We start from the raw sequence: 56,319 nt of genomic DNA on the forward strand, positions 1-56,319 counted from the left end.
AAGGCGCTGGCCCGCGCCCTGCGCTACGCCAGCGAGCGCGACCCGCGCGCGGCCGGGATCATTCCTTCCACCAAGGGAGCCCTGTAGGCCTGTGAGCGACGCACGCGCGGCCGCCGGGCCGCAGATGACTACGATGCCCGCGCCTCTGCGCCGCGCGGGCGGAGAAGCGAACCGGAGGATGCAGTGAACGGTCTTTCCACCGTCTTCATCCTGCTCGGGCTCTTTCTTCTCGGCGGTGTCTACTCGTTCTGGAAGCAGCAGCTGCCCAAGGGCCTGATCGTGCTGCTGTCCCTCGGTTCGGCGCTGTGTCTGGTCGCCGGTGTACTGCGGCTGGAGGTATGGAATTGACCGCCCCGGCATCCCGTAAGAAGGTCGTCGTCTTCGACTACGGCTTCGGGAACGTCCGCTCCGCCGAGCGCGCCCTGGCGCATGTCGGCGCCGACGTGGAGATCACCCGTGACTTCGACCGGGCGATGAACGCCGACGGGCTGCTGGTCCCCGGCGTCGGCGCGTTCGCCGCCTGCATGGCGGGGCTCAAGGAGGCCCGCGGCGAGTGGCTCATCGGCCGCCGGCTGTCCGGCGGGCGCCCCGTCATGGGCATCTGCGTCGGTATGCAGGTCCTCTTCGGCCGCGGCATCGAGCACGGTGTCGAGACCGAGGGCCTCGACGAGTGGCCCGGCACGGTCGGCCCGCTCAAGGCCGAGGTCGTCCCGCACATGGGCTGGAACACCGTCGACGCCCCCGAGGGCTCGCGGCTCTTCGCCGGACAGCCCGCCGACGCCCGCTACTACTTCGTGCACTCCTACGCGGTGCACGACTGGGAGCTGGAGGTCGGCAACCCGCACATCGTCGCGCCGAAGGTCACCTGGGCCACGCACGGCGAGCGGTTCGTGGCCGCGGTCGAGAACGGCCCGCTGTGGGCCACCCAGTTCCACCCCGAGAAGTCCGGCGACGCCGGTGCCCAGCTCCTGACCAATTGGATCGAGACCCTGTAATGCCGAACGCATCGAAGCTCGAACTCCTCCCCGCCGTCGATGTCCGCGACGGCCAGGCCGTCCGCCTCGTGCACGGCGAGTCCGGCTCCGAGACCTCCTACGGCGACCCGCTGGAGGCGGCCCTCGCCTGGCAGCGGGCCGGCGCCGAGTGGCTGCACCTCGTCGACCTCGACGCGGCGTTCGGCACCGGTGACAACCGGGCGCAGATCGCCGAGGTCGCCCGGTCCATGGACATCAAGGTCGAGCTGTCCGGCGGTATCCGCGACGACGACACGCTCGCCGCGGCCCTGGCCACCGGCTGCCGCCGGGTCAACCTCGGTACCGCCGCGCTGGAGACCCCCGAGTGGGTCGCCAAGGTCATCGCCGAGCACGGCGACAAGATCGCGGTCGGTCTGGACGTGCGCGGTACGACGCTGCGCGGCCGCGGCTGGACCCGCGACGGCGGCGACCTCTACGAGACGCTGGCCCGGCTCGACGCCGAGGGCTGCGCCCGCTATGTCGTCACCGACATCAACAAGGACGGCACCCTCCAGGGCCCCAACGTCGAGCTGCTCAAGAACGTCTGCGCGGCCACCGACCGGCCCGTCGTCGCCTCCGGCGGTGTCTCCTCGCTCGACGACCTGCGGGTGCTGGCCACGCTGGTTCCGGAAGGTGTCGAGGGTGCGATCGTCGGCAAGGCGCTCTATGCGAAGGCATTCACCCTCGAAGAGGCGCTGGCAGCAGTGTCGTAACGGCGAACGGAAGGCCGCATGATGACCATCGAGCGCGTACGGACCGACAGTCCCTGGGAAGAGAAGATCGGCTTCGCACGCGCCGTGGCGGCCGGCGACCGCGTCCTGGTCGCCGGCACGATGCCACTGGTCGACGGCGTCCTCCAGGGTGAGGGCGACCCTTACGTACAGACCAGGGCCGCCTTCACCAACGCGCTGGCGGCGCTGCGGCCCTTCGGGCTCGGCGCCGACGCGGTCCTGCGCACCCGTATGTACCTCACCCACCTGCGCGATGTGGATGCGGCCGGCCGCGCCCACCGGGAGCTGTTCGAGGCCGCGCCGCCCGCCTCGACCCTCGTCGTGGTCTCCGGCTTCGTCGACTCCCGCGTCCTGGTGGAAGTGGAAATCGAAGCATTCCGAGACGTGAGCCTCCCGGGGCGCGACCCCGGCACCCCTGAAGGAGCCTGAACCGACATGACCCTGGCGGTCCGAGTCATCCCTTGCCTGGACGTCGACAACGGCCGGGTCGTCAAGGGCGTCAACTTCAAGAACCTGCGGGACGCCGGCGACCCCGTCGAGATGGCGAAGATCTACGGCGAGGAGGGCGCCGACGAGCTGACCTTCCTCGACATCAGCGCCTCCTCCGGCAACCGCGAGACCACCTACGACGTGGTCCGCCGCACCGCCGAACAGGTCTTCATCCCCCTCACGGTCGGCGGTGGCGTCCGCACCCCCGAGGACGTCGACAAGCTGCTGCGGGCCGGCGCGGACAAGGTCGGCGTCAACACCGCCGCCATCGCCCGCCCCGACGTGATCCGCGAAATCGCCGAACGCTTCGGCAGCCAGGTCCTGGTCCTCTCGGTCGACGCCCGCCGCACCGACGCCGGGACCCCGTCCGGATACGAGGTCACCACCCACGGCGGCCGCCGCGGCACCGGCATCGACGCCGTGGAATGGGCCCACCGCGCCGCCGAACTGGGCGCCGGGGAGATCCTCCTCAACTCCATGGACGCCGACGGCACCAAGGACGGCTACGACGTCGAGATGATCGAGGCCGTCCGCAAGCACGTCACCGTCCCGGTGATCGCCTCCGGCGGGGCCGGCAAGCTGGACCACTTCGCCCCGGCCGTCGGCGCCGGTGCCGACGCGGTGCTGGCCGCCTCCGTCTTCCACTTCGGCGATCTGCGCATCGGCCAGGTCAAGGAAGCCCTCCGGGGGGCGGGACACCCGGTGCGCTGACGCCCTCGCGCCCTCGGGGTGTCTCCCCGGTCTCCCTGGCTGGTCCACGGTGATCGGGGCGACAGCCTCTAGGCTCGCCCCATGAGCCGTGTCAACGATGTGGGTGGCCAGGCCGGGTTCGGCGCTCTGGAGATCGAGGCGGACGAGCCGCCGTTCCATGCCGACTGGGAGGCGCGGGTGTTCGCGCTGAACTCCGCGTTGGTGCGGAACGGGGTCTACCGGCTCGACGAGTTCCGGGACGCCGTCGAGCGGATGGCCCCGCAGGAGTATCTGGCGGCGTCGTACTACGAGCGGTGGCTGCATGCGATCGAGACGCTGCTGGCCGAACGGGGGCTGCTCGGCGATGACTGAGTTCCGGGCGGGGGAGCGGGTACGGGTACGCGCCGTCGATCCGGTGGGGCATACGCGGGTGCCGCGGTATGTGCGCGGACAGGTGGGGCGGATCGTCGAGTGCCAGGGGCGCTGGGCGCTCGCGGACGAGAGCGCGGCGGGGGTTGCCGAGCCGCGGAGGGAGCCCGTCTACACCGTGGCCTTCGCGGCGGGCGATCTGTGGGGCGAGGGCGGTCACGAGGTGACGGTCGACCTCTGGGAGTCGTACATCGAGCGGGTGCGGGAGGACGGGGCATGAGCGGCGAGCACACGAGTGTGCCGGTGGCGGCGCGGGTCAGGCGGCTGGAGGAGCGGCTGATCGCGGCAGGGGTGGTCGGCGAGGCGCAGCTGGACGAGGCGCTCGCCGCGATGCTGACGGGGGCCTCGCCGGTCAACGGGGCGCGGATCGTGGCGCGGGCCTGGACCGACGAGGGGTTCCGGCGGCGGCTGCTGGCCGATGCGAACGCGGCGCTGCCCGAGGTGGGGCTCTCGATGGCGGGCGGCATCCAGGAGCAGCGGCTCAAGGTCGTCGAGAACACCGCCACCACGCACCACGTCCTCGTGTGCACGCTGTGCTCCTGCTATCCGATCGGGCTGCTGGGGCCGTCGCCGTCCTGGTACAAGAGCGAGGCCTACCGCTCGCGGGTGGTGCGCGAACCGCGGGCCGTGCTGGCCGAGTTCGGGCTGGAGCTGCCGGACGGCACCGCGATCACGGTGTGGGACTCCAGTGCGGAGAGCCGCTATATGGTCCTGCCGCGGCGGCCCGAGGGCACCGCGGGGCGGAGCCAGGCGGAGCTGGCCGCGCTCGTCACCCGGGAGGGGCTCATCGGGACCGCCGCGGTCTGACCCGGCGTTCCTTCCGCCGCGGCGTTCCTGGCGTCGTGGCGTTGCTGCCGTCTCGGCGTCCCTCCCGTCTCAGCGCCCCTTCCGTGCCGCCCGGACGAACTCGCGGTTCATCGTGGAGATGCTGAACAGCGGAATCCCCTTGGGGCAGGCCGTCGCGCACTCCCCCGTGTTCGTGCACCCGCCGAACCCCTCCGCGTCCATCTGTCCCACCATGTCCAGGACGCGGCTCTCCCGCTCCGGGGCGCCCTGGGGGAGGGAGTTGAGGTGGACGACCTTGGCGGCGGTGAAGAGCATCGCCGAGCCGTTGGGGCAGGCCGCCACGCAGGCGCCGCAGCCGATGCACTCGGCGTGTTCGAAGGCGGCGTCGGCGGCCGGCTTGGGCACGGCGGTGGCGTGCGCCTCGGGGGCGGCGCCGGTGGGGGCGCTGATGTAGCCGCCGGACCCGATGATGCGGTCGAAGGCGGAGCGGTCGACGACCAGGTCCTTGACGACGGGGAAGGCGGCGGCGCGCCAGGGCTCGATGTCGAGGGTGTCGCCGTCCCGGAAGGACCGCATGTGCAGCTGGCAGGTGGTGGTGTGCTCGGGGCCGTGCGCCTCGCCGTTGATGACGAGCGAGCAGGCGCCGCAGATGCCCTCGCGGCAGTCGTGGTCGAAGGCGACCGGATCGTCGCCGCCCAGGAGGAGTTCCTCGTTGAGGGTGTCGAGCATCTCCAGGAACGACATGTCCTGCGAGATGCCGTCCACCTCGTACGTGGTCAGGGCGCCGGGGGCGTCGGCGTTCTTCTGGCGCCAGATGCGCAGGGTGAGCTTCATGCGTAGCTCCGCTGGGTGGGGTGGACGTACTCGAAGACCAGGTCTTCTTTGTGCAGGGTGGGGGCCGCGCCGGTGCCGGTGAACTCCCAGGCGGCCGCGTAGGAGAACGCGTCGTCCCGGCGGGCGGCCTCGCCGTCCGGGGTCTGCGACTCCACGCGGAAGTGGCCGCCGCAGGACTCGGCGCGGTGCAGTGCGTCGAGGCACATCAGTTCGGCGAGCTCCAGGTAGTCGACGACGCGGTTGGCCTTCTCCAGGGACTGGTTGAACTCCGCGCCGGTGCCCGGCACCTTGATGCGGCGCCAGAACTCGTCGCGGATCTGCGGAATCCGGTCGAGGGCCTTGCGCAGCCCCTCTTCGGTGCGGGCCATCCCGCAGTACTCCCACAGGAGGGTGCCGATCTCACGGTGGAAGGAGTCGGGGGTGCGGTCGCCGTCGACGGCCAGCAGCAGGTTCAGCCGGTCCTCGGTCTCGGCCAGCGCTTCCTGTACGACGGGGTGCTCGGCCGTGAGCGTGTCGTGCCGCGGATGGCGGGCCAGGTAGTCGTTGATGGTCGACGGGAGGACGAAGTAGCCGTCGGCGAGGCCCTGCATCAGGGCGGAGGCGCCGAGGCGGTTGGCGCCGTGGTCGGAGAAGTTGGCCTCACCGATGGCGAACAGGCCCGGGACGGTGGTCCGGAGGTCGTAGTCGACCCACAGGCCGCCCATCGTGTAGTGCACGGCGGGGTAGATCCGCATCGGCACCTCGTACGGGTTCTCCGCGGTGATCCGCGCGTACATGTCGAAGAGGTTGCCGTACTTCTCCTCGACCGCGGCCTTGCCCATCCGGGCGACGGCGTCGGCGAAGTCGAGGTAGACGCCCTGGCCGCCGGGGCCGACGCCGCGGCCCTCGTCGCAGACGTTCTTGGCGGCGCGGGAGGCGATGTCGCGGGGGACCAGGTTGCCGAAGGAGGGGTAGAGGCGCTCCAGGTAGTAGTCGCGCTCGTCCTCGGGTATCCCGGCGGGCGGGCGGGTGTCGCCCTTGGCCTTCGGGACCCAGATACGGCCGTCGTTGCGCAGCGACTCGCTCATCAGCGTCAGCTTCGACTGGTGGTCGCCGGTGCGCGGGATGCAGGTGGGGTGGATCTGGGTGAAGCAGGGGTTGGCGAAGTACGCGCCGCGCCGGTGGGCCCGCCAGATCGCGGTGGCGTTGGAGTTCATGGCGTTCGTCGACAGATAGAAGACGTTGCCGTAACCGCCGGACGCCAGCACCACCGCGTCCGCGAGGTGGCTCTCGATCCGGCCGGTGACCAGATCGCGGGCGACGATGCCGCGGGCCCGGCCGTCGACGACGATCAGATCGAGCATCTCGGTACGGGCGTGCAGCCGCACGCTGCCGGCCGCGATCTGCCGGGAGAGCGCCTGGTAGGCACCGAGCAGCAGCTGCTGCCCCGTCTGGCCGCGGGCGTAGAACGTACGGGAGACCTGCACGCCGCCGAAGGAGCGGGTGTCGAGCAGCCCGCCGTACTCGCGGGCGAACGGCACGCCCTGGGCCACGCACTGGTCGATGATCTCGACGGAGATCTGCGCCAGCCGGTGCACATTGGACTCCCGGGCGCGGAAGTCGCCGCCCTTGACGGTGTCGTAGAAGAGCCGGTGGATGGAGTCGCCGTCGTTGCGGTAGTTCTTCGCGGCGTTGATCCCGCCCTGGGCGGCGATGGAGTGCGCCCGGCGCGGGGAGTCCTGGTAGCAGAACTGCTCGACGTGGTAGCCCTGTTCGGCGAGGGTGGCACCGGCCGCGCCGCCCGCGAGCCCGGTCCCGACGACGATGACGGTGTGCTTGCGGCGGTTGGCCGGGTTGACGAGTCCGGCCTCGAAGCGGCGGCGGTCCCAGCGCTCGGCGATCGGCCCGTCGGGGGCCGCCGCGTCGGCGACGGGCGCACCGGTCGGGTAGTCGGCGTAGCTGCCGTACGGCGTCCTGTCGGCGGTCGAAGTCATGTCAGCTCACTACTCCGGTCAGCACGGAGACGGGGACGGCGATGAAGCCCAGGGTCAGGGCGGCGGCGAGAGTGTTCGCCAGGGTCTTGAGGGTCCGGTCGCGGCCGGGCCGGCCCGCTCCGAGCGTCTGCGCGGCGCTCCAGAAGCCGTGCCGGATGTGCAGGCCGAGGGCGAGCATCGCCACGAGGTAGACGGTGGTGCCGTACCAGGTGGAGAAGGTCGCCACGACGTTCGCGTACGGGTGGCCGGCCTCGGCGCGCGGATTCACCGTCAGCGTCGTCAGGTCCAGGATGTGCCACACGAGGAACAGGCCGAGGATGACACCGCCCCAGCGCATCGTCCGGGTGGCGTAGCTCGGGCGGCGCCTCGGCCGGGGGCGGGGCGACGGGCGGGCGTACTTCGTGGGCCGGGCGGCGATGTCCCGCCGGCTGAGCTGGTACGCGGCCACCGCATGCACCACCACCGCGGCGAGGAGCACCACCCGCGCGATCCACAGGAACCACTCGTGGTGCAGGAACGGCTCGCCGATGGTGCGCAGCCAGGCGGCGTAGGCGTCGAAGTCCGCCGCCCCGAAGAAGATCTTGAGATTGCCCAGCATATGGACGACCAGGTACAGCAGCATCACGATGCCGCTGACGGCCATCGCCGTCTTCTTGCCGACGGTCGAGCGCCACAGGAGGCCCGCGAAGGACGGCCGTCGATCCGTCCGTGTGTCCAGTGCCATGGGTCCCGACGGTAAGGACCGCGCCTGCCATCAGTCCAAGACATGGTCTGGCTCATCTCCATAGGCAGGGCCTATCGACGCCGCCTAGCATTCCTCTTATGCAGTTGCAGCAGCTCCGCTACTTCACCGCCGTGGCCGACACCCGGCACTTCACCCGCGCCGCCGAGCGCGAACATGTCGCCCAGCCCTCCCTCTCCCAGCAGATCCGGTCGCTGGAACGCGAGTTGGGCGCGGAGCTGTTCCACCGCGCCCGTGGCCACATCACCCTCACCGACGCCGGGGAGACCCTGCTGCCGCTCGCCCGGCGCATCCTCGCCGATGCCGAGACCGCCCGCCGCGAGGTCCAGGAGGTCGCCCGGCTGCGCCGCGGCAGGCTGCGTCTCGGCGCTCCGCCCAGCCTCTGCGCCAGCCTCGTCCCCGACGTCCTGCGGGCCTTCCACACCGCCTACCCGGGCGTGGAGCTGATCGTCACCGAGGACGGCTCGCAGGACCTCGTCCGGGCGCTGGCCGACGGCGCACTGGACCTGGCGCTGATCATCACCCCGCTCCCGGTCCAGGCCCCCGCCCTGGTCACCTCCGACCTGCTGCGCGAGGAACTCGTCGTGGTCTCCGCGCCCGACCGCCCCGCCCCCGTCGGCCGGCGCACCCGCATCCGGGTCGAGGATCTCCGAGGCAGGCCGCTGGCCATGTTCCGCCGCGGCTACGACCTGCGGGAATTCACCACCGCGGCCTGCCGCGCGGCCGGCTTCGAGCCCACCTTCACCGTCGAGGGCGGCGAGATGGACGCGGTCCTCGGCTTCGTCCGGGCCGGGCTGGGCATCGCCGTGGTCCCCAGCATGGTCGCCGAACGCTCCGGCCTGCGCGTCACCCGTTTTTCGACGCCCGGGATGCACCGTGTGGTGTCCGTCGCCCACCGGGGCGATGTCTCCCCGCCGCGCGCCGCCCGGGAGCTGGAGCGCATCCTGATGGACCACCTGGAGCCGGACGGGCCCTGAGCGGACCGGCCCGCAGGCGGGGGAGAGCGGCCGGTCAGGGGGCGCGGCCCCGTGGCAGGGGGCCACGGCCGGTCGTAGGCTGGCCGCATGTCGACCCATGCGAAGCGTGAACGGCTCCTTCTCGCCGACCTGTTGGAGAACGCCGGCCCCGAGGCGCCGACGCTGTGTGAGGACTGGACCGCCCGGCAACTGGCCGCGCATGTGGTGGTGCGCGAGCGGCGCGCCGACGCGGCCGGCGGGATCCTCGTCAAGCCGCTGGCCGCACGTCTGGAGCGGGTGCAGAAGGAGTTCGCCGGCCGGCCGTACGACGAGCTGATCCGGCTGATCAGGACCGGCCCGCCGCGGATGTCGCCGTTCGCGCTGAAGCAGGTCGACGAGGCGTCCAACACCGTCGAGTTCTACGTCCACGCCGAGGACGTACGGCGTGCCCAGCCGGACTGGGCCCCGCGCGAGCTGGACCCCGTGTTCGCGGACGCCCTGTGGTCCAGGATCGAGAAGATGGCCCGGGTGCTGGGCCGTAAGGCGCCGGTGGGCCTGGTGCTGCGGCGGCCCGACGGGCGGACGGCGGTGGCCCACCGCGGCACCCCGGTGGTCACGGTCGTCGGTGAGCCGGGCGAGTTGACGATGTTCGCCTTCGGCCGGCAGGAGGCCGCCGATGTGGAGCTGGACGGCGACAAGGACGCGATCGACCGGCTGATGGCGGCGAAGCTGGGGGTGTGATCCCGCTCCGCCCTTCGCTCACAAGTGGAACTCCACCACCACGACCACCACGGCCACCACCACCGCGGCCACGAACACCGCCGCCAGCACCCGCGCCGCGACCCGCGCGGCGCGGTCCGGGTCCGGCGGCGGTGGCGGCACGGGCGGCTGCTGATGATGCATGGGTGCAGGATGCCGCACGGCACAATGGAGACCATGAGCAGCCGCGCCGCCACTCCGGACACCACCCCCGCCCTGGACCCCGCCATCGCCGCCCGCCTCAAGCGCGGCGCCGACGGCCTGGTCCCCGCCATCGCCCAGCAGTACGACACCGGCGAGGTGCTGATGCTCGGCTGGATGGACGACGAGGCCCTGCACCGCACCCTCACCACCGGCCGCTGCACGTACTGGTCCCGCAGCCGCCAGGAGTACTGGGTCAAGGGCGACACCTCCGGCCACGTCCAGCACGTCAAGTCGGTGGCCCTGGACTGCGACGCCGACACCCTCCTGGTCCGGGTCGACCAGGTCGGCGCCGCCTGCCACACCGGCGACCGCACCTGCTTCGATGCGGATGTGCTGGCCACCGAGGCTGCCCAGGACCAGTAGGCTCCGCTGCCATGACCACGGGAACCACCGGCACCGCCACTCCGGACCTCGACACCTTCCGCACCCTCGCCAAGGACCGGCGGGTCATCCCCGTCACCCGGCGCCTGCTCGCGGACGGCGACACACCGGTCGGGCTCTACCGCAAACTCGCCGACGAACGCCCCGGCACCTTCCTCCTGGAGTCCGCCGAGAACGGCCGTACGTGGTCGCGCTACTCCTTCATCGGCGTCCGCAGCGCCGCCACCCTCACCACCCGCGACGGGCAGGCGCACTGGCTCGGCACCCCGCCCGTCGGCATGCCCACCGGCGGCGACCCGCTCGCCGCGCTGCGCGCCACCGTCGAGGCGCTGCACACCCCCCGGGACCTGATCGAGGGCGAGGGGCTGCCGCCGTTCACCGGCGGCATGGTCGGCTACCTGGGCTACGACATCGTGCGCCGCCTGGAGAAGGTCGGCGAGCAGACCGAGAACGATCTCCGGCTGCCCGAACTCACCATGCTGCTCACCTCCGACCTCGCCGTCCTCGACCACTGGAACGGCACGGTCCTGCTGATCGCCAACGCGATCAACCACAACGACCTCGACACCGGTATCGACGAGGCCTACGCGGACGCGGTGGCCCGCCTGGACACCATGGCCGACGACCTCGCCCGGCCCGCGGCCGCCAGTGCCGCCGCGCTGCCGCCGTCCGAGGTCCCGCCGTACACCGTCAAATGGGGCGGCGCCGACTACCAGGACGCCGTCGTCGACATCAAGGAGCGCATCCGGGCCGGCGAGGCCTTCCAGGTCGTGCCCTCCCAGCGCTTCGAGACCCCGTGCACGGCGAGCGCGCTGGACGTCTACCGGGTGCTGCGGGCCACCAACCCGAGCCCGTACATGTACCTCTTCCGCTTCGAGGGGGGCGACGGCCCGGAAGGCGGCGCCTTCGACGTCGTCGGCTCCAGCCCGGAGGCGCTGGTGAAGGTCGAGGGCGGCCGGGCCATGGTCCATCCCATCGCCGGCACCCGCCCGCGCGGCGCCTCCGTCCAGGAGGACCAGGCCCTGGCCGACGAGCTGATGGCCGACCCCAAGGAGCGCGCCGAGCATCTGATGCTGGTCGACCTGGGCCGCAACGACCTGGGCCGGGTCTGCGAACCGGGCAGCGTCGAGGTCGTCGACTTCATGTCCGTCGAGCGCTACAGCCACGTGATGCACATCGTCTCGACGGTCACCGGCCAGGTGGCCGAGGGCCGCACCGCCTTCGACGTGCTCACCGCCTGCTTCCCCGCGGGCACGCTCTCCGGCGCCCCCAAGCCGCGCGCCCTCCAGATCATCGAGGAGCTGGAGCCGACCCGGCGCGGCCTGTACGGCGGCTGCGTGGGCTACCTCGACTTCGCCGGTGACTCCGACACCGCCATCGCGATCCGCACGGCCCTGCTCCGGGACGGCACCGCCTACGTCCAGGCGGGCGCCGGGGTGGTCGCCGACTCCGACCCGGTGGCCGAGGACACCGAGTGCCGCAACAAGGCGGCCGCGGTGCTGCGCGCCGTGCACACCGCCAACCACCTGGGCCGGTAGCCCGCCGAGGGGTGATCCACCGGGCGGGACCACCAACGGCTCCTGCCCCGGTCCACCCCGCCGCGGGGTGCCCCGAGTGCCCAACAAGGCGGCCGCGGTGCTGCGCGCCGTCAACACCGCGAACCACCTGGGCAGGTAGCCCCTTCCCACCCCGCGCGCCGGTCCCCGGTGGCCGGTGCGCGATAGTGGTACGCGTGACTGCCGTACCCCAGACCCCTGCCGAGACCGAGCCCTCGGTCGCGTCCGTGCCCCCGCCGGCCGGGCCCGCGCCCGGCGCGAAACGCAGTCTCGCCCTGGCGCTGCTGGCCGGCGCGGCCGGCGCCGCCCTGGCGCTGCTGGCCTCCGGCCGCACCTGGGCCGAGGGCACCGCGGTGCTGGCCCAGGGCGAGCTGCCGCGCACCGTGACCGGCGCGGATGTGACCGGTGTGCCCGGCGCCCTGGCCGTCGTCGGCCTGGCCGCGCTGGTCGCCGTCTTCGCGGTGCGCCGGGCCGGCCGGCTCGCGGTCGCCGGTCTGCTCACGCTCAGCGGGGCGGGCATCGTCGCCGCCGCGGTGCGGGGCAACTCCGACACCTCGGCGCTGCGCGAGAAGGCGGCCACCGCGGTCGGTCTGACCGGAGCCGATGTGCATCACGTCACGCACACCGGCTGGCCGTGGGTGGCCGCGGCCGGCGGTCTGCTGCTGTTGATCGCCGGGCTGCTGGCGCTGCTGCACGGACGCCACTGGCCTGCAATGTCGGGCCGGTACGAGCGCACGCCCGGCGGCGCCCGCGGCCCGCGCCGTGCTCCGCCCGCGCCGGACCTGGACCGTCCGGAGGAGATCTGGAAGTCCCTGGACCGCGGTGAGGACCCCACCCGGTAACGGTGCTCCGCCCGGCATCGGTGACAATGGCCGACGAGGATCATCGCGCCCGGACCCGGCGCGGACAGAGCATCGAGGAGCATTCATGTCGAGCAGTGGCCACGGACACACCCCCGCCGCCTGGACCGGCGTCATCATCTCGTTCATCGGCTTCTGCGTCGCCGGAGCCTTCATCGTGCTGGCGAATGTGCCCGGCTTCTGGGCCGGGATGGCGCTGATCGGCCTCGGTGCCGTCGTGGGCGGTCTGATGCGCATGGCCGGTCTGGGCTCCGAGCCCAAGCGCGCGGCCAAGCCGCGCCCCCAGGCACAGGCACAGCCGCAGGAGGGCTGAGCTCCCGCTCCCCGTGGCGCCGTGCTCCGGCGCCACCCTCGTGGCACCCCTCGAAGGCGCCGCTTCCCGGCCCGTACGCACCCCCGGTGCCGTACCCGCCGTCCGTGCCCGTTCCGTACGGCGGCCGAGAAGCTGCGCCTTTGCGCGTGCGGCCGCACAATCGGCACGTGAGCGAACCCGTGGCGCGGCCCGAAGCCCCACTCCACGGCGGCCTGCCGCGCCGCCTCGCGGCACCTCTGGGCGCCCTGGCCGCCGCCACCGCCGCCTTCGGCTGGCTCGGTGCCGTCGACCCGAACGAGCCCGGCCACTACCCGGTGTGCCCGCTGCTGCACCTCACCGGCCTCTTCTGCCCCGCCTGCGGCGGTCTGCGCAGCGCCCATGCCGTCGCCCACGGCGATCTCGGCGCGGCGCTGGGCGCGAACGCCCTCGCCGTGGCCGGATACGCCGCCTGTGCGGTCTTCTGGGCGCTCTGGGTGAGCCGTGCGGTACGCGGACGCCGGACGGCGGGCCCGCGGCCGCGAGCCGTCCACTGGTGGGCGCTGGGCGGCCTGCTGCTCGTCTTCACCGTCGTACGCAACCTCCCCTTCGGCAGCGGTCTGGCACCGTGAGGCGCCGGCCGCCCGGTTCGGCTGCGGAGTCCCGCATGCGACCCGCATATGTCCAGGTCGTGGGACCGCGGTCCACCGGATGTGAGACCTGCGTCCCATGGCGGATACCATCGGAGTGCCGGACGGGACAGCTTGTCCCACAGGCCACTGTCCACCTCCACCGCTCAAGAAGGAGGCCGCTCGCGTGAGTGTGCTCGACGAGATCATCGACGGCGTCCGTGCCGACCTCGCAGAGCGGCAGGCGCGCGTCGGCCTCGACGAGCTCAAGGAGCGGGCCCAGAAGGCGCGTCCCGCCAAGGACGGCGTCGCGGCGCTGAAGGGCGAGAGCGTCACGGTGATCTGCGAGGTCAAGCGCTCCAGCCCCTCCAAGGGCGCGCTCGCCGCGATCGCCGACCCGGCCGGTCTGGCCGCCGATTACGAGGCGGGCGGCGCGGCGGTCATCTCCGTCCTGACCGAGCAGCGCAAGTTCGGCGGTTCGCTGGCCGACCTGGAGGCCGTCCGCGCCAAGGTCGACATCCCCGTGCTGCGCAAGGACTTCATCGTCACCGCCTACCAGCTGTGGGAGGCCCGTGCCTACGGCGCCGACCTCGCGCTGCTGATCGTCTCCGCGCTGGAGCAGGAGGCCCTGGTCTCGCTGATCGAGCGGGCCGAGTCGATCGGGCTGACGCCGCTGGTCGAGGTGCACGACGAGGAAGAGGTCGCCCGCGCGGTGGACGCCGGCGCCAAGATCATCGGCGTCAACGCCCGCAACCTGAAGACCCTCGAGGTCGACCGCGGCAACTTCGCCCGGATCGCCCCCGAGATCCCCGACCACATCGTCAAGATCGCCGAGTCCGGCGTCCGCGGGCCGCACGACCTGATCGCGTACGCCAACGACGGCGCGGACGCGGTGCTGGTCGGCGAGTCGCTGGTGACCGGCAAGGACCCCAGGACCGCGGTCGCCGACCTGGTCGCCGCGGGCTCCCACCCCGCGATCCGGCACGGCCGGTCCTGAACGGCCGGGGACGGCACACACCGACATGACCACCACCGCCGCAGGCATCCGCTGCCAGGCCCGGGTTCCGCACCCGGGCCCGGTCGGCGTGCGCGCCGCGGCGGGGTCCGCCCGCGTCCCCTGCCCGGCGCTCGGCCGGGGATTCCCGCCCGTCGCCCGGCGCCGCCCCGAGCCGACGAAGCGCTGCGCGCTGCCCCCGTGGCACCGCGGCTGCCGGGCGCCCGCACGGCGGGTCCACGGGCGCAGGGTCAGGTATCACATCGGATCCGAGCCGGGACAGATCAACGGCATGCGATGGCGACCGGGGTCCGCGCGCTGACGCGTCGGCCCCGTACCGGCGCCGGGTCGCGAGGGGACACGGCGGTCGTCTGACCGCCTGCTCGTCCCCCCACCCCCGAACCCACCCCCGGCCCCTCCCCCGAAGGGGGAGAGAGGGAGGGGCCGGGGGGGGCGCTGCGGCCGCGTCCCATGACGCCGGCCCACCCCTCCGCGGAACCGCCGCTCGCGGCTCCCCGGAGGCAGCGACCCCTCCGCGCGCGCCGCATACCGTGATGCCCCTGTCCCGAATCTCGAAATATCGCTGACATAACCGGACTTCCGGGGCGGCTGCCCCGGCAGAGGAGTGCGTCTGATGTCCTCCGATTTCTTCCTTCCCGACCCTGAGGGCCGTGTGCCCAGCGCCGAGGGCTACTTCGGTGCCTACGGCGGCAAGTTCATCCCCGAGGCGCTGGTCGCCGCCGTCGACGAGGTCGCGGCCGAGTACGAGAAGGCCAAGGCGGACGCCGCGTTCGCGGCCGAACTCAACGACCTGATGGTCAACTACACCGGGCGCCCCAGCGCGCTCACCGAGGTGCCGCGGTTCGCCGAACACGCCGGCGGGGCCCGGGTGTTCCTCAAGCGCGAGGACCTCAACCACACCGGCTCGCACAAGATCAACAACGTGCTGGGCCAGGCACTGCTCACCAAGCGGATGGGCAAGACCCGGGTCATCGCCGAGACCGGCGCCGGCCAGCACGGCGTCGCCACCGCCACCGCCTGCGCCCTCTTCGGCCTCGACTGCACCATCTACATGGGCGAGATCGACACCCAGCGCCAGGCCCTCAACGTCGCCCGGATGCGGATGCTCGGCGCCGAGGTCATCGCCGTGAAGTCCGGCAGCCGGACCCTCAAGGACGCCATCAACGAGGCGTTCCGCGACTGGGTCGCCAACGTCGACCGCACCCACTACCTGTTCGGGACCGTCGCGGGACCGCACCCGTTCCCCGCCATGGTCCGCGACTTCCACCGCGTCATCGGCGTGGAGGCGCGCCGCCAGATCCTGGAGCGCGCGGGCCGCCTGCCCGACGCCGCCGTCGCCTGTGTCGGCGGCGGCTCCAACGCCATCGGGCTCTTCCACGCCTTCATCCCGGACGCCGGCGTACGGCTCATCGGCTGCGAGCCCGCAGGCCACGGCATCGCGACCGGGGAGCACGCCGCCACCCTGAGCGCCGGTGAGCCGGGAATCCTGCACGGGTCCAGGAGTTACGTCCTCCAGGACGAGGAGGGCCAGATCACCGAGCCCTACTCCATCTCGGCCGGCCTCGACTACCCGGGCATCGGGCCCGAGCACGCCTACCTCAAGGACACCGGCCGCGGTGAGTACCGCGCCGTCACCGACGACGCCGCGATGCAGGCGCTGCGCCTGCTCTCGCAGAGCGAGGGCATCATCCCCGCCATCGAGAGCGCCCACGCCCTGGCCGGCGCCCTGGACCTCGGCAAGGAGCTCGGCACGGACGGGCTGATCGTGGTCAACCTGTCCGGGCGCGGCGACAAGGACATGGACACCGCCGCCCGTTACTTCGGCCTGTACGACACGGACGCCGCCGTCGAGGCGGACACCGACACCGCGGACGCGGAGATCGAGGGGGACGTCAAGTGAGCGGGAACATCAAGCTGCTGAGTGACACCCTGGCCGCCGCGAAGGCCGAGGGCCGGTCCGCCCTCATCGCCTATCTGCCGGCCGGGTTCCCGACCGTCGACGGCGGTATCGAGGCGGCCAAGGCCGTCTTCGACGGGGGCGCGGACGTCGTGGAGATCGGGCTCCCGCACAGCGACCCCGTCCTCGACGGCCCCGTCATCCAGACCGCCGACGACATCGCCCTGCGCGGGGGCGTGAAGATCGCGGACGTCATGCGGACCGTCCGCGAGGCGCACGAGGCCACCGGCAAGCCCGTCCTCGTCATGACGTACTGGAACCCCATCGACCGCTACGGCATCGAGCGCTTCACCGCCGAGCTCGCCGAGGCCGGCGGCGCGGGCTGCATCCTGCCCGACCTGCCCGTCCAGGAGTCCGCGACCTGGCGGGAGCACGCCGACAAGCACGGTCTCGCCACCGTCTTCGTCGTCGCCCCCAGCAGCAAGGACGCGCGGCTCACCGAGATCACGGCGGCGGGCTCCGGCTTCGTGTACGCCGCCTCGCTGATGGGCGTCACGGGCACCCGCGCGTCGGTGGGCGAGCAGGCGCAGGACCTCGTGCGGCGCACCAAGGCGACCACCGGGCTGCCGGTCTGCGTCGGCCTCGGCGTCTCCAACGCCGAACAGGCCGCCGAGGTGGCCCAGTTCGCGGACGGTGTGATCGTCGGCTCGGCGTTCGTCAAGCTGATGCTGACCGCGGACGGTGACATGACGGCCGGCCTCGACGGGATCCGCGCCCTGGCCGCCGAGCTGGCCGAGGGCGTACGCAAGCGGGCCTAGGGGACGTCTCCCCTGGAGGCACTGCGGCGACCGGGCCCGGCAGGTACGCAGGTCCGGTCGCTGTCCCTCGATAGGGCGAACATCGGTGCGGAGGAGTGCGGCGGCACCCCTCCGCTTCGTTGTCCAGGGGCGTGAGCCAGAAGAATCATGAGGGTAAGAGAACCGCCCGCGAGCGGCTACAGGAACAGCGGGAAAAGGAGAGGGTGCGCGCCCGGCGCGGCCGTCAGGCCATCGTCGCCGGATCGGTGGTGGTGGTGCTGGCGATCGCCGGCGGCATCGCCGTCTGGGCGACCTCGGCCAACGGCGGCGGGACCAGCTCCGACAACGAGACGGCCCGCCCCAAACAGGCCAGCGGCGGCAGCCGGCCCGCCATCCCCGTCGGCGCTGCCAACGCCCCTTCCACACTCACGGTGTGGGAGGACTTCCGTTGTCCCGCCTGCCAGCAGTTCGAGACCGGCTTCCGCCCGGCCATTCACGAGCTGGAGGACTCCGGCCGGCTCAAGAGCGAGTACCACCTCGTGACGATCATCGACGGGAACGCCGGCGGCAAGGGTTCCCTCAATGCCGCCAACGCCGCCATGTGTGCCCAGGACGCGGGGAAGTTCCGCGCGTACCACGACGTCCTCTACTCCCACCAGCCGCCCGAGCAGCAGGACAAGTTCGCCGACAAGAAGTACCTCCTCCAACTGGCCGGCAAGGTCAAGGGGTTGGTGACCCCCGCCTTCACCACCTGCGTCAACGACGGCAGGTACGACGCCTTCGTGCAGAAGTCCACCGACGCCTTCGCCGAGACCGGTTACCGCGGCACCCCGACCGTCCTGCTCAACGGCAAGGACCTCTCGAAGGAGAAGGGCGGCCGGTTCTCGCCCGCGGACCTGAAGAAGATGGTGCAGGACGCCAACAAGGGCAAGCAGCCGGGGAAGAGCTCCTCACCGCACCCGGGCGCCGCACCGCACATGAGCACCTCGCCCCAGGGCAAGCAGGCCGGACGGAGCGCCTCGCCCCGGGCACCACACCCCGCAATGAGCGCCACGCCGGGCTACTAGGCCCTGTCGTAGGCCTCCGCCCCGAGGAGCGCCGCGGCCCTCGCGGACACGCAGCGTCATGGCGTGCTCGCGGGGTCGTTACGCAGCCGTTGCCGGGTGGGTTGTCGTCGACCCCGCCCGGCGCGGTAGCGTCGTCCCTGCCATGGACCTCGCATTCATTCCCAGCCCGTCGGTCGGCGTCGTACATCTCGGCCCGATTCCGCTGCGCGGCTACGCGTTCTGCATCATCATCGGCGTCTTCGTCGGCGTCTGGCTCGGCAACAAGCGCTGGGTGCAGCGCGGGGGCCGCTCCGGCACCGTTGCCGACATCGCCGTGTGGGCCGTGCCCTTCGGGCTGGTCGGCGGACGCCTCTACCACGTCGTCACGACGTACGAGCCCTACTTCGGCCCGAACGGGCATCCCCTCGACGCCTTCAAGGTGTGGGAGGGCGGCCTCGGCATCTGGGGCGCGGTCGCGCTCGGCGCCGTGGGTGCCTGGATCGGCTGCCGCCGGCGCGGTATCCCGCTTCCCGCGTACGCCGACGCGCTCGCGCCCGGTCTCGCGCTCGGGCAGGCGATCGGCCGCTGGGGCAACTGGTTCAACCAGGAGCTGTACGGCAAGCCGACCGATGTCCCGTGGGCGCTGAAGATCAGCTCCGACCCGGCCATCGGGCGGATCGGCGGTACCTACCACCCGACCTTCCTCTACGAGTGCCTGTGGTGCATCGGTGTCGCCGCGCTGGTGATGTGGGCCGACAAGCGCTTCCGGCTCGGTCACGGGCGGGCCTTCGCGCTGTATGTCGCCGCCTACTGCGCCGGCCGCGCGTGGATCGAGTACATGCGGGTCGACGAGGCGCACCACATCCTGGGCCTGCGGCTGAACGTCTGGACCGCGCTGATCGTCTTCGTCCTCGCCGTCGCCTACTTCGTGGTCTCCGCCAAGAAGGCACCAGGACGGGAAGCGGTCGTCGAGCCGGGGGCGCAGCTCGCCGAGGGTGCGGACGGCGCCGCGGCCGAGGACGCCGAGCACGCCGACGACGCCAAGGTCTCGGTCGAGAAGCCGTCGCCGAAGACCGCGTCCGAGGACGACGGGGAGACAGAGACAGAGACGGAGGCGGAGGCGGGTGCCGACGGCGCCGACGGGGCCTCCGAGTCCGCGAAGGACGAGCCCGGCGACAAGAAGGCCGCGGACGCGGCGGACGCGCCCGCGGCCGATGCCCCCGCCGTGGATGCCACCAAGCCCGCCGGGAGCGGCAGCACCAAGAAGTCCTGAGGCGGCCACCGGCTGCCGACCGCGCCGGGCGGACCCGATACGTCGGATCCGCCCGGCGCGGTGCTGTTCCGGCCCGGCGCCGCAGGGTCAGCGTCGGCGCTCGGCCAGCTCCAGCACCCGCCGGGCCCCCGCGACCACCGCCGCGTCCACGAACCGGCCGTCCGGCAGCGCCAGCGCCCCGCCGCCCTCCGCCGCGGCCGCCCGTACCGTCTCCCGTGCCGCCGCGACCTCCTCCGCCGAGGGGAGGAACGCCGTTTCGATGACCGGAAGCTGGCGGGGGTGGAGCGCTGCCCGGCCCAGGAACCCCAGGGCGCGGCCCAGGGCACAGGACCGGGCCAGGCCGTCCAGGTCGTGGACGTCCGGGTAGACCGACTGCGGCGGCGGGGCCAGCCCGGCCGCGCGGGCGGCGACCACGGTGCGGCCGCGGGGCCAGGCCAGCCCCGTGTCGTCCCGCACCCCCAGCTCCCCGCACAGATCGGCCTCTCCGAGGGCGATCCCGCGGAGCGCCGGATGCGCGGTGGCGATGGCGAAGGCGTGCTCGACGCCCAGCGCGGATTCGAGCAGGGCGAACAGGGCCGGGGTGGCGGGGAGGGCGCTCGTGGTGGGGGTGGCCGCGGGGGCGAGGGTGGCGGTGGTGCTTCCCGGGGCCGTACGGGCGGGGGTGAAGGGACCCGCGAGGGTGCGTCCGGCCGGTCGTACGGCCCCCTCCGCGGCGTAGGGGGCAGGCCCGGGGACGGGGTCCGCGGCGGTCGTCGCCCAGCCGGCGGCGCGGTGCACATCCGCCGGGCCCTGCACCTTGGGCAGCCGCAGACCGGCCAGGCCCGGCAGCGTGGCCAGCGTGCGGATCTCGGTCTCGGCGAGCGGACCGTCCAGGGCATTGACACGGACATGGACCGGGCAGGGGCCCGGCGCCGGGCCGCTCAGCAGCTCGGCGGTGGCGCGCAGCGCGTACTCCTTGCGGTCCGGGGCGACCGCGTCCTCCAGGTCGACCACGACCACATCGGCCCCGCAGGCGAGCGCCTTGGTCACCACCTCCGGGCGGTCCCCGGGCACATACAGCCAGGTCAGCGGCGTGGGAACGGTCGCCTGCCGAGGCGCCTGGGAAGCCGGCCTCACAGTGCACCCGCCGCACGCAGCCCGTCGATCTCGGGGCCGGTCAGTCCGAGGGCGGCCAGCACCTCGTCCGTGTCCGCGCCGTGCGGGCGGCCCGCCCACCGGATGGCGCCGGGCGTTTCGGAGAGCCGGAAGAGGACGTTCTGCATCCGGAGGGTGCCGAGCTCGTCGTCCGGGACCTCGGTGATCGAGCCCAGTGCCTGGTACTGCGGATCCGTCATCACCTCGCGGATGTCGTAGATGGGTGCCACCGCCGCCTCGGCCTTCTCGAAGGCGGCCATCACCTCGGCCCGGTCGTGCCGGGCGATCCAGCCGGCGACCGCGGTATCGAGCTCGTCGGCGTGCCGGGCCCGTCCCGCGCCGGTCGCGAACCAGGGCTCGTCGATCACCTCGGGCCGGCCGACCAGCCGCATCACCCGCTCGGCGACCGACTCGGCCGAGGCGGAGACCGCCACCCATGAGCCGTCGGCGGTGCGGTAGGTGTTGCGCGGTGCGACGTTGGCGGAGCGGTTGCCGGTCCGCGGCTGGATGTGGCCGAGCTGGTCGTACCAGAGCGGCTGCGGGCCGAGGACGGTCAGCATCGGTTCGATCAGCGCCAGGTCGATGACCTGGCCGCGGCCGGTCGCCGCCCGCCCGTGCAGCGCGGCCATCACGGCGTACGACGTAGCCATCGCGGCGATCGCGTCGGCGAGCCCGAAGGGCGGCAGGGTCGGCGGCCCGTCCGGCTCACCGGTGATCGCGGCGAAGCCGCTCATGGCCTCGGCGAGCGTGCCGAACCCGGGGCGGCGGGCGTAGGGGCCGAACTGCCCGAAGCCGGTGACCCGGGCCAGCACCAGACGCGGGTTGGCGGCGGACAGTTCGTCCCAGCCCAGCCCCCATCGCTCCAGGGTCCCGGGCCGGAAGTTCTCGATGACGACGTCCGCCCCGGCGGCCAGCCGCAGCAGGACGTCCCGGCCGTCCGGGTGGGACAGATCGAGTGTGAGGGTCTTCTTGTTGCGGCCCAGCAGCTTCCACCACAGTCCGATGCCGTCCTTGGCGGGCCCGTGGCCGCGCGACGGGTCGGGCCGCTGTGGATGCTCGACCTTGATCACCTCGGCGCCGTAGTCCCCCAGCAGGGTGGCGGCGAGCGGACCGGCGAACAGCGTGGCGAGATCGAGCACCCGCAGTCCGGCGAGCGGACCGGAGGAGGGGGGCTCCGGGGCGGTGCGCTCACCGGCGGCGGGCCCGGTCATCGCGGACAGGGACGGGTCGGTCATGGTGCGGGTGCCTCCGGTCGGTGGGGCGGGGGACAGGGCGCGGTCAGTGCGGCGGTACGGGCCGCGAGGGCGTCGAAGCCGATGCCGTCCAGCCCGCCGACGCTCGTGGCGAGCCGGTTGCGCAGCGGTGCCGTCCAGCGGGCGGGCAGCGCCTCGGGCGATCCGGCGAGCAGTCCGGCCAGCGATCCGGCCGTGGCACCGTTGGAGTCGGTGTCCCAGCCTCCGGACACCGCACGGCAGATGGAGCCGGTGAAGTCACCGTCGGCGTGGGTGAGCGCGGCGGCCAGCAGCGCCGCGTTCGGCACGGCGTGCACCCAGTGGTGGTGCCCGTAGGCGGTGTGCAGCCGGTCGACGACGGCCGCGAAGCCGGCCGGCGTACCGGTGGGTTCGTCGTGTGCCGCCGCGATGCCGTGGCGGACGGCCCGCGCGAGGCGGGAGCGCGCGGGGATCACGGCCAGCCCAGCCCGCAGCGCGCCGTGCACATCGGCGCCCGCCGCGCCCGCCCCGGCGAGCGCGGCGGCGGTGAACATCGCGGCGTACACCCCGTTCGCGGTATGGCTGAGCGTGGCGTCCCGCCAGGCCGCGGCCGCGGCGGCCGCCGGGTCGCCGGGGTGCGTCCAGCCGAAGATGTCGGCGCGGATCTGCGCGCCGATCCACTCCCGGAACGGGTTGCGGTACCGCGCGGTGTGCGGCGGCTCGATGCCGTCCAGGAGATTGCGGTACGCGAGGCGCTCGGCGGTGAAGGTACGGCCGGCCGGCAGTGCGTCCAGCCACAGCCGCGCCACATCGGCGGTGGTGAAGCCGTGCCCGTGCCGTTCGAGGAGCAGCAGACCGAGCAGCGGGTAGTTGAGGTCGTCGTCCTCCGGCATGCCGTCGATGTTCTCGGCGAGCGAGGTGGCGCGGCTGCGGCGGTTCCACGGGTAGCGCGCGGCCACCGCCGGATCGAGACCCCGCTCGGTGAAGTACGAGGCCAGCGGCCAGTTGCCGGTCGAGTGGGCGAGCGCCCGTACTCCGTCGAGCGGCAGCTTCTCGACGGGCTTGCCGAGCAGGCAGCCGGCCGCCCGCCCGAGCCAGGCGGCCTCCAGACGGGCGGCCGGCACCGCGCCGCACGACTGCTGCTGCGGCTCGGGCCGCGGCCCGCCGCCCGTGGCCCGCGCTCCCCACCCCGCCCGGATCGCCGCCAGGGCGGTGGGCTCGTCCGCCTCCGACGGGCAGGGCAGCAGCGCGAGTTCATCGAGCAGGGTCCCGGCCAGTGCCCGCAGCGCCGGATCCGCCGGGCCGGGGGAGGCGCCCGCCCGGCCGGGTGCCGTCCCGCCGCCCGCCGCGCGCCACCGCCGCGCGATCCCGGCGGCGTCCCGGCCGTCCTCCGCCGCCTGCCGCAGCTCGTGACCGATCAGGTCCTCGGGCTGCACCCAGGTCACCCGGAGCGGCGGCGCGCAGGCGGTGCCGGCGACGGCCGCCGTGGTCGTCACCGCTCGCCCGCCTCCGTCATCGCCGGGATGGCCGAGATCGCGGTGAAGGCCTGCTCATGGGTGCGGGCGCGGGCCCGGTCGCGGGTGAAGATCTCACGGGCGACGGTGGCCAGCGCGGCCCCGGGCGCCTGGAGATCGAGGCGGCTGGCGCGGGCGACCTCCGTGCTCCACTCGGCCGGCACGGCGGACACGCCGCGCAGGGCGCCGACCAGCGCGCCGCTCATCGTGGCGATCGAGTCGCAGTCGCGGCCGTAGTTGACCGAGCCGAGGACCGTGGCCCGGTAGTCGCCGCCACCGATCAGCAACATGCCCAGGGCGATGGGCAGTTCCTCGACGGCGTGCAGCCGGGAGGGGCGCCGGGCGCCGAGCGACGGGTTGCGGTAGTCGGGGCCCACGGTGTCGAAGGGAGCGATCGCCGCGCGCAGCGGCACCAGCGCCGACTCGGGGTCGGTGAGCGACGACGCGGCCTCGCAGACCGCCTCGATCGCGGCGCGGGTGCCGTCCTTGGCCAGCCGCAGCGCCTGGACGACGACGGAGGAGACCGTGGCGTCGGGCGTGAACGCGGCGGCCACGGCCGCGGCGAACACCCCCGCCGCCTCCCGCCCGTACGAGGCCTGATGCGCGCCGGAGATGTCCAGCGCCTCGGCGTACGCCCGGTCCGGGTTGCCGGCGTTGACGATGCCGACCGGTGCCATGTACATCGCCGCACCGCAGTTGACGATGTTTCCGACGCCCGCCTCGCGCGGGTCCGCATGACCGTAGTGCAGCCGCGCCACGATCCACTTCTCGGCGAGGAAGATCCGCTGCAACGGCAGCGCCTCGGTCTCCAGCTCCGGGATCCAGCGCGGGGTGCCGATCAGATCCGGTACGAGGTGGTCGGCGATGTCATAGGCGTCGAGGTGGTCGCGCACCGTCTCGTAGACCCGCACCAGCGCATGCGTCATCAAGGTGTCGTCGGTGACGTGGCCGTCGCCCTTGTGGTACGGCGCGATCGGGCGGGCGGTGCGCCAGTCGTCGTGGAACGGTCCGACGATGCCCCCGACCCGCCCGCCGTGCCGCTTGACGATCTCCTCCGGCGACCAGCCCTCCACCGGCCCGCCGAGCGCGTCGCCGACGGCGGCGCCGACCAGGCAGCCGGCCGCCCGGTCCTCCAGGGACGGCGGGGCGGGGACGGCGGGGGGCACAGGACCCGACGGCGACGGCTTCGCGACCGGGGTGACGGTGACGGCCGGCAGGACTTGGGCGGCCGGGGTGGCGGAGGTGTTCGCCGCGGCCGGTGCCGCGGCCGGTGTCTGCTCGCTTGCGTAGGTCATGTGCGGGTGAGTCCTTCCACGGTGGGGGAGGGGCAGGGGGCCAGAAGGGCGCCGGGGACGGCTTCGGGGACGGCCGGGGGGACGGCCGCGCCCGCGGCTTCGGGGGCGGTCAGCTCGGTGAGGGCGAGCAGCCCGGCCAGCTCGACGAGGTCCGTGCCGGCCAGCCGTGGCAGCGCGCAGCCGGACAGCACCCGGCAGGCGTCGCGCCAGGTGCGGGGCAGGGCGTGGGCGCCGCCGAGCGCTCCGGTCAGCGCCCCGGCCAGGGCCGGCGCGGAGTCGGCGACCCGGGAGAGGCAGGCGGCGGCCGGTACCGCCTCGGCGACCTGCCCGTCCGTGGCCAGCGCGAGCGCCAGTGCCACCGGGACGGTCTCGGCCGCGGCGATGCCATAGCTGTAGACGTGGTCGACGATCTCGTGCTCCAGCACGGGCACCAGGGCGAAGGCGGTGCCGGGGCGGCCGGACGGGCCGTGGCCGTCGGTGGCGAAGGCCTGCGCGAGACGGACCGCATGCAGGGCGTTGCGGCGGATCTCGGTGCCCTCGGGGAGCTGGTCCAGCGCCGCTTCCACACAGCCGCCGGCCGCCGTGCCGCCGAGCGCGGCCGCGACCGCGGCGGCCATCGCACGGGCACCGTGCACCCCGTCGCCGTCCTGGGTGTAGCGCGCGTCGTACTCGGCCAGGTCGGCCGCCGCGGACGGTTCGCCCGGGTGCACCACGGCCAGTACGGCGGCGCGTACGCAGGCCGCGTCGTCGAAGAAGTGCGGGTTGTCGTGGCCGGTGGCCGGCGGCCGCAGCCCGGCGGCGAGATTGCCCAGCCCGGCCCGTACGGAGATCCGGGCGCGCAGCGGCAGCACGGCGGACTCCACCTCGGGCGCCCGTTCGGCGGCCGCGGCGACCTCGCAGGCCAGCGCGTTCCAGGCCAGATCGATCGCGGCGCGCATCCGGCGGTCCCGGCCCAGGTCGCTGAGCAGCGCACCGGCCGCGGTGAGCACCGATCCTGCGGTGAAGGCCGCCCACTCGGCGTCGTCGGAGGGCCCCAGCCGCAGCGGCTCGGGCGGCTGGTTGAGGGCGATCGGCACCGGCAGCGTGGTGGTCGCGTTCTGCTCGGCGAAGGTGTCCAGCTCACGGGTCAGCCGCCGGGTCCACTCCGGCATCCGCGCCGCCCGGTGCCGGGCCGCGGGCCACCCGGCGGCGTCGCCCGCGGCCACCCCGAGCAGCAGCCCCTCGATACGGCTCCGGGCGTCCGTGGTGTCCCGGGGGCCGTCCGCGGCGGGGGCGGCGGCCTCCCGCGCGGTGCGCCCGCCGTTCATCCGGCCGCCGCCCCGGCCTCGACACCGGTGCCGATCCCGAGGCCCGTTCCCGGCCAGGCCCCCGCCCCGGCGCAGGCCCCCTGTGGCGTCAGCAGATCCGCGATGTCCAGGACGTGATAGCCCGCCATCGACGGCAGACAGCTGCCGCGCGCCGGGCCGATGGCGCTCGCCCAGGCCTCGGGGATCGCGGCGACGCCGCAGAGCGCTCCGGCCAGCGCACCGGCGACGGCCGCCGTGGTGTCGGCGTCGCGCCCCATGTTGACCGCGGTCAGCACCGAGGCGGAGAAGTCACCGCGGGCCGCCGCGAACGCGCCGAAGGCCAGGCCGACGGCCTCCGGTGCCAGATCCGTCCAGGGGTAGCCGCCGACCACCACGGCGGAGCGCACCGCCCGCTCGGTGCCGAGCTGGGTGATGCCCGGGTCGTAGCGGGAGCGCTGGGCGGCGCCGACCGCCCGGCGCAGGGAGCGGGCCGTCCAGGAGTCCTCCGGTACGACGGACAGCGCCGCGGCGATCACCGCGTCGGTGTTGGGGGCACCCCCTGGACCGGAGGCCGTCGAAGGTCCTTGGGGGAGGGCGACCATGGCGGCGGCGACCCCGGCGGCCACCGCCCGGCCCCCGTAGATCCCCTCACCGTCGTGACTGACCGTGCCGTCGATGGCCACCAGCCGGGCCGCCTCGGCGGGCCGCCCGGCGGCGAACACCCCGAACGGCGCGGCGCGCATCGCCAGCCCGTCGCTCCAGGCGTGCCGGTGCTGGGCGGAGATGGGGGCGGCCAGGCCCCGGCGCAGGTTCTCCAGGGTGCCGCGCTCGCTGAAGCCCGCGCCGCGGAACGGCCCCTCGTCGCGGTCGGCGATCCACTGGTGCCAGGCGGCCTCGACCTGGGCGACGGTCAGCGCCGAGCCGTGCGCGGCGAGCAGCAGCCCCGAGAAGATGGCGTACTCGGTGTCGTCGGTGCCGGCCGGGTCGTCCTCGACGTACCCCTCGATCCGGCCCCAGCGGCGGCGGATCTGCGAGGGCTTCATGTTCTCCGCCGGGGCGCCGAGCGCGTCACCGACGGCGAGCCCGAGCATCGCGCCGCGGGCCCGGTCGCGCACCGGATCGCCCGCGGTGGGCACGGCCGGGTCCGCGGGCGGGAGGTGCGCTGCGCTCATGGTGCGTGCCGTCCTGTCGTACGGGCCGGACCGCCGCCCGGGACCGCGGGGCGCCGGCCGGTTGCGGGCCGCTGGGCTGTATCCGTGCCACGCGACGGCCCCGCTCTCCTGTCCCGGGCGGCAGGGTCACCCGGTCGACTCCCTGGGACGGCACCCGGACGGACCGTCCAAAGGGCCACGAAAGGGCGTGTGACCCGGATCTCATCACCGGCCGCGCGGAAAACCCGCAGGTCAGCGCGGTAAGTTCGGCCTTCCTTGCTAGCGGCGGAGGGTAATGGGCGCATAACTTCGAGGTGTTGGAGGGGGAAGTGCCGCCATCGGCCCACACCTCGATGCAGGGAGTAGGTACCGATATGTCCGTCATGGAGATCATGGATGCGGCGGCGCCGACGCATGTGGCCCACCGCGACAACCACACACACCGCGATGTGAACGGCGGCTGGCTGCGCCCCGCCGTCTTCGGCGCGATGGACGGGCTGGTCTCGAACCTCGCCCTGATGACGGGTGTCGCCGGCGGTGCGCTGTCGCAGCAGACGATCATCATCACCGGCCTCGCGGGCCTGGCCGCCGGCGCGTTCTCGATGGCCGCGGGGGAGTACACCTCGGTCGCCTCGCAGCGTGAGCTGGTGCAGGCCGAGCTGGATATCGAGCGGTCCGAGCTGCGCAAGCACCCGGCCGACGAGCTGGACGAGCTGGCGGCCCTCTATGTGTCGCGCGGGGTCGAGCCGGTGCTCGCCCGGCGGGTCGCGGAACAGCTGTCCCGGGACCCCGAGCAGGCCCTGGAGATCCATGCCCGCGAGGAGTTGGGCATCGACCCGTCCGACCTTCCTTCGCCCACCGTGGCCGCGCTCTCCTCCTTCGGATCCTTTGCGCTGGGCGCGCTGCTGCCTGTCCTTCCCTACCTGCTGGGGGCGTCCGCCATCTGGCCCGCGGTGCTGCTCGCGCTGGTCGGACTGTTTGCCTGCGGGGCGGTCGTGGCACGTGTGACGGCACGCTCCTGGTGGTTCAGCGGGCTGCGCCAGCTGGCCCTCGGCGGCGCCGCGGCGGGTGTGACGTACGCCCTGGGAGCGCTGTTCGGAACCGTCGTAGGGTGACGTGTCATACGGGTGACTGCATAATTACCGCGTTACTCGGCGGTTTCGGTTCGTTGACGACCGGGCATAAGGCCCAGGCGTCGCGGGCAATGTCGCTCGGCGAACGCCGCCTTGTAGGACGGCCCGGATTCCGTCCGCGTACTGACTCACCGCATGCGCGGTGTCCGCATGTTGGAAGCCCCTTTTCGCTTTTCGAGAAGGGAGCGATCCTGTAACCTGCACGAAATTTCGCGGAGGGCCAACGTCGTCCCTCGGCAATGCCTATGCCACGACGACGTTGGGAGAGCCGATGCGTTTCGCGTCCACGCACTCCGCGACCACCAGCAGCGCCAGCGCCGCCGCTTGGTCGCCCATGGACGGCCGCCCCGCCCAGCAGGGGATGTACGACCCCCGCAATGAGCACGACGCCTGTGGCGTCGGCTTTGTGGCCACCCTCACCGGCGAGGCCAGCCACGCACTGGTCGAGCAGGCACTGACCGTCCTGACGAATCTGGAGCACCGCGGTGCCACCGGCTCCGAGCCCGACTCGGGCGACGGCGCGGGCATCCTGCTCCAGGTGCCGGACGCGTTTCTTCGCGAGAACGTCACCTTCGAGCTCCCCGAGGCCGGCGCCTACGCCGTCGGCATCGCCTTCCTGCCGTCCGATGCCCAGGAAGCGGCCGACGCCGTCTCACGCATCGAGACGATCGCGGGTGAAGAAGGCCTGGACGTCATCGGCTGGCGGGTGGTCCCGGTCGCCCCGCAGCTGCTGGGCAACGGCGCCCGCGCCACCATGCCCGCCTTCTCCCAGATCTTCGTCGGCGACGGCGAGAACACCGGTCTGGCGCTGGACCGCAAGGCCTTCGCGCTGCGCAAGCGCGCCGAGCGCGAGGCCGGGGTCTACTTCCCCTCGCTGTCCGCCCGGACGATTGTCTACAAGGGCATGCTGACCACCGGCCAGCTGGAGCCCTTCTTCCCGGACCTGTCCGACCGCCGCTTCGCCACCGCCATCGCGCTGGTCCACTCGCGGTTCTCGACCAACACCTTCCCGAGCTGGCCGCTCGCCCACCCGTACCGCTTCGTCGCGCACAACGGCGAGATCAACACGGTCAAGGGCAACCGCAACTGGATGCGGGCCCGCGAGTCCCAGCTCGCCTCGAAGCTCTTCGGTGCGGACAACGCCGAGCAGCTGGACCGGCTGTTCCCGGTCTGTACTGCGGACGCCTCCGACTCCGCCTCCTTCGACGAGGTCCTGGAGCTGCTCCACCTCGGCGGCCGCTCGCTGCCGCACTCCGTGCTGATGATGGTCCCCGAGGCGTGGGAGAACTCCCCCTCCATGGACCCGGCCCGGCGCGCCTTCTACCAGTACCACTCCACGATGATGGAGCCCTGGGACGGCCCGGCCTGCGTCACCTTCACCGACGGCATCCAGGTCGGCGCGGTCCTCGACCGCAACGGTCTGCGCCCCGGCCGCTACTGGGTCACCGACGACGGCCTGGTCGTGCTCTCCTCCGAGGTCGGCGTCCTGGACATCGACCCCGCCAAGGTCGTCCGCAAGGGCCGCCTCCAGCCCGGCCGGATGTTCCTCGTGGACACCGCCGAGCACCGCATCATCGAGGACGACGAGATCAAGGCGCAGCTCGCCGCCGAGCAGCCCTACCAGGAGTGGCTGGACTCCGGTCTGATCGAGCTCGCGGACCTGCCCGAGCGTGAGCACATCGTGCACACCCACGCCTCGGTCACCCGCCGCCAGCAGACCTTCGGCTACACCGAGGAAGAGCTGCGCGTCATCCTCGCGCCGATGGCCAAGGCCGGCGCCGAGCCCATCGGCTCGATGGGCACCGACTCGCCGATCGCCGCGCTCTCCGAGCGTCCCCGGCTGCTCTTCGACTACTTCACCCAGCTCTTCGCGCAGGTCACCAACCCGCCGCTGGACGCCATCCGCGAGGAGCTCGTCACCTCGCTGATCTCCTCCCTCGGCCCCCAGGGCAACCTCCTGGAGCCGAGCGCGTCCTCCTGCCGCAGCGTGACCCTGCCGTTCCCGGTCATCGACAACGACGAGCTGGCCAAGCTCGTGCACATCAACGCCGACGGCGACATGCCCGGCATGAAGGCCGTCACCCTCTCCGGCCTCTACCGGGTCTCCGGCGGCGGCGAGTCGCTGGCCGCCCGGATCGAGGAGATCTGCGCCGAGGCCGACGCCGCCATCGACGACGGCGCCCGGCTGATCGTGCTCTCCGACCGCCACTCCGACGCCGAGCACGCGCCGATCCCGTCGCTGCTGCTCACCGCCGCGGTCCACCACCACCTCATCGGCACCAAGGAGCGCACCCAGGTGGGTCTGCTCGTCGAGGCCGGCGATGTGCGCGAGGTGCACCACGTCGCGCTGCTCATCGGCTTCGGTGCCGCGGCGGTCAACCCGTACCTGGCCATGGAGTCGGTCGAGGACCTGGTCCGCGCCGGCACCTTCCTGCCCGGTGTCGAGGCCGAGACCGCCATCAAGAACCTCATCAAGGCGCTCGGCAAGGGCGTCCTGAAGGTCATGTCCAAGATGGGCATCTCGACCGTCGCCTCCTACCGGGGCGCGCAGGTCTTCGAGGCCGTCGGCCTGGACGAGGCGTTCGTCGAGAAGTACTTCCACGGCACCGCCACCAAGATCGGCGGCGCCGGCCTGGACGTCATCGCCAAGGAGGTCGCGGCGCGGCACGCCAAGGCCTACCCGGTCTCCGGCATCGCGGCCACGCACCGCGCGCTGGACATCGGCGGCGAGTACCAGTGGCGCCGCGAGGGCGAGCCGCACCTCTTCGACCCGGACACCGTCTTCCGGCTCCAGCACTCCACCCGCTCGCGCCGCTACGACATCTTCAAGCAGTACACCGAGCGGGTGAACGAGCAGTCCGAGCGGCTGATGACGCTGCGCGGCCTGTTCTCCTTCGCCTCCGAGCGCTCCTCGATCCCGATCGAGGAGGTCGAGCCGGCGTCCGAGATCGTCAAGCGCTTCTCCACCGGCGCCATGTCGTACGGCTCCATCTCGCAGGAGGCGCACGAGACCCTCGCCATCGCCATGAACCAGCTGGGCGGCAAGTCCAACACCGGTGAGGGCGGCGAGGACCCCGACCGTCTCTACGACCCGGCGCGCCGCTCGTCCATCAAGCAGGTCGCCTCCGGCCGCTTCGGTGTGACGTCCGAGTACCTGGTCAACTCCGACGACATCCAGATCAAGATGGCCCAGGGCGCCAAGCCCGGCGAGGGCGGCCAGCTGCCCGGCCACAAGGTCTACCCGTGGGTCGCCAAGACCCGGCACTCCACCCCGGGCGTCGGCCTGATCTCCCCGCCGCCGCACCACGACATCTACTCCATCGAGGACCTGGCTCAGCTGATCCACGACCTCAAGAACGCCAACCCGCAGGCCCGCATCCACGTGAAGCTGGTCTCCGAGGTCGGCGTCGGCACGGTCGCCGCGGGTGTCTCCAAGGCGCACGCGGACGTGGTCCTGATCTCCGGCCACGACGGCGGTACGGGTGCCTCCCCGCTCACCTCGCTCAAGCACGCGGGCGGCCCCTGGGAGCTCGGCCTGGCCGAGACCCAGCAGACGCTGCTGCTCAACGGCCTGCGCGACCGGATCGTGGTGCAGACCGACGGTCAGCTCAAGACCGGCCGCGATGTCGTCATCGCCGCCCTGCTGGGCGCCGAGGAGTTCGGCTTCGCGACCGCACCGCTGGTCGTCTCCGGCTGCGTCATGATGCGCGTGTGCCACCTGGACACCTGCCCGGTCGGCATCGCCACCCAGAACCCGACGCTGCGCGAGCGGTTCAGCGGCAAGGCCGAGTACATCGTCAACTTCTTCCAGTTCATCGCTGAAGAGGTCCGCGAGCTGCTCGCCGAGCTGGGCTTCCGCACCCTCGACGAGGCCATCGGCCACGCCGAGCTGCTGAACACCTCCCGCGCCGTGAAGCACTGGAAGGCGCAGGGCCTGGACCTGGCCCCGCTGCTGCACGTCCCCGAGCTGACCGAGGGCGCCGTCCGCCACCAGGTCATCGAGCAGGACCACGGCCTGGAGAAGGCGCTCGACAACGAGCTGATCAAGCTCGCCGCCGACGCGCTGGCCGCGGACACCGCCGAGGCCGCCCAGCCGGTCCGGGCACAGATCGCGATCCGGAACATCAACCGGACCGTCGGCACCATGCTCGGCCACGAGGTCACCAAGAAGTTCGGTGGCGCGGGCCTGCCCGACGACACCATCGACATCACCTTCACCGGCTCGGCCGGCCAGTCCTTCGGCGCGTTCCTGCCGCGCGGCGTCACGCTGCGGCTGGAGGGCGACGCCAACGACTACGTCGGCAAGGGCCTGTCCGGCGGGCGGGTCATCGTCCGCCCGGACCGCGGCGCGGACCACCTCGCCGAGTACTCCACCATCGCCGGCAACACCCTCGCCTACGGCGCCACCGGCGGCGAGCTGTACTTGCGCGGCCGGGTCGGCGAGCGCTTCTGCGTCCGTAACTCCGGTGCCACGGTGGTCTCCGAGGGCGTCGGCGACCACGGCTGCGAGTACATGACCGGCGGCAACGCGGTCGTGCTGGGCGAGACGGGCCGCAACTTCGCGGCCGGTATGTCCGGCGGCTTCGCCTACGTCATCGACCTCGACAAGGCCAACGTCAACAAGGAGCTCGTCGACGCGGTGAACGCGCTGGACGACGCCGACAAGCAGTGGCTGCACGACGTCGTGCGCCGCCACCAGGAGGAGACCGGCTCCACCGTCGCCGCCAAGCTCCTCGCCGACTGGGATGCCTCAGCCGCGCGCTTCAGCAAGGTCATCCCGCCCACCTACCAGGCAGTGCTCGTCGCCAAGGACGCCGCTGAGCAGGCCGGACTCTCCGAGTCCGAGACCCACGAGAAGATGATGGAGGCGGCGACCAATGGCTGACCCCAAGGGCTTCCTGAACCACGAGCGCGAGATCGCCAAGACCCGTCCCGTCGAGGAGCGCGTCAAGGACTGGAGCGAGGTCTACCAGCCCGGCTCCCTGCTGCCGATCATCAGCAAGCAGGCGTCGCGCTGCATGGACTGCGGTATCCCGTTCTGCCACAACGGCTGCCCGCTCGGAAACCTCATCCCCGAGTGGAACGACTACGCCTACCGCGAGGACTGGACCGAGGCCAGCGAGCGGCTGCACGCGACCAACAACTTCCCGGAGTTCACCGGTCGCCTGTGCCCCGCGCCCTGTGAGGCCGCCTGTGTGCTGGGCATCAACCAGCCGCCGGTGACCATCAAGAACGTCGAGGTCTCCATCATCGACAAGGCGTGGGACAACGGGGACGTCACCCCGCAGCCGCCCGAGCGCCTGTCCGGCAAGACCGTCGCCGTCATCGGCTCGGGCCCGGCGGGACTCGCCGCCGCCCAGCAGCTGACCCGGGCCGGTCACACCGTCGCCGTCTACGAGCGCGCGGACCGTATCGGCGGCCTTCTCCGCTACGGCATCCCCGAGTTCAAGATGGAGAAGCGCCACATCAACCGCCGCATCGAGCAGATGCGCGCGGAGGGCACCAAGTTCCGTACGGAGGTGGAGATCGGCCGGGACCTCGACGCCAAGAAGCTGCGCAAGCGCTACGACGCCGTGGTCATCGCCGCCGGTGCCACCACCTCCCGCGATCTGCCGGTGCCCGGCCGTGAGCTGAACGGCATCCACTTCGCGATGGAGTACCTCCCGCTCGCCAACAAGGTGCAGGAGGGGGACCTGACGGTCGCCCCGATCAGCGCCGAGGGCAAGCACGTGGTCGTCATCGGCGGCGGCGACACCGGCGCGGACTGCGTCGGCACCGCCCACCGCCAGGGTGCGGCCTCCGTCACCCAGCTGGAGATCATGGGCAAGCCGGGCGATGAGCGGAACCCCAACCAGCCCTGGCCGACCTTCCCGATGCTCTACAAGGTCACCTCCGCGCACGAGGAGGGCGGCGAGCGGCTCTACTCCGTCTCCACCACCCACTTCGAGGGCGACGAGGACGGCAACGTCCAGTACCTGCACCTGACCGAGGTGGAGTTCAAGGACGGCCGCCCGGAGCCGAAGCCCGGCACCGAGCGGAAGATCCCGGCCCAGCTGGTCACCCTCGCCATGGGCTTCACCGGCACCGACCGGGAGAACGGCCTGGTCGAGCAGTTCGGCCTGGATCTCGACGAGCGCGGCAACGTCGCCCGCGACGCGGACTTCGCCACCAACGTCCCCGGCGTGTACGTCGCCGGTGACGCCGGCCGCGGCCAGTCGCTGATCGTGTGGGCCATCGCCGAGGGCCGTTCCGCGGCCAAGGGCGTGGACCGCTTCCTGACCGGAGCCAGCGCCCTGCCGGCTCCCATCAAGCCGACGGATCGCGCACTGACCGTGTGACCGTCCCCTGATGTCCCGTACAACGTCGTACGGAACAGCCGCGGCGCCTGTCCCCCTCCCCCGACCGGGAGGGCAGGCGCCGCGGATTTTTGCCGTGGAGCGCTCCACCGGAGCGTCCCCGGCGCCCCGGGCGCCTTACGAGCCGCCGCTTCCGGCGGGGTAGCGCCGCCCCAACTGCCGTGCCATCTCCCGGGCGGGCGCCGGCACGGCCTGCGGCGGGGGAGTGCCCGACGGCCGGAAATCATGCACCGGCGGAAGCCAGGCCCCCAGGTCGATCCGCCGGTCGCTCAGCGGCAGCACCCACCGCGGATCGGCATGCACCCGCAGCACCTGTGCCTCGATCTGCGTCCACGCCCCGTCCGTGACCGTCCGCTCCCCGAGCCGGCGCGCCTCCAACTGCACCGGACAGTGCACCAGTCGGGGCGGCCGCACCAGCTCGGACGGCTCCGTCCACGGTGTCTCCGTGGAGCCGGGCAGGGCACTCGTCCCCTCCTCGGCCCCCGTCCCGTCCGGCGGCAGATTGAAGACCACGTCCGGGCGTACCGCGAGATTCTGCGCGGTGCGGCCGCGGGCCGGCAGCCAGACGCTGACGACCGGTCCGAGCTCCCACCGGATGCGCAGCTCGACCAGCACGAAGGTGCCGTCGTCGTTCTCCGTGGACAGCAGCGCCGGGGTGACCGAACTGCTCTTCTCCAGCGCGCCTTTCATGGACCCGAGGATAGAAGCCGGTTGATTCGGTGCTCACCGAAATGTTATGAGAGGTTACTCTGTGTACATGAAACGATGGGACGCCGATCAGGAAAGCGTCGCGGAGACCCCCGATCTGGCCGCCCTCGCGGCGCTGCTCGCGGACCGTACCCGTGCCGCCATCTGCATGGCCCTGCTCGACGGCGGCAGCTGGACCGCCGGCGAACTGGCCGAATTCGCCGCGGTGGCGCCGTCCACCACCACCGAGCACCTCAACCTCCTGGTCGCCGGGGGACTGCTCGCCGAGGAGCGCCAGGGGCGGCGGCGCTACGTACGCCTGGCCGGACCGGAGACCGCGGAAATCCTGGAGAACCTCGCCGGGCTGGCCCCCTACCGCCGGGTCCCGGTCCGCTCCCTGGCCGAGGCCCATCACCGCAGAGCCCTGCACCACGCCCGCACGTGCTACGACCACATCGCCGGTGCGCTGGGCGTCGCCATCGCCGAGGCGATGACCGAACGCGGCTTGCTGGGACGGGACTACGGCCTGGTGCTGACCGGCGCCGGCGCCACCTGGCTGACCGCCCTCGGCATCCCCGACACCGACCCCTCGGCCGCCCACCGGGCCCATGTCCGCACCTGCCTGGACTGGACGGTGCGCCGCCGGCATCTCTCCGGCGCGGTCGGCGCCGCCCTCTACCGCCACGCCCTGGAACACGGCTGGATCGTCAAGGCCGTCGCCACCCGCATCCTCACCGTCACCGCGGCCGGCCGCACGGCCTTCCGCGCCCAGCTCGGCCTGCCCGACGACGCACTCTTCCCCTCCCTCGCCCTCTCCGCTCCCCGCACCTGACCGGCCGGGGCGCTCAGTCCGCGCCGACCTGGCCGATCCGGTCGTCGCCGAGCTTGCGCTGGGTGTCCTGGAGCAGGATCCGCAGCAGGCCGGCGAGCTGCTCCTGCTGCCCGGGGGTCAGGCCGTCGATCAACTCGGCCTCACGATGGAGCACTTGGTCGACGGTGGACTCGACCAGCCCATGGCCGGCCGGGGTCAGTTCGACCAGGACCGTCCGCGGGCGGCCCTCGCCGGGCCGCCGGGCGACCAGCCCCTCGCGCTCGGCGCGGGCCACCCGCTGGGAGACCGCCCCCGCGGTGATCAGGGAGCGGTGGCCGAGCTCACGGGTGGTCAGGGTGTAGGGCTCGCCGCTGCGGCGCAGCACGCTGAGCAGATCGAGGGTGGCGGGGTCCATGCCGGCGCGGGTCAGTACCCGGCGCCGGTCGTCGCCCAGCAGCTTCGCCAGCTGCCAGATCGGCGTCACGATGCCGATCGAGGAGACCGGTGTGCCGGGGCGCTCACGCTCCCAGGCGGCGGCGATCTCCTCGACGGGGTACGAGGAGGCGCGGGGCGCCGGCTGGCCGCAGTCGTCCTTCGCCTCGAATTCTCTTGCCACGGGCCCTCCTGGCGATGTTATGTTCAGGTCTAAATTCAGCTCTAAATTTAGACCTGAACGTCATGGACGGAGCTCAGCATATGTCACGCACCATCCTGATCACCGGCGGTGGAACCGGCATCGGACGCGCCGTTGCCCACCACTTCGCGGACGCCGGTGACGACGTCCTCGTCACCGGCCGGCGCACCGGGCCCTTGGAGGAGACCGCGGCCGGCCGCCGCACCGTCCGCCCGCTGGTGTGCGACCACACCGACCCCCGGGCGCTCACCGCGCTACTCGCCGAACTCCCCGAGCGGATCGACGTATTGGTCAACAACGCCGGCGGCAACACCGACCTGGACGCGGATGGAGCCGACGACCTGGCGTCCTACGCCCGGAACTTCCGCGCCAACCTCGACGCCAACCTGCTCAGTGCCGCGCTGACCACCAAGGCGCTGGACGGCCGGCTCGCGGGCGGCGGCGCGGTGGTCCAGATCGGGTCGATCGCCGCCGACCAGGGGAGCGGCGCCTATGGAGCGGCGAAGGCCGGGCTAGCCTCCTGGAACGTCGAGCTGTCCCGGATCCTCGGCCCCCGCGACATCACCGCCAACGTCGTCGCGCCCGGCTATGTCGCCGGCACCGACTTCTTCCGCGACCGGCTCACCGACGAGCGCCGCGACCGCCTGGTGGCCGCCTCGGCGGTGGGCCGCCCGGGGTCCCCGGACGACATCGCGGGGACCGTGGCCTTTCTGGCGTCACCGGCGGCCCGGCATCTGACCGGTCAGGTGCTGAACGTCAACGGAGGTACCCGCACCACCCGTTGACGCGTGCCCGGCCGGTGCGCGGGACTCGCGGTGGGGCGGGTCAGGAGTCGCCGTCCTCCGCGAGCCGGGCCGGGAAGCCGCCGGTCGCGACCGGCCCCCAGCGCAGCGGCGTCACCCGGATCAGCGACTTGCCCTGCTTGCGCATCGCCTCCCGGTACTCGTCCCAGTCCGGGTGCTCCCCGGCGATGTTGCGGTAGTACTCGACGAGCGGCTCGATCGAATCCGGGGTGTCGACGACCTCGGCCTCGCCGTCGATCTGCACCCACGGGCCGTTCCATTCGTCGGACAGCACGATCACGCTGACCGACGAGACCCGGCGGGCGTTACGGACCTTGGCGCGCTCCGGATACGTCGACATGACCAGCCGCCCGGAGTCGTCCACCCCGCAGGTCAGCGGCGAGCCCTGCGGGGTGCCGTCGCTGCGGCGGGTGAGCAGGATCGCACGGTGACGGGGGCGGACGAACTCCAGCAGCTCGGGCAGCTCGACACGGGTGTTGCTGGCGATGGAAGGGCTCATGCGGCGAGCCTAGGGGGTGTCTCCCCGAACTCCGTGGATCGGCCTGCGGTGCCAGGCGTCGCAGGCCGGTCCACGGAGATCAGACGCCGGTCCCGCCCCTCAGCCCTTGAGGAGCTGCTTGCCGGTCGCCGCGTCCACGACCTTGCGGCCGTCCAGCGCGCTCTTGAGGTGCACCGTCACCTTGTCGGTGGCCAGCTGCTCGGTGCACATCCCCTTCGAGCTCTTCCGCTTGCCCCAGCCGGTGATCACCACCAGGTCCTTCGACTCATGGCTGCGCGCACCGAAGCGCACATCGCAGGCGCTGTGCCCGACGGTGACCGTGATCTCCCGTACGTCCTTCTTCCCGGGGCGCTGGGCGGCGACCAGCGGCAGCAGTGCCTGCTGCCGGCCGTGGACCGGGGAGACCTTCGGCCAGTCCCGCACTATCTGGTCCGCGCGCTGCTCGAACGCATCCTGCTTCTTCGGCGGGGCCGCGGGGGTCACCTTCTGCTGATCCTGGCCACAGCCGGACAGTGCGACGGCGCCGGCCGCCGTCAGCGCGAGCAGGGCGGTGAGGGTACGGGTGCGGGAGAGGTGGGATCCTCGCATGACATGCCTCCTTGTGTCACCGATGGGACGTGCCAGGCGCAAGACAGGTTCCGGCCGCTTTCCGTCGAAGTCCGCGGGGCGGGGGAGACGTCCCTCCGGCCGGTCCGCCCACGGCATAACCCGGTCCGCCCAGGGCGTAACGGCGGCGGAACCGGGCCGTCCGCCCGTTAGCGTCCGGAGCATGGACGCACCCATCGAAATCACCCCCACCGTCTGGCAACTCCCCTTCCCTATCGGGCATGTGTATCTCGTCGCCCTGCCCGACAACGGTTACGCGGTGGTCGACACCGGCGTCCCCGGCTCGGCCCCCGCCATCCTCGACGCACTCGCCCGGCTGGGCGGCCGGCCCGGACAGCTGCGGCAGATCGTGCTCACCCACTTCCACCTGGACCACATGGGCTCCGCCGCCGACCTGGCCGCCGCCACCGGGGCCCGGATCCTGGCCGGCGCACTGGACGTCCCGTACATCCGTGGCGCCGCTCCCGAACCCACGCCGGCGTTCACCCCCATGGAAGGGTCGCTGTACGAAGGGGTCATGGCGGACCTGGCGGCCGCCGAGGTCCCGCCGCTGCGCCACACCGAGGTCGATGTCGCCCTGCACGACGGGGACACCCTCGACGGCTGGGGGGAACCCGTACGGGTGCTGCACGTCCCCGGCCACACACCCGGCGGGATCGCCCTGCACCTCCCCACGAGCCGGCTGCTCTTCCCCGGCGACATCATCGCCACCAGCCCCGACGGCAGCCGCGCCATCCTCGGCCCGGGCAACGTCGCACGCGAGGAGGCCATCGCGTCCTTCCGCCGGCTCGCGGCCCTCGACGACGTCGACACGGTGTGCGTCCCGCACGGCATACCCCTGCGCACCGGCGCACGGGCCGCACTGGCCGCGGCCACGCCGGAGAAGGACTGGCTGTGAGGGGCGGGCTACGGCGGCCGGGGTGCACAGGGGCTGCGCCGGCCGGGTGCACAGGAACGGGTAGGCCGGGCGCACAGGAACGGGTAAGCCGGGCCGGTGGTCTGCTCCGGGGGTGTGGCCTCGGCGTGACCGGCGTGACCAGCGGGCAACAACCCTACCCGTAGGGGGAGTTGGGGTGGACTGGGAGCCCGTCCGGTCGGTCTTGCTGCCGGGCGGCCTCGCGCAGGGGATTTGTGCGGCGGGTCGGGGCGGGGCGCACCTGCCGCGCCTGTTGACACGTGTAATCTCGCGCGGGTGCGGCCCGGCCCGGCCCAGGGAACACGGGCCGGGGGCCATCGGCAGGCGGAGAGTGCACGGGCACCGGAGAGCGCGGGCACCGGAGAGAGGCACGGGCATGCAGCTGCACACCCATGAGTGGGGCACCGGCGAACGGACCGCGGTGCTGGTCCACGGGCTGATGTCCGATCACCGCACCTGGCACCGCGTCGGTCCGGCGCTCGCCGACCGGGGCTACCGGGTCATCGCCGTCGACCTGCGCGGCCACGGCCGCAGCCCGCGCGGCGATTACCACACCGAGCTGTACGCCGAGGACCTCGTGGAGACCCTGCCCGCCGCCCCCGAGGTCGTCATCGGGCATTCCCTGGGCGGTCTGGCGCTGTCCCTGGCGGTGGAGCGGCTCCAGCCGCGGCGGGCGGTCTACAGCGATCCGGCGTGGGCGTTCCCTCAGTTCCAGGAGCCCGTCGACCCGGCCCTGTTCGTCGCGTTCAAGCGGGCGGACCGGGCGATGCTCCAGACCTTCAATCAACGCTGGAGCGACGTCGATTTCGATATCGAGCTGGCCACGATCGCGGACTGGGACACCGCCACCGCCCTCGCGCTGTCCGCCGTGCACCGGCAGGACCATGTGCCCGAGAAGCCGGTCGTCCCGTCGCTGGTGCAGTTCGCGGGGGAGGGGTTCCTCTTCTCCGAGCAGGCCGCGACCGAGCTGACCGGACGCGGCTTCGAGGTCCGTACGGTGCACGGCGTCGGCCACACCATCCACCGCGACGACTTCGACGGTTTCATGGCGGGCCTGGAGGGGTGGGTCTAGGGCCGGTCTGCCGGCCACCGGGCCCGAGGGCCGGGATTGGCTGACGCCTCGTCACGTATCGCAGTCCAGCAGCGTCTTGCACAGCCCGCAGCGTGCCTGGAGCCGGCCGCGGACCGGGACGCGGATCCGCTGGTGGCAGGCGGGGCAGGGGAAGGACACCCGCAAGGGCGGCGGGCCCTCGAAGGCGTAGTCGGCGGTGGCGGGCGGCCGGCCGGCGCGGCGTGGATCCTGTGCCGCCCGGCGGTCCTTGGCGTAGCGCAGCCGGGCGGCCCAGCCGGCGGCGGCGAGCGGTGGCCGGCGCGCGTCCTGGCGGGCCCGCGCCGCGCCCGTCGTGTAGGCGTCGTACGCCTGCGGGCTGGTGAACCACGGCGCCGGGTCCTCGCCGAAGAACGCGGCCCGCTGGGCGAGGACGTAGCCGAACTCCTCCGGCGTCAGATAGCCGAGCTTCTGCGAGAACGGGCCGTGCTCGCGGTAGGCGTCGAGCAGCAGCCAGCCCGCGCCGAGGTAGGCGGCGGCGGTGTCGGTGAGGATCTCGTTGTCGCGGGTGCCGGGGAACGACAGGTCCAGGCGGTGCAAGTACACATGCATCACCTCGTGGGCCAGCGCGGCGCCGATGTCCGTGCGGTGCTTCTTGAAGCGGTCGTTGAGCTCGATGAAGTACTCGGGGCCCGCGGTCAGTTCGACATACGCGGCGTGTTCCATCTCGCGGAAGGTGATCACCACCCGGGCGTCCGGCAGATGCAGGTGCCGCACCATCGCGCGGGCGACCCGCTGCGCCCCCAGATGCAGATCCTCGGTCTCGTCGAAGGCCACATCGACGGGCGGCACGCTGGTGGCAAAGGTGCTCACCGTGTCGTACGACAGGCGTTTGAACAGCGCATGGACGGCCGCACGCACCGTGTCGAGATGGGGGTATCCGTGCTCGATCTCACTGCCGCCCGTGGTCACCCGGCCACTGTACGGGGGGCCGGGAAGGTCCGGTATGGGCCGTACGGGGCCTGTGGGGCAGGGGAGTTGGCTGGATGCGCACCCTTGTCACCCCGATCGGGCAGTCCACATAATCACAGGGCGCTCTACGGACTCATCCCCCACTGGGTCCGGACGCCTTGCGGCGTGCTGCCCTCCTTCCACGCACCTTCTGCGGCGGCCACGTCCGGCTCCGGTGTTGGCATGGGCTCGTCAGCGACGGCAACCCCCCACGAAAGGAAGCCCGTTGCGCAGGTACCGGAAGCACCTCAAGAGAACCACTGCCGCCGGCGCGATCGCCCTGGCCGCCTTCAGTCTCCAGGCCGGTTCGGCCACGGCCACCCCCTCTCCGGGCCCGTCCGGCTCCGTCCACACCAACGTCGTCGGCGGCACCAAGGCCGACCAGGGTGAATTCCCCTTCATGGTCCGGCTGTCGATGGGCTGCGGTGGCGCGCTCTACGCCAAGGACATCGTGCTCACCGCGGCGCACTGCGTCGACGGCAGCGGCGACAACACCTCCATCACGGCCACCGCGGGCGTGGTCGATCTGGAGGACTCCGCCGCCGTCAAGGTCAACTCCACCAAGGTCCTTCAGGCCCCCGGCTACAACGGCAAGGGCAAGGACTGGGCGTTGATCAAGCTCGCCAAGCCGATAGACCAGCCCACGCTGAAGATCGCCGAGGACGACAAGCTCAACAACGGCGACTTCACCATCGCCGGCTGGGGCGCCGACAAGGAAGGCGGCAGCCAGCAGCGCTACCTCCTCAAGGCGACCGTCCCGTTCATCGACGACGCCACCTGCCAGAAGGCCTACGGCGACCAGTTGACGCCCGGCGACGAGATCTGCGCCGGCAAGCTGGACACCGGCGGCGTCGACACCTGCCAGGGTGACTCCGGCGGCCCGATGTTCCGCAAGGACGACGCCGGGCAGTGGCTCCAGGTCGGCATCGTCTCCTGGGGCGAGGGCTGCGCGCGGCCCGGCAAGCCCGGTGTCTACAGCGAGGTGAGCGCCTTCGCCGCGAACATCAAGAAGGCCGCGGGCGAACTGGGCTGACGCAGCACGCACGCGACGACGAAGGGCCCGGGGAGCCGCTCCCCGGGCCCTTTGCCGGGCCGGAGGTCCCGGACCTTGGTCCCGTCGCCGTACGGCCGTTGGTCCCACCGCCCCGGGACCAAGCTCGTGCTTCCGGCCGGGCCTTGTGCCGTCATGGATGACCGGACGGCCTATGGGCTGCGCCGCGACGGCTCCCTAGCGTGAACGGCATGACCACCGAGCCCTGTACCCGCCCCCCGGCACGCGACCGCGACCGCCGTGCGACGGTCCTCGCCACCCTGCTCCTCGCCGCCTCCGCCGCGACCCTCGCCTATGTGCTGCTCGGCGGTCACCACGATGCCGTCGAGCTGCCGGCCGACGCCCCCTCGAACGCGGCCCGGGGCTGATCTGCACGCACCCCGGCGCCGGTCCGGCAGGCCGCCCCCGGCCCCGGTTGCGGTCCGCGCGCACCGCCGTTCGGATGGACGGAGCGGGCCCGACCCCGAGGGCGCCGAGGAGGAACGACATGCCGATCAGTGTGGTGATCGCGGACGACCAGGAAGTGGTCCGGATGGGCTTCCGGATGGTCCTGGAGAGCCAGCACGACATCCAGGTCCTCGCCGATGTCACCGACGGCGAGGCCGCCCTCGCGGCCGTCGAACGGCTGCGCCCCGATGTGCTGCTGCTGGACATCCGGATGCCCAGGACCGACGGGCTGGAGGTCACCCGCCGGCTGACCGAGCGCGCCGCCGCCCGCCCCGGGCACCGGCCCACCCCGGGGATCGTCATCGTGACCACCTTCGACCTGGACGAATACGTGCACACCGCGCTGCGCGGCGGCGCCTCGGGCTTCCTCCTCAAGGACGCCAGCCCCGCGCTGCTGGTGGAAGCCGTACGGGCCGCCGCCGCCGGCGAGGCACTGCTCTCGCCCGCGATCACCGCCCGGCTGCTGCGCGACATGGTCCCCGCCGCCGGCCGGGGACGGACCGCCCGCACCCCCTCCGAGCCGCTCACCGACCGCGAACGGGACGTCGTCCGTGCGCTGGCCGGCGGCCGGACCAACGCAGAGATCGCCGGTGCCCTCTACCTGTCGCTGTCCACGGTGAAATCCCATCTGGCGAACGTGCAGACCAAGCTGGACGCCCGCAACCGGGTCGAGGTCGCCTTCTGGGCCTGGCAGAGCGGTCTGTCCTCCGGCAGCCCGTGAGCATCCGGCGAAGGGCCCCGAAGGCGGCGCGACCCGGGCGGCGGCCGGAGCACGCCCGCCCGGCCGCGCGCCGGAGCCCGCCCGGGCGGTGGACCAGGACCCATCCGCGGGAAGCCGTTGTCGCCAGAGCCGCGCTGGCCCTCGTGCTGCTGCTCCTCGTCGGATTCGAAACCCTGCAACTGGCCGGCCGGCCCACCCTCCCGCAGGCGGTCGTGGTGGCCGCCGGCGTCGTGGTCTGTCTGTGCGCGGTGCCCTCCGTCCGGATCCCGCTGACCGTACGGGCCCAGGCCGCGGCCGCGGTCTCCCTCACCGCGTCGGCGGTGCTGATCGCCGGGCAGCACGCGCCGCAGGTGTGGGGCCTGGGCGAGGGCATCGCCCTGCTCGTCCTGCTCACCGCCGTGATCCGCCGCGCGCCCGGCCGCACCGCCGCCGTCCTCGGCCCGGCGCTGGGCCTGGCCTGCGCACTCGCCCCGATGCGGGACGTCCGGCCGGGCCTGTTCACCGTCGTCTCCGCCGTGCTCACCGTGGTCGTCGCCGCGTACTCGACGATCCTGCGCCGGCAGGACGCCCGGCGACTGCGCGATCTCGCGGCCGTACGGGCCGCCGAACGCCTGGAACTGGCGCGGGAGCTGCACGATCTGGTCGCCCACCATGTCACCGGCATCGTCGTCCAGGCCCGCGCCGCCCGCTTCACCGCCCTCGAAGGCCGGCAGGCCGGCGCCACCCTCGAACGGATCGAGGTCTCCGGCAGCGACGCGCTGAGCGCGATGCGGCGGCTGGTGCGGGTGCTGCGCGAGGACGGGGCGCAGCCCCACCCGGTCGCCGGGCTCGCCGACGTCCGCGCACTGACCGAGGCGTTCGCCCGCACCGGCCCGCCGGTCGTCCTCTCCCTCGACAGGGACCTGGCGCAGGCGCTGCCCGCCGAGGTGGCCGCGGCGGTCTACCGCATCGTGCGCGAGGCGCTGACCAACGTCCGCAAGCACGCCGCGGACGCCACGGCGATACGGATCGGACTGCGGCCCGTGCCCTGCGGGGCGGAGCTGCGCATCGCCAACGACGGCGGCAGCCCGGCCCGCCTGTGCGAACAGGCCCGCGGCGGCGGCTTCGGCCTGGCCGGACTCACCGAGCGGGCCGAGGCGTTGGGCGGACGGCTCGCCGCGGGGCCCGCGGCGGAGGGCGGCTGGGAGCTCACCGCCGTACTGCCCCTCGACGGCGGGGCGACGGCCTGACGCCGCCCGGCCGCACCGGCCGCCACCCGGCCGCACCGGCCGTCACCTGGCCGCACCGGCCGTCACCTGGCCGCACCGGCCGCCACCCGCCCACGGGCTCCACATCTGTCCAACACCTGCCCCTCCTTTGTCCATAGGCGCACGCACCGCACGCGCAGCACGCTGTCCGCCGACAGGCAGTGCAGGCACGAAGGAGGACAGCGCGCGTGAACGAACAGACAGGTGCCCCGCGCGGGCCCAGCCGCAGAACGGTCGTCGCCGCCACCGCGCTCGCCGGGGCCGCCGGTGCCCTCCCGCTCGGCGCGCACTCCGCCACGGCCGCACCGCGCGCCGGCGAGGCGGTGCTCCGGTCCGGCGCACTGGAGGTCCGCGTCGACACCGCCTTCCCGCGCATCGTCTCCTACACCGACCGCGGCACCGGCGCCGTCCTGCACGGCCAGGACACCCCGGTCACCCAGGTCGTCATCGACGGCACCGCCCGCACCCCCCGCGTCACCCACCGCGCCCGCGCCGACCGCGCCACCTACACCCTCGGCTTCGACGGCGGCACCAGGATCACCGTCGAGATCGCCGTCCACGGCCGGCGGACCACCTGGCGGGTCACCGCCCTCACCGACACCCCGGCACTGCGCGTCGGCACCCTGGAGATCCCCGGCCTCGCCCTGCTGAGCGTCCGCAGCGACCAGCCCGGCGCCGCCCTGCTGGCCGCCCGGATCGAACTGGACAAGGACAAGAGCGGCGACACCCTGGTGCAGGTCACCGCCGACACCCCCGTCGAGGCCTCGCCCACCGGCTGCGCCTACGCCGTCGTCGCCACCGACGAACTGGCCGGCGCCGTCGAGACCAACACCTGCTACGACAAGCCCGCCGGAGCCACCACCTGGGAGAACGGACGGCTCTGGCGGCAGACCGCCAAGGGCGACGGCTTCGTCAAAGCCCAGTTGTCCTGCGGCCAGTGGACACACCGGGCCGCCGGGCAGCCGGTGGACGCCACCGACCCGCTGCCCTACGCGACCGTCATCGTCACCGGCGACCGCAACGGCGACGGGAAGACCGACTGGCAGGACGCCGCCATCGCGCTGCGCGACATCATGGTCATGCCGCTGGGCGCCGGCGAACAGCATCTGCGGGTCGTCCCGCACATCCCGTTCAACTTCGCCAGCCAGGCCACCAACCCGTTCCTCGCCACCCTCGACCACATCAAGCGGATCGCCCTGGCCACCGACGGGCTGCGGCAGTTCACCCTCCTCAAGGGCTACCAGTCCGAAGGCCACGACTCCGCACACCCCGACTACGGCGGCAACTACAACGAGCGGGCCGGCGGCCTGGCCGGCCTCAACGCCCTGCTCCGCGCCGGCAGGAAGTGGCACAGCGACTTCGCGGTGCACGTCAACGCCACCGAGTCCTACCCCGTCGCCCACGCCTTCTCCGAAAAGCTCGTCGACAAGGACGACAAACAGTGGGACTGGCTCGACCAGTCCTACCGCATCGACGCCCGCCGCGATCTGCTCTCCGGCGACATCGCCCGGCGCTTCGCGCAGCTGCGCAAGGAGACCGACCCCGCGCTGAACACCCTCTACCTCGACGTCTTCCGCGAGTCCGGCTGGAACTCCGACCGCCTCCAGCGCCACCTGCGTGACCAGGGCTGGCAGGTCACCACCGAATGGGGCCACGGCCTGGAGCGCTCGGCCCTGTGGTCGCACTGGGCGAACGAGACCGACTACGGCCCCGACACCTCCCGCGGCATCAACTCCCGGCTCATCCGCTTCCTGCGCAACCACCACAAGGACGTCTTCGCCGACAAGTGGCCCACCCTGCTCGGCAACGCCCGGATGGGCAACTTCGAGGGCTGGGTCGGCAAGACCGACTGGAACGCGTTCCACACGATCATCTGGACCGACGCCCTGCCCGCCAAATACCTCCAGGCGTACCCGATCAGGACCTGGGGCGCGCACGAGATCACCTTCGAGGGGCCCACCAGGACGGTCGTCAGCGACGCGGGCTCCGCTTCCGGGGACGCGTCGCACAGCGGCGGCGCAACGCAGCCGAGCGGCACCCGCAGGATCACCACCGACGGCCGGCTGGTCTACGACGGCGGCACCTACCTGCTCCCCTGGGAGCCCCGCCGGGCCACCGACCCCGACAAGCTCTACCACTACAACCCCCGTGGCGGCAGCACCCGTTGGGACCTGCCCCGCGGCTGGTCGGGCAGCCGGGCCGTCTACGCCTACCGGCTCACCGACCAGGGCCGCACCCAGGAGACCCGCGTCCCCGTCAGCGGCGGCAGCATCACCCTCACCGCCGAGCCCGGCGTGGCCTACGTCCTCCACCGCACCAAGGCCCCGGCCCAGGGCGACCCCGACTGGGGCGAGGGCACCCCGCTGACCGACCCCGGCTTCCACTCAGGGAACCTGGCCGGCCGGCAGGTCACCGGCCCGGCCGCCGTCCGGCTCAGCAAGCGGGGCGACTACGAACTGGTCATCGGCGCGGGCGGCGCCGCCACCGTCGCCCAGAAACTCGCCCGCCTCGCCCCCGGCCACTACGCCGCCTCGGTACAGGTCGAGGTCGGCGCCACGGCGGGCGAACGGCGACGGGCCGCCCTGGAGGTCCGTACCGCCGACGGCGTCACCGCCGCCAACTGGACCGACACCTCCACCGCCGTCAACTACGTCGCCGCCGACCGGAAGTCCGGCACCCGCTTCCAGCGCCTCTTCACCCCTTTCACCGTCCCGGAAGGCGGCGGCCCGGTCACCCTCACCCTCACCGCGGCGGCCGGCCGGGCCCGGGTCGGCTTCGACAACCTCCGCGTCGTACCCGCCGAGCCCACCACCAGGAAAGGCACCCTGGCCTACGAGGACTTCGAGCACGTGCCGCAGGGCTGGGGCGTCTTCGTCAAGGGCGACGCCGGCGGCAGCACCGACCCCCGCACCCATATCGCCCAGCGGCACGCCCCGTTCACCCGGCGCGGCTGGAACGGCAAGGCGGTCGACGACGTCCTCGACGGCGGGCAGTCGCTCAAATCACGCGGCGAGAACAGCGGCCTGGTCTACCGCACGGTCCCGCACACCGTCCGCTTCACCGCGGGCCGCCGCTACCGGGTCACCTTCCGCTACGCCAACGAGAAGGCCGGCCAGTACGCCTGGGTCACCGCCGTCGACGCACCCGCGCCCCGCGAACTGACCCGCACCCCGCTGCCCGCCGCCGGCCGGCCCGCCACCCACACCTACGAGTTCACCGCCCCCGCCGCCGGCGAGGCCTGGGTGGGACTGCGCAAGGTGGGCGACGACGGCACGGCGGAATTCGTCCTGGACACCTTCGAAGTCCGCGAGGTGTGACCCCCGTGGGGGCGGGAGCCCGCCCCCACGGACCCCTCAGCGCCCCGCCGCGCAGGGATACAGACCGGGCGCCCCCGCCTCTTCCCCCACGGTGGCCGGGGCGCCCTCCCACTCCCACACCAGCAGCTCGTTGGCGCCCTCGCGCAGCACCGGACCCGGCACATACAGGGTGCGCTGCGGCCCCAGCTCCCAGTAGCGCCCCAGGCAGAAACCGTTGATCCAGACGACACCGTGGCGCCAGCCCGGCAGCGCAAGATCGGCATCTCCGGGCCGCCCGGCCACCGTCAGCGTCCCCCGGTACAGCCCCGCGGCCCCGCCCGCGCCCGCCACCGCCCGGAACGGGACCCTCGACAGCGCCCCGGGCTCCTCCATCGCGTCCAGCCGCAGCCCCCGCGACCGTACGCCGTGCAGATACTGCCGCTCGTGCAGCAGCCCGCCCACGATCCCCTTGGACTCGCCGAGCCGCGGACCGTAGTTCACCCGCCCCAGCGACGCCACCCACAACTCCACCGACGCGGGCCCGGCCACCTCCCCGAGCACCGCGTCCTCGGTGTCCACCACGGGCCCGCGCACCCCGTCGACCCACACCACCGCCCGGTCCCGCAGCCCCGTCACCCGCAGCGGACGGCCCTCCCGCGGCCCCGGCACCGCCACCCGGTAGCGCACCACACCCCGGTCCACGCCCAGCTCCTCGAACGTCGCCGGAGTGCCCCCCTCGACCTCCGCACCCCCCAGCGCCTCCATCACGTCCTTTGCGGGCGCCCACTCCTCGACCACCGCACGCACCGGTGACGGCAGCACCCGCAGCGGCTCCGGCACCCGGGGCAGTGGCCCGTCCGCCCACTCGGCGAGCACCTCCCGGAACCGCCAGAACTTCTCCGTGGGACGCCCGCGTTCATCGACCGGCGCCCCGTAGTCGTACGAGGTGACCGTCGACCGCAACGCCCCGTCATGCAGTTCACCGGCCCGGTTCGCCCCCGCCCACCCGCCGAAATTCGTCCCGCCGTGCGCCATGTAGATATTGACCGACGCACCGCACTCCAGAATCTCGCGCAGCGCCGCCGCGGCATCCTCCGGAGCGCGCGGCACCTGAGCCTGCCCCCAGTGCGCGAACCACCCGCACCAGAACTCCATGCACATCAGCGGCCCGTGCGCCTGATGACGCCGCAGCGCCGCCAGCGCCTGTCCGGCCCCGGAACCGAAGTTGACGGTGGCCAGCGTCCCCGGCACCGCACCACCGCTGAGCATGTGCCCCTCGGGCCCGTCCGAGGTGAACAGCGGCACCCGCACCCCCAGTTCACGCAGCCGCTCCACGAGGTGCGCCAGGTAGACGCCATCGCTGCCGTACGAGCCGTACTCGTTCTCCGCCTGCACCATGATCACCGGCCCGCCGTCCGGACCGCCGGGCCCGGACGCCGCGGTGCACTGGCGCGCCACGACCTGCGGCAGCAGCCGCGCGAACCAGGCGTCCACGGCCCGCAGATACGCCGCGTCCCGGGTCCGCACCCGCCGCCCCAGCGGCCCGGTCAGCCACTGCGGCAGCCCCCCGTTCTCCCACTCCGCGCAGATGTACGGCCCCGGCCGGACGATGGCCCACAGCCCCGCCGCCTGCACCGCGTCGAGGAACCGCCCCAGCGCCTCCGGGTCCTTGAACTCACCGGGCCGCGGCTCGTGCAGGTTCCACGGCACATAGGTCTCCACACAGTTCAGGCCCATCGCCCGCAGCATCGCCAGCCGGTGGTCCCACTGCGCCTCGTGCACCCGGAAGTAGTGCAACGCCCCGGACAGCAGCCGCACCGGCCGCCCGTCCAGCACGAAGTCCCGCTCGCCCACCTCGAACTGCGTCACGTCAGCCGCCCTTGAGTCGTCTCCCGTGCGCCACCGGCCGGGCGCTCACGGTCACCGGTCACCCTCGCCCTCTGGCGGTGTGACAGTCCATGGACAAAGATCGAGTGTGATTGGACGGTTCGACGGCTCAACGGTCCGACGGTCCGACGGAGCGGTACGCAGAGGTACGGAGCGACGGGAGGCCCGGGCGTGTACCACACCTGGATGCGCTACTTCACCCCGAGCCCGGTCCACCACCGGCTCGGCCTGGTGTGCCTGGGCGTCGGACTCCAGCACGGCACCCTGCCCACGGTCGGCCCGCGCACCCTCGACCACCATGTCGCCATCGTCATCAGCGCCGGTCGCGGCTGGTTCGCCACCCCCGACGGCCGGCGCCACCCGGTGACCGCCCCCGCCCTGCTGTGGATCATGCCGGGAGTGCCGCACCACTACGGGGCCGACCCGGAGACCGGCTGGGACGAGAGCTTCGTCGACTTCACCGGCCCCGCCACCACGACCTACACCGAACTCGGCTACATCGAGCCCGACCGACCGCTCGTACCGCTCGCGGACACCGGCCCGGCACGGGCGGCCGTGGGGCGTATCGCCCGCGCGGCCCGCCGCGGCAACCCCCTCCTGGAGGTGGAGACCTCCGCCACGGTCCACGAACTCCTCGTCGTACTGCGCCGGGCCCGGGCCGATACCGACGCCGACGGCGACCCCGTCCTCCAGGCACTGGCCCGCGACGCTTTCCTGCCGCTCTCGGTCGCCGAGCACGCCGCCCGGCACGGTATGACACCCGCCGAACTCCGCACCGCTGTACGGCGCGGCGCCGGTTGCAGCCCCAAGGACTACCTGCTGGGGATACGCCTGGGCCGGGCCAAGGAACTCCTCGTGGGCACCGAACTCCCGGTGGCGGCGGTGGCCCGCAGAGTCGGCTACGACGACCCGGCGTACTTCAGCCGCCTGTTCACCCGCCGGGTCGGCACCGCCCCCGTGCGCTTCCGCGACCGCCAGGTCCGCAGCGTGCCCGGCGGCTGGTCCACACAGATCCCGGACCCGAACGACCCGCCACTGGTCAGCGGGTGGAACGGCTGACGGGCCCGCCGCCGGGACGCAGGCGGCCGTCCCCGTCCACGGTGCCGCCGGCCGTCTCCGTCCACGATGCCGCCGGCCGCTGCCCCACCGCCCACGCCGCACCCCCGCCTCCCACAAGACGCCCGCCCCACCAAGCCCCCACGGCCTCCGAGCCCCGGCTGTCCCAACCCCCGTGCACCACCCACCGGCCGTACGGCAGCATGAACGCATGCCCGCACTACAGCGCGACGAGGCGCAGACCCGAGCCCGACTCATCGACGTCCACCGTTACGACATCGCACTCGACCTCACCCAGGGCGAGGACCGGTTCGGCTCCCGTACGGTCATCCACTTCACCGCGCGCACGGACGGCGACACCTTCGTCGAGCTCCGGCCCGCCGAGCTGCACTCCGTCACCCTCGACGGCCACCCGCTCGACCCCGCGGACCTGGACGACAACCGCCTCCCGCTCACCGGCCTGGCCCCCGGCGCCCACGAACTGCGCCTGGACGCCACCATGTCCTACTCCCGCACCGGCGAGGGCATGCACCGCTTCACCGACCCCGCCGACGGCGAGAGCTACGTCTACACCCAGCTGTTCCTGGACGACGTCCAGCGCGTCTTCGCCGCCTTCGACCAGCCCGACCTGAAGGCCGTCTTCGCCCTCACCGTCACCGCCCCCACCGACTGGTCCGTCCTCGGCAACGGCATCGCCACCCAGCGCGACCCCGGCCACTGGACCCTCGCCCCCACCCCCCTCATCAGCAGCTACCTCGTCGCCGTCGCCGCCGGCCCCTGGCACTCCGTACGCACCGAACACGCCGGACTGCCCTTCGGCATCCACTGCCGCCGCTCCCTCGCCCCGCACCTCGACGCCGACGCCGACGAGATCCTCGACCTCACCCGCCGCTGCTTCGACCGCTTCCACCAGATCTTCGAAGAGCCCTACCCCTTCGACTCCTACGACCAGGCCTTTGTCCCCGAGTTCAACGCCGGCGCCATGGAGAACCCCGGCCTGGTCACCTTCCGCGACACCTACCTCTTCCGCTCCGCCGTCACCGACACCGAACGCCAGACCCGCGGCGTGACCATCGCCCACGAAATGGCCCACATGTGGTTCGGCGACCTCGTCACCCTCCAGTGGTGGGACGACATCTGGCTCAACGAGTCCTTCGCCGAATACATGGGCTACCAGGTCCTGGCCGAAGCCACGCGCTTCACCGACACCTGGACCGACTTCGCCGTCGCCCGCAAGGGCTGGGGCTACGACGCCGACCAGCGCCCCTCCACCCACCCCGTCGCCCCCGCCCCCGAGGACGTCCCCGACACCGCCTCCGCACTCCTCAACTTCGACGGCATCTCCTACGCCAAGGGCGCCTCCGCACTGCGCCAACTCGTCGCCTGGATGGGCGAGAAGGACTTCCTCGCCGGCATCAACGACCACTTCGCCCGGCACCGCTTCTCCAACGCCACCCTCGCCGACTTCATCGACTCGCTCTCCCGCGCCACCGACCGCGACGTCCACGCCTGGGCCGAACGCTGGCTGCGCACCACCGGAGTCGACACCCTCACCCCCGTCGTGCGGGAAGCCGCCGACGGCAACTGGAGCGTGTCCGTCGAGCAGACCGGAAGCCCCGACGGCACCCGCCCGCACCGGCTCACCATCGGCCGCTACGACCACGACCGCACCGGCACCGGCCGCCTCGTCCCGCGCGAGCCGCTGACCTGGGACGTCCCCGACGACGACGCCCGCTCCGCCACGGGCGGCCGCCCCGCCCTGCTCCTCCTCAACGACCAGGACCTCACCTACGCCAAGGTCCGCCTCGACCCCGTCTCCTGGGGCACCGCCCTCGGCGCACTGTCCGGGCTCCCCGACCCGCTGACCCGCGCCGTCGTGTGGAACGCCGCCCGCGACATGGTCCGCGACGGCGAACTCGCCCCCACCGCCTTCCTCGACGCCGCCCGCGCCCACCTCCCGTACGAAACCGACCTCGCCCTCGTCCAGGGCGTCCTCGCCTTCGCCCGCACCCAGATCGCCGACCGCTACCTCCCCCGCACCCAACGCCACGCCGCCCTCGCCACCCTCACCGCCCTCAGCCGCGACATACTCCGCCGCACCGAAGGCCCCGAACACGGCGCCGAAGCCGGACTGCGGCTCACCGCCGTCCGCGCCTTCATCGACAGCGCCACCACCCCCGAAGGCATCCAGGACTGGCTCGAAGACGGCAGCGTCCCCGGCGGCCCCCGCCTCGACCCCGAACTGCGCTGGCGCATCCTCGCCCGGCTCGCCACCCTCGGCGCCGCACCCCTCGGCGAACTCCGCGCCGCCATCGACGCCGAACTCGCCCGCGACCCCAGCGCCACCGGCCGCGAGGGCGCCGCCCGCTGCCACGCCGCGCTCCCCGACCCGGCCGCCAAACAAGCCGCCTGGGACGCCCTGTTCACCACCGACGGCCCGGCCGCGCTCTCCAACTACCTCTTCACCGCCACCGCCACCGGCTTCTGGGCGCCCGAACAGCTCGACCTGCTCCGCCCCTACGTCGCCCGCTACTTCACCGACGTCCCCGCCCTCGCCGCCGCCCGCGGCCCCGCCCTCGCCGCCGCAGCCGGCCGCTACGCCTTCCCCGACCTCTTCGTCGAGGACCACACCCTCCACCTCGGCGAGGCCTGCCTCACCGACGGCAACCCGACCCCCGCCCTGCGCCGCAGACTCATCGACCAGCTCGACGACCTGCGCAGGGCGGTGCAGGTACGCGCCGCGGCGGACAACGCCTGAGGGGTGTCCGTGGCGTCCCGCCCCGGTGCGCGGGCGGGACGCCGCGGACCCGCCCCGGCCCGCGCAGCGGGTGCCGCCGGACCGGCAGGACGACGGCACCCGAACACCTGCGGTACACCCGTACCACTTACGGGTGGTATGACCACGACCAGTGGATACGCAGCGTGCAGGGAAAGTAACTTAGGGCTGCCTAAGGGCTCATTCGCCTGAGCCCGACGCCCCCAACTCCCCTGACAGAAGAGCACATTGATGACTGTGCCCCCTGCCGGCACCGCCCTCGCAGGCGGCACCAACGGCCCCCGCGCGCTCCGCCCCCTCCTCGACACCGTCCTCGACGCCCTCACCACCGGCGCCGAGGACCGCGCCGGCCCCCTCCCGCCCGGCGGCCCCGACACCGTCACCCGTGCCGTACGCGACGCCTGCCACCCCGTGTTCCCCGACCACGGCACCGGCCCGCACACCGCCCTGCGCACCCTCGTCCACACCCTCGCCGCCGGCGCCGCCGACCCCGCCGACCCCCACTGCGCCGCCCATCTGCACTGCCCGCCGCTCGCCCTCGCCACCGCGGCGGACCTCGCCGCCTGCGCCCTCAACCCCTCCATGGACTCCTGGGACCAGGCCCCCGCCGCCTCCGCACTGGAGGCCCTCACCAGCCGCGCACTCGCCGCCCTGGTCTACCCCCGGGCCACCGACCCCGACGCACTGATCACCACCGGCGGCACCGAATCCAACCAGCTCGCCCTGCTCCTCGCCCGCGAAGCCGCCGCCCCCGCCGGCACCGCGACCGACCCGCACCGGCCCGCCCGCCCCCTCCAGATCGTCTGCGGCGCCAACGCCCACCACAGCATCCCCCGCTCCGCCTGGCTCCTCGGCCTCCCCGAACCCCTCACCCTCCCCACCCCCGACGGCATCCTCACCCCCGACACCGTCCACACCTGCCTCGCCAACCTCGCCGGACGCGCCGGACCCGTCCTCCTCACCGCCACCGCAGGCACCACCGACTCCGGCGCCATCGACCCCCTCGACGCCCTCGCCGACGTCGCCGCCCGGCACGGCGCCCGCTTCCACATCGACGCCGCCTACGGCGGGGCCCTCCTCTTCAGCGACACCCACCGCAGCGCACTCAACGGCCTCGCCCGCGCCCACACCGTCGGCCTCGACCTGCACAAACTCGGCTGGCAACCCGTCGCCGCCGGCCTCCTCGCAGTCCCCGGCCCCGCCACCCTGGCCCCCCTCGCCCACCAGGCCGACTACCTCAACGCCGACGACGACACCGAAGCCGGTCTCCCCGACCTGCTCAGCCGCTCACTGCGCACCACCCGCCGCCCCGACATCCTCAAAATCGCCGTCACCCTCAAAGCCCTCGGCCGCCACGGCCTCGGCGAACTCGTCGACCACACCCTCGCCGCCGCCCAGACCCTCGCCGACCTCATCGAGGCCCACCCCCGCTACGAACTCCACTCCCGCCCCCCGCTCAGCACCGTCCTCTTCCGCCCCACCGGCGCCGACGACACCACCCTCGCCACCATCCGCCGCACCCTCCTCACCGACGGACAGGCCGTCCTCGGCCGCGCCACCACCCCCACCGGCCTCTGGCTCAAAGCCACCCTCCTCAACCCCCACACCCAACCCGGAGACCTGACCACCCTCCTCAAACTCGTGGAAGGCCACACCCCCAGATGAGCAGCACCCCCGAAGCGCCCCTCACCACCGACACCACGAGCCCCGACACACCCCTCGACCTCGCCGGCATCGGCATCGGCCCCTTCAACCTCTCCCTCGCCGCCCTCGCCCACCCCGTCACCCCCCTGCGCACCGCCTTCTACGACCAGCGCCCCGCCTTCCACTGGCACCCCGGCCTCCTCATCGACGGCGCCACCCTCCAAGTGCCCTTCCTCGCCGACCTCGTCACCCTCGCCGACCCCGCCAGCCCCTGGACCTTCCTCAACTACCTCAAAACGCGCGAACGCCTCTTCCCCTTCTACTTCGCCGAGCGCTTCCACATCCACCGCGCCGAATACGACGCCTACTGCCGCTGGGTCAGCGAAAACCTCCCCGGCCTCCACTTCGGCCACCAGGTCGACGCCGTCCGCTGGAACCCCGAACACGAAGTCTTCGAAGTCGACTACACCCAACTCGACCCCGAAGGCGAAGCCGAAGCCCTCGGCCGCACCTACGCCCGCAACCTCGTCCTCGGCATCGGCACCACCCCCCACATCCCCGTCCCGCTCCGCCCCCTCGCCGAAGCCCCCGCCGTCCCCGTCATCCACTCCGCCGACTACCTCGACCACCGCGACAGCCTGCTCGGCGCCGACCATGTCACCGTCATCGGCGCCGGCCAGTCAGGCGCCGAAATCTTCCTCGACCAGCTCCGCGCCCGCCCCGCCGGACGCGAAGGCCTCCACTGGCTCG

54 protein-coding genes (2 of these 54 running past the window's edge) are annotated in these 56,319 nt (G+C 73.0%); 38 read left to right on the forward strand and 16 right to left on the reverse strand.

What is annotated here, in order from left to right; genetic code table 11:
• The 9 genes from hisB to M8I34_RS24080 all read left to right on the forward strand — a co-directional run.
• On the forward strand, window positions 1–87 hold the end of the coding sequence (gene hisB / locus M8I34_RS24045) for an imidazoleglycerol-phosphate dehydratase HisB (RefSeq protein WP_030085936.1). 507 nt of this gene lie to the left of the window's left edge; 87 of the gene's 594 nt are visible here — the last part of the coding sequence; its start codon lies beyond the left edge, outside the window; the stop codon is at window positions 85–87.
• A gap of 96 nt (window positions 88–183) precedes the next feature.
• Window positions 184–348 carry a hypothetical protein gene (locus M8I34_RS24050; RefSeq protein WP_030085938.1) on the forward strand — a complete coding sequence of 55 codons (165 nt, stop codon included), beginning with the start codon at window positions 184–186 and terminating at the stop codon, window positions 346–348.
• Entirely contained in the window at window positions 339–995 is a 657-nt protein-coding gene (gene hisH, locus M8I34_RS24055) for an imidazole glycerol phosphate synthase subunit HisH (protein WP_250052277.1), read from the forward strand. Before M8I34_RS24050 ends, hisH begins: the two co-directional genes overlap by 10 nt.
• Window positions 995–1,726, forward strand: coding sequence for a bifunctional 1-(5-phosphoribosyl)-5-((5-phosphoribosylamino)methylideneamino)imidazole-4-carboxamide isomerase/phosphoribosylanthranilate isomerase PriA (gene priA / locus M8I34_RS24060; protein ID WP_250052279.1), 732 nt, complete (start codon window positions 995–997; stop codon window positions 1,724–1,726). Before hisH ends, priA begins: the two co-directional genes overlap by 1 nt.
• Window positions 1,727–1,747: 21 nt before the next feature.
• A complete protein-coding gene (locus tag M8I34_RS24065; protein ID WP_250052398.1) occupies window positions 1,748–2,173 on the forward strand; it encodes a Rid family hydrolase in 426 nt (141 codons plus the stop codon).
• Window positions 2,174–2,179: 6 nt separating this feature from the next.
• Complete coding sequence (gene hisF, locus M8I34_RS24070) at window positions 2,180–2,944, forward strand: imidazole glycerol phosphate synthase subunit HisF (protein WP_030988643.1); 765 nt, start codon at window positions 2,180–2,182, stop codon at window positions 2,942–2,944.
• 81 nt (window positions 2,945–3,025) lie between these two features.
• Entirely contained in the window at window positions 3,026–3,295 is a 270-nt protein-coding gene (locus tag M8I34_RS41400) for an SH3-like domain-containing protein (RefSeq protein ID WP_279614346.1), read from the forward strand.
• Window positions 3,288–3,572 carry an SH3-like domain-containing protein gene (locus tag M8I34_RS41405; protein WP_284050721.1) on the forward strand — a complete coding sequence of 95 codons (285 nt, stop codon included), beginning with the start codon at window positions 3,288–3,290 and terminating at the stop codon, window positions 3,570–3,572. The genes M8I34_RS41400 and M8I34_RS41405 overlap by 8 nt, the downstream gene beginning before the upstream one ends.
• Window positions 3,569–4,159: a nitrile hydratase subunit alpha gene (locus M8I34_RS24080; protein ID WP_250052281.1), complete on the forward strand. Its 591-nt coding sequence runs from the start codon at window positions 3,569–3,571 to the stop codon at window positions 4,157–4,159. Before M8I34_RS41405 ends, M8I34_RS24080 begins: the two co-directional genes overlap by 4 nt.
• A gap of 69 nt (window positions 4,160–4,228) precedes the next feature.
• Here M8I34_RS24080 and M8I34_RS24085 read toward each other — a convergent pair whose 3' ends face one another.
• From M8I34_RS24085 to M8I34_RS24095, 3 genes are read right to left on the reverse strand one after another with little or no spacing between them, the layout of a single operon-like run.
• The gene (locus tag M8I34_RS24085) at window positions 4,229–4,972 is read right to left on the reverse strand and encodes a succinate dehydrogenase/fumarate reductase iron-sulfur subunit (protein WP_250052283.1); all 744 of its coding nucleotides are present in this window, start codon (window positions 4,970–4,972) and stop codon (window positions 4,229–4,231) included.
• A complete protein-coding gene (locus M8I34_RS24090) occupies window positions 4,969–6,945 on the reverse strand; it encodes a fumarate reductase/succinate dehydrogenase flavoprotein subunit (RefSeq protein ID WP_250052285.1) in 1,977 nt (658 codons plus the stop codon). The genes M8I34_RS24085 and M8I34_RS24090 overlap by 4 nt, the downstream gene beginning before the upstream one ends.
• Window position 6,946: 1 nt before the next feature.
• Window positions 6,947–7,669 (reverse strand): succinate dehydrogenase cytochrome b subunit, encoded by a 723-nt coding sequence (locus tag M8I34_RS24095; protein ID WP_250052295.1) that lies wholly within the window; start codon window positions 7,667–7,669, stop codon window positions 6,947–6,949.
• A 98-nt stretch (window positions 7,670–7,767) separates the two neighbouring features.
• Here M8I34_RS24095 and M8I34_RS24100 point away from each other — a divergent pair, with 98 nt between their 5' ends.
• Both M8I34_RS24100 and M8I34_RS24105 read left to right on the forward strand, forming a co-directional pair.
• Window positions 7,768–8,664: a LysR family transcriptional regulator gene (locus tag M8I34_RS24100; protein ID WP_250052297.1), complete on the forward strand. Its 897-nt coding sequence runs from the start codon at window positions 7,768–7,770 to the stop codon at window positions 8,662–8,664.
• 87 nt (window positions 8,665–8,751) lie between these two features.
• Window positions 8,752–9,384 (forward strand): TIGR03085 family metal-binding protein, encoded by a 633-nt coding sequence (locus M8I34_RS24105; RefSeq protein ID WP_250052299.1) that lies wholly within the window; start codon window positions 8,752–8,754, stop codon window positions 9,382–9,384.
• 18 nt (window positions 9,385–9,402) lie between these two features.
• On the opposite strand, the gene M8I34_RS24110 is transcribed toward M8I34_RS24105, so the two are convergent.
• Window positions 9,403–9,546 (reverse strand): hypothetical protein, encoded by a 144-nt coding sequence (locus M8I34_RS24110; protein WP_250052301.1) that lies wholly within the window; start codon window positions 9,544–9,546, stop codon window positions 9,403–9,405.
• A gap of 33 nt (window positions 9,547–9,579) precedes the next feature.
• Between M8I34_RS24110 and hisI the strand changes: the two genes are divergently transcribed.
• From hisI to lgt, 11 genes are all read left to right on the forward strand, one after another.
• The gene (gene hisI, locus M8I34_RS24115; RefSeq protein ID WP_030988659.1) at window positions 9,580–9,969 is read left to right on the forward strand and encodes a phosphoribosyl-AMP cyclohydrolase; all 390 of its coding nucleotides are present in this window, start codon (window positions 9,580–9,582) and stop codon (window positions 9,967–9,969) included.
• An 11-nt stretch (window positions 9,970–9,980) separates the two neighbouring features.
• Window positions 9,981–11,525: an anthranilate synthase component I gene (locus M8I34_RS24120; protein ID WP_250052303.1), complete on the forward strand. Its 1,545-nt coding sequence runs from the start codon at window positions 9,981–9,983 to the stop codon at window positions 11,523–11,525.
• A gap of 194 nt (window positions 11,526–11,719) precedes the next feature.
• Window positions 11,720–12,385 carry a TIGR02234 family membrane protein gene (locus tag M8I34_RS24125; RefSeq protein ID WP_250052306.1) on the forward strand — a complete coding sequence of 222 codons (666 nt, stop codon included), beginning with the start codon at window positions 11,720–11,722 and terminating at the stop codon, window positions 12,383–12,385.
• An 85-nt stretch (window positions 12,386–12,470) separates the two neighbouring features.
• Window positions 12,471–12,716 carry an HGxxPAAW family protein gene (locus tag M8I34_RS24130; protein WP_030988665.1) on the forward strand — a complete coding sequence of 82 codons (246 nt, stop codon included), beginning with the start codon at window positions 12,471–12,473 and terminating at the stop codon, window positions 12,714–12,716.
• 167 nt (window positions 12,717–12,883) lie between these two features.
• Window positions 12,884–13,324, forward strand: coding sequence for a DUF2752 domain-containing protein (locus tag M8I34_RS24135; RefSeq protein WP_250052308.1), 441 nt, complete (start codon window positions 12,884–12,886; stop codon window positions 13,322–13,324).
• 184 nt (window positions 13,325–13,508) lie between these two features.
• On the forward strand, window positions 13,509–14,318 hold the full coding sequence (gene trpC / locus M8I34_RS24140; RefSeq protein WP_030088821.1) for an indole-3-glycerol phosphate synthase TrpC: 810 nt from the start codon (window positions 13,509–13,511) through the stop codon (window positions 14,316–14,318).
• A gap of 25 nt (window positions 14,319–14,343) precedes the next feature.
• Window positions 14,344–14,637: a tryptophan biosynthesis modulator TrpM gene (gene trpM, locus M8I34_RS41985; RefSeq protein WP_374210980.1), complete on the forward strand. Its 294-nt coding sequence runs from the start codon at window positions 14,344–14,346 to the stop codon at window positions 14,635–14,637.
• A 312-nt stretch (window positions 14,638–14,949) separates the two neighbouring features.
• Entirely contained in the window at window positions 14,950–16,236 is a 1,287-nt protein-coding gene (trpB, locus tag M8I34_RS24145) for a tryptophan synthase subunit beta (RefSeq protein WP_244415442.1), read from the forward strand.
• Window positions 16,233–17,051: a tryptophan synthase subunit alpha gene (gene trpA, locus M8I34_RS24150; protein ID WP_250052319.1), complete on the forward strand. Its 819-nt coding sequence runs from the start codon at window positions 16,233–16,235 to the stop codon at window positions 17,049–17,051. Before trpB ends, trpA begins: the two co-directional genes overlap by 4 nt.
• A 203-nt stretch (window positions 17,052–17,254) precedes the next feature.
• On the forward strand, window positions 17,255–18,097 hold the full coding sequence (locus M8I34_RS24155) for a DsbA family protein (protein WP_250052321.1): 843 nt from the start codon (window positions 17,255–17,257) through the stop codon (window positions 18,095–18,097).
• Between the two features lie 142 nt (window positions 18,098–18,239).
• Complete coding sequence (lgt, locus tag M8I34_RS24160; RefSeq protein ID WP_250052324.1) at window positions 18,240–19,349, forward strand: prolipoprotein diacylglyceryl transferase; 1,110 nt, start codon at window positions 18,240–18,242, stop codon at window positions 19,347–19,349.
• An 87-nt stretch (window positions 19,350–19,436) separates the two neighbouring features.
• On the opposite strand, the gene M8I34_RS24165 is transcribed toward lgt, so the two are convergent.
• Genes M8I34_RS24165 through M8I34_RS24190 form a run of 6 tightly spaced genes read right to left on the reverse strand, consistent with a single transcriptional unit; the run spans window position 19,437 to window position 26,961 of the window.
• Entirely contained in the window at window positions 19,437–20,465 is a 1,029-nt protein-coding gene (locus M8I34_RS24165) for a CoA ester lyase (RefSeq protein ID WP_250052326.1), read from the reverse strand.
• Window positions 20,462–21,718 (reverse strand): CaiB/BaiF CoA transferase family protein, encoded by a 1,257-nt coding sequence (locus tag M8I34_RS24170; RefSeq protein WP_374210981.1) that lies wholly within the window; start codon window positions 21,716–21,718, stop codon window positions 20,462–20,464. The genes M8I34_RS24165 and M8I34_RS24170 overlap by 4 nt, the downstream gene beginning before the upstream one ends.
• Complete coding sequence (locus M8I34_RS24175; protein ID WP_250052327.1) at window positions 21,715–23,190, reverse strand: ADP-ribosylglycohydrolase family protein; 1,476 nt, start codon at window positions 23,188–23,190, stop codon at window positions 21,715–21,717. The genes M8I34_RS24170 and M8I34_RS24175 overlap by 4 nt, the downstream gene beginning before the upstream one ends.
• On the reverse strand, window positions 23,187–24,503 hold the full coding sequence (locus M8I34_RS24180) for an ADP-ribosylglycohydrolase family protein (RefSeq protein ID WP_250052329.1): 1,317 nt from the start codon (window positions 24,501–24,503) through the stop codon (window positions 23,187–23,189). Before M8I34_RS24180 ends, M8I34_RS24175 begins: the two co-directional genes overlap by 4 nt.
• Window positions 24,500–25,810 (reverse strand): ADP-ribosylglycohydrolase family protein, encoded by a 1,311-nt coding sequence (locus M8I34_RS24185; RefSeq protein WP_250052331.1) that lies wholly within the window; start codon window positions 25,808–25,810, stop codon window positions 24,500–24,502. Before M8I34_RS24185 ends, M8I34_RS24180 begins: the two co-directional genes overlap by 4 nt.
• On the reverse strand, window positions 25,807–26,961 hold the full coding sequence (locus tag M8I34_RS24190; protein WP_250052333.1) for an ADP-ribosylglycohydrolase family protein: 1,155 nt from the start codon (window positions 26,959–26,961) through the stop codon (window positions 25,807–25,809). The genes M8I34_RS24185 and M8I34_RS24190 overlap by 4 nt, the downstream gene beginning before the upstream one ends.
• 362 nt (window positions 26,962–27,323) lie before the next feature.
• On the opposite strand from M8I34_RS24190, the gene M8I34_RS24195 reads away from it, so the two are divergent.
• The 3 genes from M8I34_RS24195 to M8I34_RS24205 all read left to right on the forward strand — a co-directional run bounded on the left by M8I34_RS24195 (window position 27,324) and on the right by M8I34_RS24205 (window position 34,411).
• Window positions 27,324–28,055, forward strand: a complete 732-nt coding sequence (locus M8I34_RS24195) for a VIT1/CCC1 transporter family protein (protein WP_244419963.1) — start codon at window positions 27,324–27,326, stop codon at window positions 28,053–28,055.
• A 289-nt stretch (window positions 28,056–28,344) separates the two neighbouring features.
• Entirely contained in the window at window positions 28,345–32,958 is a 4,614-nt protein-coding gene (gene gltB / locus M8I34_RS24200; protein WP_250052335.1) for a glutamate synthase large subunit, read from the forward strand.
• Window positions 32,951–34,411, forward strand: a complete 1,461-nt coding sequence (locus M8I34_RS24205; protein WP_250052338.1) for a glutamate synthase subunit beta — start codon at window positions 32,951–32,953, stop codon at window positions 34,409–34,411. The genes gltB and M8I34_RS24205 overlap by 8 nt, the downstream gene beginning before the upstream one ends.
• A gap of 135 nt (window positions 34,412–34,546) precedes the next feature.
• Here the strand turns inward: M8I34_RS24205 and M8I34_RS24210 are convergent, their stop codons facing one another.
• Window positions 34,547–35,119 carry a hypothetical protein gene (locus tag M8I34_RS24210; RefSeq protein ID WP_250052340.1) on the reverse strand — a complete coding sequence of 191 codons (573 nt, stop codon included), beginning with the start codon at window positions 35,117–35,119 and terminating at the stop codon, window positions 34,547–34,549.
• Window positions 35,120–35,186: 67 nt separating this feature from the next.
• Between M8I34_RS24210 and M8I34_RS24215 the strand changes: the two genes are divergently transcribed.
• Entirely contained in the window at window positions 35,187–35,948 is a 762-nt protein-coding gene (locus M8I34_RS24215; RefSeq protein ID WP_250052341.1) for a helix-turn-helix transcriptional regulator, read from the forward strand.
• 13 nt (window positions 35,949–35,961) lie between these two features.
• Here the strand turns inward: M8I34_RS24215 and M8I34_RS24220 are convergent, their stop codons facing one another.
• Complete coding sequence (locus M8I34_RS24220) at window positions 35,962–36,543, reverse strand: MarR family winged helix-turn-helix transcriptional regulator (protein WP_250052343.1); 582 nt, start codon at window positions 36,541–36,543, stop codon at window positions 35,962–35,964.
• Between the two features lie 80 nt (window positions 36,544–36,623).
• Here M8I34_RS24220 and M8I34_RS24225 point away from each other — a divergent pair, with 80 nt between their 5' ends.
• The gene (locus M8I34_RS24225) at window positions 36,624–37,346 is read left to right on the forward strand and encodes an SDR family NAD(P)-dependent oxidoreductase (protein ID WP_250052345.1); all 723 of its coding nucleotides are present in this window, start codon (window positions 36,624–36,626) and stop codon (window positions 37,344–37,346) included.
• A 40-nt stretch (window positions 37,347–37,386) separates the two neighbouring features.
• Here the strand turns inward: M8I34_RS24225 and M8I34_RS24230 are convergent, their stop codons facing one another.
• On the reverse strand, window positions 37,387–37,863 hold the full coding sequence (locus tag M8I34_RS24230; protein WP_030988708.1) for a PPOX class F420-dependent oxidoreductase: 477 nt from the start codon (window positions 37,861–37,863) through the stop codon (window positions 37,387–37,389).
• 99 nt (window positions 37,864–37,962) lie between these two features.
• Window positions 37,963–38,451, reverse strand: a complete 489-nt coding sequence (locus M8I34_RS24235; protein WP_250052347.1) for a hypothetical protein — start codon at window positions 38,449–38,451, stop codon at window positions 37,963–37,965.
• 181 nt (window positions 38,452–38,632) lie between these two features.
• Here M8I34_RS24235 and M8I34_RS24240 point away from each other — a divergent pair, with 181 nt between their 5' ends.
• Window positions 38,633–39,367 (forward strand): MBL fold metallo-hydrolase, encoded by a 735-nt coding sequence (locus M8I34_RS24240; protein WP_250052349.1) that lies wholly within the window; start codon window positions 38,633–38,635, stop codon window positions 39,365–39,367.
• Between the two features lie 394 nt (window positions 39,368–39,761).
• Window positions 39,762–40,457 carry an alpha/beta fold hydrolase gene (locus M8I34_RS24245; RefSeq protein WP_250052351.1) on the forward strand — a complete coding sequence of 232 codons (696 nt, stop codon included), beginning with the start codon at window positions 39,762–39,764 and terminating at the stop codon, window positions 40,455–40,457.
• Window positions 40,458–40,508: 51 nt separating this feature from the next.
• Here M8I34_RS24245 and M8I34_RS24250 read toward each other — a convergent pair whose 3' ends face one another.
• Window positions 40,509–41,405 (reverse strand): hypothetical protein, encoded by an 897-nt coding sequence (locus tag M8I34_RS24250; protein WP_250052353.1) that lies wholly within the window; start codon window positions 41,403–41,405, stop codon window positions 40,509–40,511.
• A gap of 265 nt (window positions 41,406–41,670) precedes the next feature.
• Between M8I34_RS24250 and M8I34_RS24255 the strand changes: the two genes are divergently transcribed.
• From M8I34_RS24255 to M8I34_RS24275, 5 genes are all read left to right on the forward strand, one after another.
• Window positions 41,671–42,477 carry a trypsin-like serine protease gene (locus tag M8I34_RS24255; RefSeq protein WP_250052355.1) on the forward strand — a complete coding sequence of 269 codons (807 nt, stop codon included), beginning with the start codon at window positions 41,671–41,673 and terminating at the stop codon, window positions 42,475–42,477.
• A 209-nt stretch (window positions 42,478–42,686) separates the two neighbouring features.
• Window positions 42,687–42,863: a hypothetical protein gene (locus M8I34_RS24260; RefSeq protein ID WP_250052363.1), complete on the forward strand. Its 177-nt coding sequence runs from the start codon at window positions 42,687–42,689 to the stop codon at window positions 42,861–42,863.
• Window positions 42,864–42,982: 119 nt separating this feature from the next.
• Window positions 42,983–43,663 (forward strand): response regulator transcription factor, encoded by a 681-nt coding sequence (locus M8I34_RS24265; RefSeq protein ID WP_250052365.1) that lies wholly within the window; start codon window positions 42,983–42,985, stop codon window positions 43,661–43,663.
• A gap of 143 nt (window positions 43,664–43,806) precedes the next feature.
• Window positions 43,807–44,892 (forward strand): histidine kinase, encoded by a 1,086-nt coding sequence (locus M8I34_RS24270; RefSeq protein WP_250052367.1) that lies wholly within the window; start codon window positions 43,807–43,809, stop codon window positions 44,890–44,892.
• Window positions 44,893–45,098: 206 nt separating this feature from the next.
• On the forward strand, window positions 45,099–48,227 hold the full coding sequence (locus M8I34_RS24275) for an endo-alpha-N-acetylgalactosaminidase family protein (RefSeq protein WP_250052369.1): 3,129 nt from the start codon (window positions 45,099–45,101) through the stop codon (window positions 48,225–48,227).
• A gap of 36 nt (window positions 48,228–48,263) precedes the next feature.
• On the opposite strand, the gene M8I34_RS24280 is transcribed toward M8I34_RS24275, so the two are convergent.
• Complete coding sequence (locus M8I34_RS24280) at window positions 48,264–50,075, reverse strand: beta-galactosidase family protein (RefSeq protein WP_250052370.1); 1,812 nt, start codon at window positions 50,073–50,075, stop codon at window positions 48,264–48,266.
• 189 nt (window positions 50,076–50,264) lie between these two features.
• Between M8I34_RS24280 and M8I34_RS24285 the strand changes: the two genes are divergently transcribed.
• The 4 genes from M8I34_RS24285 to M8I34_RS24300 form a co-directional block, all read left to right on the forward strand.
• Complete coding sequence (locus tag M8I34_RS24285; RefSeq protein ID WP_250052371.1) at window positions 50,265–51,152, forward strand: AraC family transcriptional regulator; 888 nt, start codon at window positions 50,265–50,267, stop codon at window positions 51,150–51,152.
• Between the two features lie 208 nt (window positions 51,153–51,360).
• Window positions 51,361–53,907, forward strand: a complete 2,547-nt coding sequence (gene pepN, locus M8I34_RS24290; RefSeq protein ID WP_250052372.1) for an aminopeptidase N — start codon at window positions 51,361–51,363, stop codon at window positions 53,905–53,907.
• A gap of 249 nt (window positions 53,908–54,156) precedes the next feature.
• Window positions 54,157–55,590, forward strand: coding sequence for a pyridoxal-dependent decarboxylase (locus M8I34_RS24295; RefSeq protein ID WP_250052373.1), 1,434 nt, complete (start codon window positions 54,157–54,159; stop codon window positions 55,588–55,590).
• Window positions 55,587–56,319, forward strand: the 5' portion of a protein-coding gene (locus M8I34_RS24300) for a lysine N(6)-hydroxylase/L-ornithine N(5)-oxygenase family protein (RefSeq protein WP_250052374.1). 698 nt of this gene lie beyond the right edge of the window; only the first 733 of its 1,431 coding nucleotides appear in the window; it begins with the start codon at window positions 55,587–55,589; its stop codon lies beyond the right edge, outside the window. Before M8I34_RS24295 ends, M8I34_RS24300 begins: the two co-directional genes overlap by 4 nt.

Source organism: Streptomyces sp. MCA2 (assembly GCF_023544705.1).
Lineage (GTDB): Bacteria > Actinomycetota > Actinomycetes > Streptomycetales > Streptomycetaceae > Streptomyces > Streptomyces decoyicus.

Excerpts from the sequence above, each read along its gene's own strand:
- M8I34_RS24105 (WP_250052299.1), top strand. The coding sequence starts at position 8,752 with ATGTCGACCCATGCGAAGCGTGAACGGCTCCTTCTCGCCGACCTGTTG.
- M8I34_RS24080 (WP_250052281.1), top strand. The coding sequence starts at position 3,569 with ATGAGCGGCGAGCACACGAGTGTGCCGGTGGCGGCGCGGGTCAGGCGG.
- M8I34_RS24085 (WP_250052283.1), bottom strand. The coding sequence starts at position 4,972 with ATGAAGCTCACCCTGCGCATCTGGCGCCAGAAGAACGCCGACGCCCCC.
- M8I34_RS24110 (WP_250052301.1), bottom strand. The coding sequence starts at position 9,546 with ATGCATCATCAGCAGCCGCCCGTGCCGCCACCGCCGCCGGACCCGGAC.
- M8I34_RS24120 (WP_250052303.1), top strand. The coding sequence starts at position 9,981 with ATGACCACGGGAACCACCGGCACCGCCACTCCGGACCTCGACACCTTC.
- gltB (WP_250052335.1), top strand. The coding sequence starts at position 28,345 with ATGCGTTTCGCGTCCACGCACTCCGCGACCACCAGCAGCGCCAGCGCC.
- hisH (WP_250052277.1), top strand. The coding sequence starts at position 339 with ATGGAATTGACCGCCCCGGCATCCCGTAAGAAGGTCGTCGTCTTCGAC.
- M8I34_RS41405 (WP_284050721.1), top strand. The coding sequence starts at position 3,288 with ATGACTGAGTTCCGGGCGGGGGAGCGGGTACGGGTACGCGCCGTCGAT.
- priA (WP_250052279.1), top strand. The coding sequence starts at position 995 with ATGCCGAACGCATCGAAGCTCGAACTCCTCCCCGCCGTCGATGTCCGC.
- lgt (WP_250052324.1), top strand. The coding sequence starts at position 18,240 with ATGGACCTCGCATTCATTCCCAGCCCGTCGGTCGGCGTCGTACATCTC.
- M8I34_RS24195 (WP_244419963.1), top strand. The coding sequence starts at position 27,324 with ATGGAGATCATGGATGCGGCGGCGCCGACGCATGTGGCCCACCGCGAC.
- M8I34_RS24295 (WP_250052373.1), top strand. The coding sequence starts at position 54,157 with ATGACTGTGCCCCCTGCCGGCACCGCCCTCGCAGGCGGCACCAACGGC.
- M8I34_RS41400 (WP_279614346.1), top strand. The coding sequence starts at position 3,026 with ATGAGCCGTGTCAACGATGTGGGTGGCCAGGCCGGGTTCGGCGCTCTG.
- hisF (WP_030988643.1), top strand. The coding sequence starts at position 2,180 with ATGACCCTGGCGGTCCGAGTCATCCCTTGCCTGGACGTCGACAACGGC.
- M8I34_RS24095 (WP_250052295.1), bottom strand. The coding sequence starts at position 7,669 with ATGGCACTGGACACACGGACGGATCGACGGCCGTCCTTCGCGGGCCTC.
- M8I34_RS24245 (WP_250052351.1), top strand. The coding sequence starts at position 39,762 with ATGCAGCTGCACACCCATGAGTGGGGCACCGGCGAACGGACCGCGGTG.
- M8I34_RS24090 (WP_250052285.1), bottom strand. The coding sequence starts at position 6,945 with ATGACTTCGACCGCCGACAGGACGCCGTACGGCAGCTACGCCGACTAC.
- M8I34_RS24230 (WP_030988708.1), bottom strand. The coding sequence starts at position 37,863 with ATGAGCCCTTCCATCGCCAGCAACACCCGTGTCGAGCTGCCCGAGCTG.
- M8I34_RS24100 (WP_250052297.1), top strand. The coding sequence starts at position 7,768 with ATGCAGTTGCAGCAGCTCCGCTACTTCACCGCCGTGGCCGACACCCGG.
- M8I34_RS24065 (WP_250052398.1), top strand. The coding sequence starts at position 1,748 with ATGACCATCGAGCGCGTACGGACCGACAGTCCCTGGGAAGAGAAGATC.
- hisI (WP_030988659.1), top strand. The coding sequence starts at position 9,580 with ATGAGCAGCCGCGCCGCCACTCCGGACACCACCCCCGCCCTGGACCCC.
- M8I34_RS24190 (WP_250052333.1), bottom strand. The coding sequence starts at position 26,961 with ATGAGCGCAGCGCACCTCCCGCCCGCGGACCCGGCCGTGCCCACCGCG.
- trpB (WP_244415442.1), top strand. The coding sequence starts at position 14,950 with ATGTCCTCCGATTTCTTCCTTCCCGACCCTGAGGGCCGTGTGCCCAGC.
- M8I34_RS24235 (WP_250052347.1), bottom strand. The coding sequence starts at position 38,451 with ATGCGAGGATCCCACCTCTCCCGCACCCGTACCCTCACCGCCCTGCTC.
- M8I34_RS24130 (WP_030988665.1), top strand. The coding sequence starts at position 12,471 with ATGTCGAGCAGTGGCCACGGACACACCCCCGCCGCCTGGACCGGCGTC.
- pepN (WP_250052372.1), top strand. The coding sequence starts at position 51,361 with ATGCCCGCACTACAGCGCGACGAGGCGCAGACCCGAGCCCGACTCATC.
- M8I34_RS24225 (WP_250052345.1), top strand. The coding sequence starts at position 36,624 with ATGTCACGCACCATCCTGATCACCGGCGGTGGAACCGGCATCGGACGC.
- M8I34_RS24170 (WP_374210981.1), bottom strand. The coding sequence starts at position 21,718 with ATGACCGACCCGTCCCTGTCCGCGATGACCGGGCCCGCCGCCGGTGAG.
- M8I34_RS24185 (WP_250052331.1), bottom strand. The coding sequence starts at position 25,810 with ATGAACGGCGGGCGCACCGCGCGGGAGGCCGCCGCCCCCGCCGCGGAC.
- M8I34_RS24180 (WP_250052329.1), bottom strand. The coding sequence starts at position 24,503 with ATGACCTACGCAAGCGAGCAGACACCGGCCGCGGCACCGGCCGCGGCG.
- M8I34_RS24265 (WP_250052365.1), top strand. The coding sequence starts at position 42,983 with ATGCCGATCAGTGTGGTGATCGCGGACGACCAGGAAGTGGTCCGGATG.
- trpM (WP_374210980.1), top strand. The coding sequence starts at position 14,344 with ATGACCACCACCGCCGCAGGCATCCGCTGCCAGGCCCGGGTTCCGCAC.
- M8I34_RS24215 (WP_250052341.1), top strand. The coding sequence starts at position 35,187 with ATGAAACGATGGGACGCCGATCAGGAAAGCGTCGCGGAGACCCCCGAT.
- M8I34_RS24260 (WP_250052363.1), top strand. The coding sequence starts at position 42,687 with ATGACCACCGAGCCCTGTACCCGCCCCCCGGCACGCGACCGCGACCGC.
- M8I34_RS24205 (WP_250052338.1), top strand. The coding sequence starts at position 32,951 with ATGGCTGACCCCAAGGGCTTCCTGAACCACGAGCGCGAGATCGCCAAG.
- M8I34_RS24210 (WP_250052340.1), bottom strand. The coding sequence starts at position 35,119 with ATGAAAGGCGCGCTGGAGAAGAGCAGTTCGGTCACCCCGGCGCTGCTG.
- M8I34_RS24240 (WP_250052349.1), top strand. The coding sequence starts at position 38,633 with ATGGACGCACCCATCGAAATCACCCCCACCGTCTGGCAACTCCCCTTC.